The following is a 57,671-nucleotide window of genomic DNA, read 5'->3' as shown; positions in this document are numbered from 1 at the left end:
TGGTTCATTTTTCCCGTCGATTTCCCGATACTTCCTTATAAAGAGATGAAGGTTGATCCCGCGATTTTCATTAAAAATAATATTTTGCCCTCGATCCGTATTTTGGGATGTACTATTGGGTGTTTGCCATTGAAAATAATGCTCATCAATAAATTTATCATTATAATTAATACTTTCCTTGATATCCTCTTCTTTATGAAGGTCGATAAACAAGAAATACTCAATCCCATTCGTAAGGAGTCCTGAACCTCTAAACGAACTGTGTATTTTTCGATAATTTGATAACAAAGCAGCGTCTACCATAGAGTATTGTTCATATAATTTGAAATGTGGAACACCATAATATCCTGCTTTGAATTCCTTCTCATAACGGAAAATTCCGTAATGAATAATATCTATAATAAACTTTCGGTATTCCTCATTTTCTAAAAGCCCCATAAACATTGTAGTCTTACTCAGTTTACCATTACTATATTGAACTAATTTAGGCTTATTCTTAAGCTGGCCACTATCATAGTAATTTTGATTCAAAGTTTCAAAGGCATGTGACACACTATCATCATCAACATGATGAATCATCTTAACGATCTGCTTTTTTGCAGTAATTAAATTTATTTCCTCATGATCCAAAAGATATTGAATGATCACAAACTCGTAAATCCTTTTAAGTGGTAGCTTACTGGATAACTCTTTTAAAATCCCTTCAAATCCATCATTTTGTAAGAGACCTTTTAAATCATCATCTTTCTCAACTTTGGCCACAAATTGCAAGTACGACTTTTCTCGATCTATGAATTTAACGGGATCCGGTGCCCCGTCATATTTCATATAATCCATTAACAATAAAGGAATTCGTCCCTGATTGAGTTTCTTAAATTCGAAATACTCTTCTTTCAAATATTTCATGGAATTGAAGTTTTCGTTATCAATCTGTGCCAAAATTCTCTCTTGTGAAATCTTATCCATTTGGATATGTGTACAGCCAGGAATGTTTGCAAAGCCTGTTGCAATCGCTACCTTTAAGCTTTCCTTATCATAATAACGGCTGCCATTTAATGCCAATGCAATGAGGAAGGTTTTATTATGGTTTCCTATAAAATCAAGGACTGTTAAGAACTCCTTATTAGCATGTTTCCGCAATCCTCTTCCCAATTGTTGAATAAACACAATTGGGGAGTTGGTTGGCCTCAACATGAGCACCGTATTGACAGAGGGAATATCAACCCCTTCATTAAAAATATCAACGGTAAAAATAAATTCTAATTCGTCATCGTCCTTTTCTAGGCGATTAATATATCGTTCACGTGTTTCTGGTGGATCAGCCCCGTATAAACAGACGCTTTTATTGCCCTTTTTATTAAATTCACTAGCCATATATTGTGCATGCTCAATGCTTACACAGAAACCAAGCCCTTTTCTTTTCTCTCCATCATGACCATAGAAGTCCATTTTTTCAATAATAAAATCGACACGTTCATTCACCTTAAGCCTCTTAGTGATCTCGGTGATATCATCAATGTCTACATCACTCAAATCAATGCCTTCGATATCGGTTATGCCAAAGTAGTGAAAAGGAATAACCAGCTCGTCCTCTAGAGCCTCATGCAACCGGACCTCGAGTGCCACATTATTATCAAATAAATCAAACACATTATAGCCATCGCTTCGTTCCGGCGTTGCCGTCATTCCTAAAGTAAAATTTGGCTTGAAATAGTCCAATACCGTTTGATACGTCGGACTTGTCGCATGATGAGCCTCATCAATGATCAAATAATCAAATTCATCATTTTCAAATTCATGATAGCATTTCGAAATGGTTTGGATAGTGGCAAACACATAATCAACATGTTTCTGCTTATGATTACCTGTTAGAAGACCAAAAGTAAGTCCTTCATTGGGAAGGAGCATTTCAAAAGTATCCTTAGCTTTCTTCAAAATCTCTTCTCGATGAACAATAAAAAGGAGTTTTTTAGGTTTCACATTCTTCACATCAAATGCCGACATATACGTTTTACCGGTACCAGTTGCAGCTATGACAAGCGCCCTTTTCTCCCCAAAACTCCGCAATCTATCCAAATTTTCAGTTGCACGTTTCTGCATCCGGTTTTGTACAATATATTTTTTGTTCTCATAGATTAATTGATGTGATATCTGGGTGCTCTTAAAGCTTTTAAGGAAATCCTCATATCTTCTAATAAAATCCTCATCCGCTTCCTCACTCATGTTCCAAAGATAATCATATTCCTTTAAAACATCCTGAATGAATCTGCCATTCTCCTTGGTGATAATTTCAACATTCCACTCAATGTTGCTTTTAAGAGCACTTTGGGTGATATTGGATGAGCCAATAATCACTTTGTAGCTATCTTGGTATTCAAATATGTATGCCTTCGTATGAAAGCCAATCTCTTTATCCGTCACAAAAACCTTTAAATCAACATTCTTAAATTCTCTAATTTTTTCTAATGCCTTTGCGTCAGTAAAATTAAGATAGGTTGAAGTAATGATCTTTCCCCGGATGCCCTTTTTCTCCGCCTCTTTTAAAGGATCAAGGAGCAACTGCAGTCCGCTGAAATTAATAAAGGCCACACTAAAATAAAACTGCTCACACTCATTCATCGATTTTACTAACTCTTTCAATAAATTCCCCTTATCGGAATTTACGATTAACTTCTTTTCAACCGATTCCATTGGATTTCTCCTGCCCACATTAATAATAACTTTTTAATGTTATTTATTGGATATGAGAAAATTGTACTATAACTAGGGGTAATAAAAAAGATCTTCAATTGAATTATGAGAATAGAAGATCCTGTTGCTACGTTCTTTTCAGCTCATTTTTGAGTGAATCATGAAGTACCTCCAATTCAAACTTCTACTACTTCAAAAGAAGTAAGCAAGCAAAATAATTTACCAGGTGGCATTTTCCCCTTAAAATATTCTACTTATTGCACACACACCAAAGATCATAAGCAAAAGACCTATTAAATAGACCAAATCCTTTGCCCCTAAACTCGTCGTTTGATAATAGGTCCGATTTCTTGTGCCCGTAAATCCTCGGGCCTCCATCGCAATCGCGATTCTCTCTGATTTTCGCACTCCCTGAGTGAACAATGGCAGCGAGTATCTCATAAAAGCTTTCCAACTATTTTTTTGCTTATAGCCGCGAATTTTATGGGCTGCCTTCATTTGATTGAGTTCAGATTGAAAAAGCGGAATAAAGCGAAACCCGGCCAAAAATCCATACGCCCATTTGGGTGAAAGTTTACATTGATGAATCAAACTCATGATGAATGAGGTTAAATCTGTTGTTGAGGTGAATAACAATCCAAAGGTTACGAATCCTAACATCCTTAAAGAAATCGTTAACCCATGATTCAGACTCTCTTCTGTCACATGAAACCAAGCCCAACTCCAAATCGTTTCTTCCCCTTTACCAAAAGCCGCCATCATCCAAAAGACTAAAATAAAAAAACCTAAATAGGGTAAAAGTCTTTTCAATAAATATGACATTCTCCATCCGCCCAAAAAAATGCCTATGAATACAGCAATAAGCCATATACCAAACGTTTCTTTCGGATCTGAAATAGCCATCAAGATAAACATAGCTAAAAAGTGAGCAAGCAGCTTACAAGCAGAGTTTAAGGTCGAAAGCCATGATTGATTCCCCTTCATACAAGACATAACTCCTTTCTGGCTTGAAATAATTGATAATGCAGAGGAGGCACCAATGAGCTCTCTTTCAAAAGGTCTTGGTTCATAAATAATTGATATGGTGTCCCATAGAAAGCAGCTTTTCCCTTTTTAAAAAGGATAACTTTATCCGAATTGCGATCCACCAAATCCATATCATGGGTTACCATGATAATGGTTGTCCCCTGTTCTTGACGCTCCTTCAGCCGTTTAATCAGCTCGTTAGCAGTCTTTTCATCCTGGCCGAATGTTGGCTCATCTAGTAATAATAACGCTTGATCAAACAATAACATCGTGGCCACACTCAAACGGCGTTTCTGGCCAAGGCTCAGTGTAAATGGATGGGCCTCACAATAGGATTGCAATCCAAACTCCTGCAATAACTGATTGGTTTTTTGGCGGGTACGCTCTTCCGGCCAATTTCTTTGCCGGCCGCCAAAGGCGATTTCATCAAAAACAGTATCTGTAATGAATTGCAATTCTGGATTTTGAAAGACAAAGCCTGCTTTATCATATAGCTCCTGATCGGACCATTTTTTTAATTCCTTTTCAAGAAAATGAACTTTTCCTTTTTTTAAGGATTCTAAGCGTGCTAAACTTTTCAGGAACGTACTTTTGCCGCTCCCATTTTTCCCGATAATCGAAATCCAGTCCCCTTTATGGATGGTCAGATTAATGTCGTTTACAATCGTCGTTTTCCCATAGCCGATTTCTAGATTTTCTGTATGGATGATAGGGTTTTCTACCCAATCGTTTTTCGGTTGTTCCATCGACTTCGTTTCTATGATCCTAGAGAGTTCGATTGCTAATGGATGAGTATCATGACGAACCACATCCAGCCACTTTATCGGAAATAGCTTTGGCCGCCAAATTCCAGCCTCCCGTATCTCTCTCTGGAAATTCATCAAGATTTCTTCAGGTTTTCCGTCACCAATCATCCTGCCATCTTTATTAAGAATAATCACCCGGTCCATCCATTCGATACATCCATCCAGTACATGTTCAACAAATACCATTGTTTGGTTGTTTTGTCGGGATACATCTCTTAACAATTCAAAAATCTCGTTTCTGCCTTCAGGATCCAGTTGAGCTGTCGGTTCATCAAAAAACAACACATCAGGTTCCAGTGCTAATAAGCAGGCTAGTGCCAATCGCTGCTTCATTCCGCCGGAAAGTGAATCAATCGGCGTACGTTTATCAATCTTCAATCCCGCTTTATCCATTAGATCCTCTATCATCCCATCCATTTGATCACGTGGAATCATCCGGTTTTCAAGACTAAACGCAATTTCTTCATCTACATGCAGCATGCAAAATTGAGAATCAGGATCTTGAAACATCACACCGGTACGATCTGGACGCACGATTTCCCCCGACACTTCAGCATCTAAAAATTCAGGGATAATCCCGGCGAGTGTGGAAATCAACGTTGATTTTCCGCACCCGCTAGGTCCTAAAATTAATAGTTTCTCACCTTGCCGAATCGATAGATTGATATGATTTACTATTTTTTTATTATGTTGGTAAAAGCGAACCGATAAATGGTTACATCCCAGAAACATATTCATCTGCATGACTCTTTTTTCTTCTTTCCTTCATGATTTCATATTGGTCTAATACACCTGTTTTGACGAGAGACTCCACAACAATTTTTGCTAAACACCCTCCCAGAATGATTCCGCTGATCACTTGAATGGCTAATGTCGTAAGCAATACTTCAGTCGTGTAATAGCTAAATCCGTTGGCTAGTAAGTTATACATCAAGCTGCCTACCGCTGCGAGTGCACCTGACAGCATTAATGTAAGCAGGTTATAGCGTTTGTACCTGAACATGGCAAAGGCTAGTTCTGCTCCAAGCCCTTGAAATACACCTACTAACAAAGCAGATAAACCAAAGTGGCTGCCGGTTACTAATTCAACGGCCGCGGCAGCAACCTCTGCTATAAAGGCAGCACCTGGTTTTCGAATGATGAAAGCAACAATTGGGCTGGCAATCACCCAAATTCCGAACATAAATCCAGCACCCATTGGACCAACAAGTGCGGAAATCGGAATCCAAAGTGTTGACCATCCTAAATAAATGACTCCGCAAGCCACCGCTAAAATGACAGTAAGAACAATCTCTTTCATTTTCCACTTCATCTTTTTACCAGCTCCAGTTGAACAGGCCATTCTTCTCTTTTGTATGCCATATCCCAGAACATATATTCAAGTTGGCAGCTTAATAGGAAATGCTCCTTCAGCTTTTCTTTTTCCTTCGCAGTTGCGTGTAGAACCAATTCATCTAATCTCTGGCAAAATCTTGTGGTAGTATCTGGACGATTCCCATAAAATTGAATCCATTTATAAAAGGGATGGGATTCATCCGGATTGACCTCTTTTATTAATTTTTCGCCAATTTCCCAATAAGTCCACGGACATGGCAGTAACACAGCCAAAATTTCTGCTAATGTCCCTTCATGCGCGACTGTTAACATATGGCGGATATAATGATGGGCGGATGGCGATAATGAGTACCCTTGTAATTCCTCATATGAAACCCCTGCAACTTGGCAAAAGTTATGATGCGGATGGACTTCACTGTTTAAAATAAATCCAATCTGCCGATTGAACACCTCCATATCCTGCCGATTTTCACACTTCGAAACAGCGATGCCATAAATGCGAATAAAGGAATTTAAATACTCAAAGTCCTGTTTTACATAATGGATTAATTGTTCCTTTCCTAAATTCCCATCGGCTATTCCCTGTACAAAAGGATGTTGAAAAATCGCTTGAAAAATAGGTTCTGCTTCTTTCCTTAGTTCTGCTGAAAAACTCATCAATATTTCCTCCTTAAAAGTAATTGCTAGAGGAAAAAGGAGACGGCTATATAAACGAAAAAACCGCCCCATAAATGGAGCGGCGCAAATTATCCAAATTAACATAACCTAAGCCCTGTCTCCACTTTCCTCCGCTAGTATGAACTAGATCAGGTTCAAAGGGTCCAAGATTACAATCTTGTCTCAGCCATGTCATGGCTCCCCTAGTGGTCAACCTATTCTTTTGCTATTACTATACCTTACCAATTTTGATTACGTCAATGAGACTTTTTACCCTCACAGATAAAAGCATCTTGTTCAAGTTGTCCACTTTCTCTTAAATCAGATAGGATTGGCGTTTCATAAGATATGTGCCTGTCACACCTCGAATAATGTCGAAATGTTCGACAAACTTCGGGTTGTGACAGGTACTGGCTTTGTGACAAGCAAAAAATGGGATCAGTCCACCATTCAGGTAAAGCTTTAAAGAAGCTGGGGACTGACCCCAAAATACAGTGAAAGAAAAAAATAAGCGGAGTTTTTCCGGTTAAATGTTGAATGGCGTTCGTTTCGAGGTAAATAAGTGGAGTTTTTCCGACTATGCAACACAAAATCTCTCATTTTCACGTTTTTCGAAGCAATAGGCGGAATCTCTCCGCCTATTTAAGCTATTCCTAATTTTATTTACGAATTAAGCGGACTTCTTCCATCTATCTAACTGATCGGGTACTTACCATGATCCCCAGCCGATAAGACTTTTGTAAGCACCGCAATTGTTCACCCTATCACATAAGTTGTGCCAGTTAAAGTATTACCGCACCGCACTTAGGGTCCGGCACACTTTCCCTAATAAAGATTCTTCTTATTTACCTCGAGATTAGGGGGTGTGGCGGGTTCATAGATATTAATAATTTTTGCCAGGTACACGCGAAAATCCTTTTCAAAAATCCCACCTGCCAACACTTCTGCATTCGCTCCTAACTGTAAAATAAAGCGATAGGCATTCTCAACATTGGGAAGCTGTAGGTCTGCAAAATAGGTTGTTTCATCACATGGTGTAATCACTGAAGTGCCAAAGCGTTCGATAATGATATCACGAACCCGCATATTTGCTTTCAAGCGAACCGGATAAAACTGTGGAAGGTTTTCTTTTGGTATTTTATCTATTACGGCGTAATCGCGTGGATTGAAAGTTTCGTTTGTAAATTTCAAATTTGTCATCCGAGCCAAGCGAAAGGTGCGAAAGTCCTCTCGTTCAAAGCTATAGCCTTGTATGTACCAGCGTTCGCCTTTATACATCAAGTGATATGGTTCAATTGTTCGAGAAGAATGTGTACCATTGGCATCGTAATAATCAAATTTGACAATTACGTGTAAACGGATTGCATCTTGTAAGGACTCAGCTACGGCCTTTAATTCTTCCGTTCCTTGCCAACCAGTAAAATGCAAAGAAAAATCCATCTCAGCGTTCCATTGTTCTGTCTGCATGGCACGGATTTTTGTCATAGTTGATTTGATTTCTGGACTTTGAATTAGCTGCTCCACACCATGTAAGGCAGTTAAAATATTTTGTAAATCTTTAGAGGTTAACAACTTTTTATCAACTTTATAGGTAGGCATCAGCCCAATTCCACCATTTCGTCCCGTAACAGTAAAAATTGGGATTTTCGCCATATTTAGTGTTTCGACATCACGATAAATCGTTCGTGTAGTTACCTCAAAAGTTTTTGCTAGTTCTGTTGCCGAGACTAATTCTCTCTGCAACAAAATCATAATCATACTAATTAATCGTTCAATTTTCATAAGGATCTCCAAATATATGACAGACTGCTGTCAGGGTTTGTTGGTTATAGTATAGATAGAAAATATGAAAAGAGGAAATAAAATGACTACATTAACAATAAAACACATGGAAGAATTAACATTGACTGGCTATAGTACAATCGTCCCAATGCCGACAATGGAGAATGTAGAAGATGTATCGAAACAAAAATCTGCCCACTTTGGGACACTCGCACAAAGTGGCAAATTTGCCGCACTAATGGCTGGCAGCAGAGATAAAATTGGTTATGCAGTCGGGACAACCGGCAGTGAGGGCTTATCCTATTTCGCAGGTGCAAATACAGCAACTGTTGCTGAAGATGCGGAACAATTAATCTTGCCAGCAACTGATTATGTCGTGCTTACTGCTGAAGGAGCACCAAGCCGACAATTATTTGATCAATTAATTCGCCAATTTTTTGGAGAAATCTTACCAAACCATCCTGAACTTAAGTATGAGGATACCTACGTCATCGAAATGTTATTAAACGGTAACCCAATGGACGCGGTTGTTGAATTAGCGATTCCGGTAAAAGTGAAATAAAGTACCTGACCCCCAGTGTGTTATTGTGTTAACGAACTGGGGGTCAGGCACTAAATCTCTTTACACAGTGGAATCCATTTTATGACGTTCCGATTGGAACCCTTCTTCTTTTGAAAAAATAACTTGGAATGTTACAGGCCATTTGCCTTTTTCTATGGTAATTTCTTTATAAATAGTACCTTAAGATAGCTGCCCTCTGGGAATTCTTTGATTATTTTAAAGTCTTTCGGCAAGGAGAATTCTTCAACTAGCTGATATTTCCTATTTGTTTCTCTAAATGCCTGATCAATAAAACTTTTAAATTTAGCCATATTAAAAGAGCTAGAATTAGTGGAGGCTACGATGATCCCCTCATCTTCTGTTATGGCAATAGCTTCCTTCATAAGATTTTTATAATCTTTTTCAGCGCTGAATACCATCTTCTTTGATCTTGCAAAGCTTGGAGGATCCAGTATTACCATATCAAATGTTAGCTGCTTTTTCACCGCATACTTAAAGTAATTGAATACATCTTCAACAATGATATCCTGTGAGGCATAATCTAGCCCGTTCAAACTAAATTGTTCAATGGTCTTGTTTAAGCTTCTATTTGCTAAATCCACACTTGTTGTTTTAACTGCGCCTCCTAAAGCAGCGAAGACCGAAAACGCGCCAGTGTAGGAAAAGGTGTTTAGTACGTTCTTTTTTTCCGCATAAGCATCGCGGATTCTTTTTCTTACGTCTCTTTGATCTAAAAACACTCCTACCATCGCACCTTCATTTAAGTACACAGCGAAGTTTATTCCATTTTCTTTTACGATAATCGGGAATGTTCCTCTTTCTCCCGCTACGAAATCATCTTCATCTATATATTTCCCGCTGACATCAAATCTTTTCTTTTGGTAAATGGCTTTAAACTCAACCAATTCTTTCAGAGCATTTATAATATACTCCCGAAAGTGGTAAATTCCTTTGCTATACCAGTTGATTAAATAATAGCCAGCAAAATACTCTATGGTTAATCCGCCTAAACCATCGCCTTCACCATTAACTATTCTGAAGGCATTCGTATCCAGGCTATTAAAAAACGGTTCTCTAACGTGGATCGCAGCTCTTAATTTATTCACAAAAAACCTTTGGTCGATCTGTTCATTTTCATTTCTACTAAGGACCCAGCCGTACCCTTTGTTTTGTTTTCCACAATAGCCTTTTGCAATAAACTTATTCTTTTCATCAACGAGACGGATAATCGTTCCTTCTTCAGTAGCTTCGTTCAAATTAATGAAAGCTTCCTTTGATATAAGCGGATAACCACTTTTATATTTATTGACAAACTTACTCTTAACCGTTAATATGACGTCTTTTTTCATCTTGTCATCCTATCAAAAATTTTTTTATTACACTGCATATCATATACAATCATTTTGCGAAACACCAATCTTTTAGGAACATCCTAAATAATATATAAGCTTTAGCACTCCGCTGAAAAATACTTAAAAAACATAATCATGATGATCGATATCGTTGGCTGTGTCATTACCGCCCAGTGTTCCCTTAGTGAAGATACAAAATCGGATTGTACGGCTTCATTAATGATCAAGAAATGGAGCTGATGAATTATCAGCTCCTTTACCTCCTTACAGTTCCATCCCATTCAACAAATCTCTCAAAGTCTTTAACTCCTCCACGCTCAATGTAACACCTTTCCCCATTTTCTCATGCTCAGGTGCCCAGTCACGCAAGTCGAATTTGGGTTCCTTTCCATTCCAGCTAATGAGATTGAGTTCTTTACTCCAGCCTTTAGGGGACTGTGATAGGCTCCCCACTGTTTCTTTGATTTCAAATTTAATTTCTGCCACTGTTTTTACCTCCATTAAAAAATATTTATTAATCTGTCATATATGTGTTAACTAATTCGTAACTTCTTTCCTTTGTTGAGTTATATAAAGAGATATAATAGGCAACGTTTTCAAAAGTTCCCCCTTTATACTTAAGTCTTTCTTCATTAGCCCTATCTTCTTTCTGCTCTATCCATTTCATTTGTTCATTTTTTAAATCCTTCGTTGCCTCTGGAGATAACTCCTTTTGTAGTAACGCATAAATCTCATTTAATATTTTGTCATACCTTTCGAAAGAAACTCCGTAGTAGTTTTTCATGGCGTTTGTTATACCATTATCTGAATCCTTCTTTTCCGGCATAGCATCAAGTTCTTTTTGGATGTTGTCTAATCTTTCTATAAACTCGTTCCTTCTCCCCTCTATTTTTGATGTTTTGTCTTCCTGAATCGTTTCATTTAGTTTATTAGATGTATTAACACTATCATCGGATTTCACTGTATTGTCAGTAGATGAATCATTAGATTCAGTGGAATCATCCGCACCTTCTGAAATGTTATCAGGCTCCGACTGATTTTTGATTGCTGTGGTATTATCAGATGTATGGCTACAAGCTGACATTCCGACCAATAAAATAACTAAAAGGGTTGCTGGAATAAAACTTTTGCTTTTCTTCATTTCTCCAACTCCAATCTCCTGTTTTATCTTCCATACAAATTATTTTATTATAACCAAAATTACCCTTTTACATTTTCGTGTTAATCCCTCCGCAAACGACCGCTAGTACGTCAAATACAGATGTGAATGATAAACTGATATTCTAGAATCTAGAAGATAGATTCAAAAAAAATTCCCCCAAACCAGTAATTTGAGGGAACCTTTTATGAACCACTTATTAAACAGGTGCCACTACAACAGATTATTTGAAAGTAACCGTTACGGTATAATCTTGAATTTTATAAAAATCTTGCAGGGCCGTGCGGGCATTATCTTCAGCCGTTTTTAAAAGACCAGACTCTTTAGCTTTCTTTTTTATCTTTTGTTTAGCAAGATCTTCTTGTTCGAACCCTTCCTTCCCATTGGGTTCGCTGCGAAACAGGCCCTCATTTGAAAAGATTTGAATGTTCTTTGAGTCGATAGATGGTTCTTGGACAATGGTGGCATGCGGTAAAGTGATATGAATCGCCTTCGTGTTGGTATCCAAAATGATGTCCTTTTTAGTCAAATTCTTCAAGTCAACACCTGCAGTCACTTCACCAGAAGCGACCAAGAAAAATGTCCTTTTTGTCCCAGGAAAGTAAAATGAGATGTTTTTGCCAAATAATTTACTATCTTCTTTAGATACAATCGTTTCGATATGTGCTTGTACTGTTGCCAATGTAGCTAATTTTTGGACACTCTCTACCACTGTTGCACTTTTTATTGTTTCTCCTTTATGTAAAAAGTCCCCTGCAAATGAAATGACTAGACCAACAATAACCCCTATGACAATCCCTAAAGTCCAAGATTTAGCCAATCGGAATTTTTGAAACAGATGAATAGGTCTAGCCGGTTGCACTGCTAAAGTGGAAGCTGTTTCCTTTTGAGATTGTTTCAGCTGATTCATAATATAATCTAGATCACTTTTGGATAGTTTGTCTTCTTCGTTCATACATTTCCCCCCATCCTCAACCTCATTTAGTAAAATAAGATTTTGTACCCACACGAAATAACATTTTTTCTTGAATCTATTATACTTTAATTCGACATTTTTCGTTGAATTTATATTCATTTCACCAATTATTCACAGGGGGTCCAAAAAAATTCCGTCCACAAACATAATTTAAGATGATAAATCTTTGACTCGATGGATATTGATGATTTTGTAATTGAAATTAGCTCCCCATGTAATTACAAATAAAAAACAAAACACCAGGCACTTCTGCTATTCTTTCCCCTATGGTAAAGCCAAATTTAAGACGAATGCCTTTTTTCACTTACTAGGGCTGGCACCAATGATCTCTAAATCAGATTCTTGGAACCTTCCGGAATGTGATGCATGCCCCCGAAGCGTTAAAGGTTACCTCACCGGGGATCAGGTAATGTATCAGCTTCTTTTTAAGAAAAGGGTATATTTTTTAAATACCATAGTAATAATTGTAGTAGGTTTTTTATTTCTTGTCCTTACTTGCAGTTAATTGTAGTAATCTGATATATTGGAGGTGAGAGGTGATATGTTAATGCCTATTACAAAAATTGAACAAAGAATCTATGAAGAGAAAATTCAATTACTTAATCAAATGGAAGTGGGGGAATGGGCTGCTACTAGTTTTTCGGATAAGCAATTTCGTCTGATATTAATTAAAACAATGTACAACCTTGTTCAAGATTCTATTAAACCAAAGGTGGAATTTTCAGACGAAGTACTTCTTGATGATCAAAAGTTTGCTAAATATGCGCTTGAGGAAATCTTGCTGGATATGATGAAGATAGCCACTGATAAGCACAAAGGAAAAGTATTTAAATTTAGGCCTAATAAACTTTCTAAAGATGTTAAAGGCTTTAGCACCGGTCAACTTGCTAATTATTTTAGTGTCAGCACAACAACCATTAATAATTGGATTAATGAAGGTCGCTTTTTAATTGAAAGCGATGGCCAATTTAATACAATATCTCGCAAAACGACTAATGAAAAATTAAAAATTCATCCAGACACTTGGTTTGATGCTCCATCTGGAGTTCGATATCAAGTAAAAGACGTTGTTACAGCCTTCGAAGAAGATGCAATGGAATGGAACAAGCCAAAACAAAATAGTTTTGTTAGTGAGGAAGAACAAATTTACTCCTATCTAAATCATTTTAAAGATAAGTATATGGGGCAGGATTTCCAAACGGTATTCGGGGAAAAGGATTGGGATAATTTAACGGATGAAGAAGAAACAGATGCATCGATGTGGTCCTTCTTCTTAAAAAGGATAAAACGTGGTAAAGACCCTAGGGATTAAACGGACAAATTTCACACGGTATGAAAGGCTAGACTTTCGAGATATAATTGAAGAAGTGAATAATATTTATGGTGAATCGCGTGGGCCCAACATTACCGTTCAGGCAAAACTAATCAGGTTTAAACTTTTTTTACCCATCCCTCCCCTAAAATGTATAGAACTTATAGACAATACAACTAATGAGATTATTGAATATTACTATGACTGGCAGGATAGTTCAACAACTTTAATGAAATTTCATGCCCATTATCATCCTGATGAAGCACCCCAGGAGGTTAAACAATTTGATCCATTTCATCTACATGTAAAATACGATGAGAATGATAATGAGGCAAAAAAACGTGAACCTGATAACGAGTATAAATGCTTATATAATGTATTAATGTTCATTAAAAGGCATGCATATATTACAAAATACACTACAAAAAGGCCATAAATCATTTATGGTCTTTAAATCATTATTTTGTTAATTACTACCAAGAAACACAAAAGAACAGCCTCTTAATCTCCTACATATTCTTTGCCTGCCTCTACTAAAGTTAGATTGACGACGGCTCATTCTTCGGGAAGTCTTTAAATTGGTTACCAAAGCTCTAAATCATCAAAATCATGATGCAACTGGCTGATAACTTCCTTTCCTTAAAAAGGTGCTGCTCCCACACGCTGGGGGCAGCATCTAAGTTGAGCCGTACTACGAATCTTTCTTCACAATCCCTACTATTTTACTAGAAGGAATGGTCGGGTCATGTTGAACAACCAATGCCTTTCCGAAGCGCTTTAGGTAATGTTCTTCGTGCGATTTTGGCGTAAGGATGATCAACTTTCTATTTAATTCTTGTACATATAAGTCAAACACCTTTAATTTACGGTTTTCATCCAAGGCGCTGTCAAATTCATCCAACACAATGAACCCTGGTTTAAAGGATAGGTTTTGTAATAGGGCCAAAGCAAATAATAATGAACTAAGTGATTCTTCTCCCCCTGATACACCTTTACCAACCCTTCCTCCACGTGCCTTTGTACTGACATCCTCCATTGTCCCCCGGTGACCTTCTTTTCTTGCTTTTATGAACAGCTTGAAGTGTGTTCTTCCTCTTTTATCCTCAGAAGAATCCCAATCAACTTCACCTTCAAATTGAAAGTGACTCATATACGACTGAAATCTTCTTCGAATTTCCGTGACTCGCATATTAATGGTTGTTTCTAGCTTGTCCTTTAATTCCTCTGCCCGCTGTCTATCTTGATCGAGTAAAATATTCGTTCGCTTGTATTCATTATCTAATCGTTCAAACTCGAACTTAACGGCTTCATAGTTTTCAGGTGCTGCCGGGTCAATACCAGGTTCCCTTCTAGCCGCGTCAAACATTATTTTTCCGTTTTCACGCTGATTTTTTAAGTTTGTCACGGATGGTATTACGTCAGGAATAGATTCACTAGCAATATATGAATACACTTGCGGAACTAGTTCTTTTATTTCTGTTATTTCTTTTATATACTCAACAAGCTGCTGGGCTGTTACATCCTTTTCTTCCTGTTTAGCACCCAGTTGATTGGAGACTCTCTTCAACACCGTATTAGAAGACTCGATTTCCTCAACCAGTTGTTCTTCAATCCGCTTCCGCTTTTTCATCTTACTTTCCAGCTTGTTTAGTTCATCTTCAAGCCCTTCTAAAATAGTAACCTGCTCATCATACTGATCCTTTAACGCGGTGAACTGGGATTGGAGTTTTAGTAGGTGGTCATATTTCCCTTTCATTTTCCCAAGTTCTTCGTAAAAGGCTTCTTCTTCCTCTAAGATACCCTGTTTATCTTGTAGTTGTAGCAAATGGACATGGAGACTCGTCCTTTTACCATCTAGTTTTCCTAACAATGTCTGTATATCTACTAATCTTTTGTTCTCCTCTTCTAATCGCTTGTTACGACTCTGACGCTCATAATCCGTTGCCATAAACGCTTCCGCTTCTCTTACATACTGAATAATTCGATTTAATTCTTGTGATTTTTTTGTGTGACTGCCAATGAGTTCATTTAATTGCAACAGCCTGGATTCATTTTTAGCGATGAGCCCCTCCACTTCTTTTCTTCTGGCCAACAATGCTTTCTTACTTAGAAGATATCGCTCTTTTTCCTGTGGTCCACGGATCCCCATCGGATCATGCAAGCTCCCATTCACTATCTTAAATGGACCGTTTTTGAAAAATTGCCCTACCCACCACAGTGCTTTCAGTGCATGTGGAATATCTTCTTCCTTCATACCGTCCGTGATTTTCAGATGTAGTTCAGGTAATGCATCTACAGAACGGTCAGGTACCGTCTCCATTAACGGGACGTGGTAAAGATCATTAGGGGGATCGATATGTTTTCCATGGAAAAAGATCGTATACTTAATCGCATTAAATAATCCTTCGTCTTTTAATTGTGCCTGTTCGTCCAATTCTACCAATTCACGAAGTGGATAGGCTTTGATATTTCGCATACGGAGAAAGGCTAATGAATCACTTTGGCGCTTAGATAGATCTCGATTCTCCAGTAAGGAAGCCTGTTCTATTTTCAACTCGTGAAGTTCATTTGATACCTTCAATTTTTCATTTTTAAAGGCGTTAATGTCTTCATCTAGTTTAGAAATGGTCATCGATACGTCATGACTACTTTTATATTCCGCTAATCTTTTACTATGCTCTCCAAATAATCTTTCGTCTTCTTCCACTTGATGATCTAATTTTGCGATTTCCATCAGTAAATGACTGCGTGACTGGTCAAGCTGTTTATGCTCGCCTTTTACCTCATCTAATTGGTTGCTTGTGTCACCGATTGCTTTGACCAATCGATCTAATTCTTCCTGCACTTCTTTTTCTGTACGGGTAATTTGGTTCTTTCGCTTTGTTAAGTCTTCAAGTTCTTTTTCTAGCAGAGCGATGGACTGCTTTTTCGCCTGAATTTCATCATTTACTGTTTTAAGTAAATCTTCAGCCTTTTCCAGCTTGCCTTCTAACTCTTCTTTTTCAATTAGCAGCTTGTTCATTTGTTCGATTAACTTTTCTTTCTCTTCTTGCTTCAAGGAGATGGCTTCCTTCGCTTCTTCCATATCAGCGGAAAGTTCCACCATGATTCCTTCTAAACTATTCAGCTCTTTTTTCAAAGCTGTTTCTAGTAATAAAAGAGATTCTGTATATTCCCTTGCACCGCGTTGCAGGCGTTCTTGATTACTTGTAAACCGATCTAAATCAGCCTTTTTGATTTGAAGTTCCAATCTTTTGTTATCCACACTAAACTTAGCTGTTTTAAGAGTTTCCGTTGTTTCCTTAAGTTTTTCAATACTTTCTTCCCATTCGCGCTGAGTTTGATCAATTCCATGCATCTCGCTAAAAATCCGAAACCGTTCTTCGGGATTCATGACGGCAAATTGATTCACCTCTTGCTGATACCAAATAAGATAGTAGGCATCGGGATCAATTTTGTATTTGTAAAGTAGATCTTTCTTATAGGCAGAAAAATTAAATTGACGATCCCCTGATGAATATTTAATGGTTTGCTCCCATTGATCCATTTCCTCACCTGTTGAGATGGAGTACTCTTTTTTGATCGGCTGCCCAGGTTCTTGAACCATTCTTAATGTAAATTGAATGAATGTAGCAGCATCTATTTTCATTTTGCCATTATTTTTAAATACTATAGAAATTTGCGCTTTCCAGGTTTGATCAGGTAATAGATTTCGAGATTTCAACCCTTCTACATCTACTTTTGAAGAATAAAGTACCGCCCCCATGCAATACGTGATCGTTGACTTACCTGATCCATTTGGACCGGTGATCATAATATGGTGGTCTATTCCAGATAAATCTATTTGCTCTGGCCGATAATCTCGTATACCTGAAAATGTCATTCTCCAAGGGATCATTCGCCTTCTCCTTTCTGATATAAGTTATATCGTTTAAAGAATTTCAATACTTCTTCTTTGTTCAACTGGTTTGACTGACTGAATTCTGCAGTCCGGCGCAAGAATGAATCAGAAAAAAGATGGACTCCAATAGCCGTAAGTTGAAACGCCCTCTCTGATGAATTCGTTTCGTAATCTTCAATTGCACCGATTTTCTTTAATGGATCTATATTAAGGAGTACTCTTTGGTTTGCTTTTTTCGTTTCGTGCCCAAGTGCCTCTAGTAATTGGTCAAATAGTGTAAATTCATGCTGCAATACCTCTTGCTGGTAAAACATATATAGTAAAATCGCTAGACTTTCCTTTGATAAGGTGTTGCGTGCTGATTTAGCAGGAACCCTCATTAATGCTACAACTTGGTCGCGCTTTTTATCATAAATTAATTGAAAATATCGGCTGATTGCTTGATTAACCCTTGTAATAAAAGAGAAAAGCCGGTTATCATCAGCTGATAAGCCAAGCCGTTTTTCAACCTCTTTACGGGATAAACCAAAATTTCCGGATCGAATCGAAGCCGATGAAGAGAAGAGAATATTCATAAATGTTAACTCCTCTTCATGCGTTAATATCCCTCTAATTGACTGCATGACATTTAATGGATTTACATTCATATCTTCTACTGAATCATTCGGATTTTTCATCTCGTTTGACGATGTCTCTCCGTTTAATAATGTCTGATCCATCTCCATCTCTCATCCACTCCCATTTTTTATCGTAAATCATCCGTTCAATGTTTTGTTCACCAGTTGTTATGGTTACTTTTTTATTACTAACTAACGCTGAAATGGCTGTCAGCGCATTTATGGCATCACTCCACTGATCGGTGGTTGCTTCAATGATCACCTGCTCGAGCGGTGCTTCCTCCTGTTTTTCAAAAAAAGCTTCAATAGCTGTTGTATCAATCATGTTCTTCGTCAGAAGCCAGTTTGATTCGCCCATTAAACTCTCCAGCTCATCCTCTGACAATTCCTCTGATGAATATTCTGTCGCTTCCTCTTCATCAATAATTGGATCAACAGCTGGTTCATATGTCTCTAAATACCTGGTCGCCTCTTCTATTGCATTCGGAGATAAAGGCGCAGCAAACTTAACCGGAATCCATAAGCCATCTAAAGCTTCCTCTTCATATTGATTTTGCTCCATAAAGCTTAACAACTGGTAGGCATTGGGAATATCGGAATCGAGCGGGGGATCAAACATTTTAGAAATGAAGGCTCTGACTTTCTCAGGTTGAATCGTCGAGGTCAACGGTGTTTTTTGCATATTGGTGAACTTAACATACTTATTGATCATTCCTAAACTAAGGTTCGTCCCTTCAGCGAGAACAGCCGTCCCCCTTTGCATTAAATCTGTCAGTACTAAACTGTCTTCCACTGTTTGGAATTGTCTAAATCTCTCCTCTAACTTTACCTCTAATTCATTCATTAATTGATGAATTAGTTCAAGCTGCGGCAGAGCGTTACGATCCGCAAGCATCTCTAACTCGCGTTCTCTTAAAAGGGCAATCGCATTTTCCACATTCCGAATCATGCTTGCAATTTTATTTCCGCCCGAAATTCCATTGTCATCATAAGCTTCACTAATTTCTGCATCACGCCTTGCTTGGAATAATGATCGCCCGATATCATCATTCATATAATAAGCAAGAGAATCGTTGGCAAGGCGGATAAGTGCATCCATCATCCGCTTTCCGACATCCCGCATTTTGATTTTTCTCGTTTGTTTTGAAATCCAATTGTTTTTTACTAATACAGTAATGATTTGTTCAACCCTTTTTTTTGAAGGGGGATCTGTGTCATCGTAACGATTTCGATAGCGATAATAGACGGTTTCTTCATTTTCAATCGGATCATCTAGGCCAAGTGCCTCTTCATTTAAAAGTTGAATGATCCTTAGAAATCTCAAAATCTCTCCTGGCGTTTGAAAGAAGTTTTGCGCTCCTAAATCACTTAGAACTCCTGCTAATGATGAAATATCTTTCATCGACTGCATGATTTCCGGTGCCGATCCTGTTGATTGAAAGATTGAGATTAATCCTGAATCCACTGTTTCCAATGATCTACACCTCCCATCATTTGTTCCTGCTCCATTTTGTTATTTTCTAAAAAGTTCATAAGATATTGTTCAAATTGGTACCAATCACAGATTACTTGCTGTTCTGGCAAAATGAACTTTATCGTAAGATCGTTGTGTTTAAAGACTGTTGCGTGGATTTCCTTTGAGATTTGCAGGCCATCCCAATCGTAGTCACACCATATCAATACTTGTTCAATATCGCTATTGTCCAAAATTTGTACAATGGCATTTTTGTGGGCGGAACGTAAATGCCCATCAACACAAATGATGAGAGAATTGGTTTCTTTCAGGAAATGCTCAGCAGCAGCCATTCGCGTCAGAATCGCGCGATTTTCGACGAGCCAAAGTGTCTTCGCTTTTGTTTGGTACATTTCATTTGCTATCGATAAGTTTGTTAAGGCATGAACTGGTCCCCACTCATAGGCAGCATACTTCCCGCTCAACTGTCCAGCGAAAAAAACTGGCGTAATTTGACCAAGGCTTGTTAAGCCTAACTCAATGGCAGGAACATTGGTCCACTCTTCTAATTGGTCAATAAACTCTGACTTATAAGAATCAAATTCCTTTGACCCTCCAATTTTTCGATAATAAGCTGCACCGATTTCCTTCCAATCAAATTCCTTCTTGTGAAGACATAATTGACTAAAGGCATGGACAAAGTGTAAATACCTTAACCTGCTGCCAAAATGCCACTTATGTGGAAAAAAGTCCGATGAGCTTAATTCATTCTGGTTAAGCTGATTCATTATTTTTGCTATATTTTGTAATCCAAGCTCTTTTTTATATGAAAATTCACCTGGATGAACTACTTGTGTTGATAGAGTTGCTAGAATGTCGTTCTTCAGTTGAAGAAATTCATGACGAGTTTGATCCACCTTTTGTTGAATCTTTACTTGTTCATATTCGTACAATCGAAATCCCATCCGATAATGGGAAGAACGGGCCGTTTTTTCATCCTTTTCAAACCGCACTTCTTTCAAAATCCACCCTTCCTCCAGCCATCTAAAGGTCTGGCGATCCTCATCATTTAGATTCACCTTTTTCCTGGGGGTAAATTTTAAATCATCCAATTTAGGATGGTTTGTCGTTTCTCCTTTTTTATCGTGTTGGATTGAAAATGTTAAAAGCCCAAGAATTCGGTAGGTCCGCTCTGAACGTTTGATAATCTTTGCTTCCAGTAAAAAGTTATCGTAATTAGGTTGACCCCACTCCAGCTCCTCGCCGCTTTTAAGAAGAAAATCTTTAATATAGTTATGAAATGACTCTTCTATCATACCGATACCTCATCTATCTTTTTATACTATTATTTTAACAAACTACTTGGATAAAAGTTGGAGGTATCATTAGGTAATTTTCTTGGAGTACATCTCCTATTAGAAATGATGCCTGTCCTCACTGTGCTAAGGCTTTAACGCGCTGTGGACAGGCGCCAATTTAATGTTTTCATTAAAAAATATTCTGAACAAGAATTTGAACAATGAGGATTGCTGTAACAGTCCAAGATGGTGAGGGAATAGTTACTTGTTGTCGTTTATGGAAAAAGAAATGAAATAGAGGAATTTAAAAAATTACTTTAAAATAACATTAGCAAAAACGTACTCTTACAATTTCTTCTTTCTTTGCTGTTGTTAAACAGTTTAAGATGGAATTTCAGAATTTGTTTCTGATCCCAAGGTAAATTATCGCTTTCTGATGGGGAATTACTCTTACCCAAAAACTGATTGTAGGTATCCAAAGCCTTTTCAATTTGTTGTTTGGAGAATGTAGAATCATCGCCTATTCCACTAACCCCTCCATCGTATTGTTCTGCATCAAGCAAACTGAACAAAATGTGAGCATTGTAATTCCCCATGCTAAAACGTGCGTAAGCAATTTCTTCTCCTTAAGATAAGAGCCTGTCACACCCCGAAAAATGTCGAAATGTTCGACAAACTGCGGGTGGTGACAGGCACTTCTGCTCAACCTTATTTAGTAAAATGAGATTTTGTACCCACACGAAATAACATTTTTTCACAAATCTATTATACTTTAATTCGGCATTTTTCATTGAATTTTTTTTAATTTCACCAATTATTCACAGGGGAGCCCAATAAAATTCCATCCACAAACATCATTTAAGGTTTTTAGGCATTTGTTACGCTTTCCAAAATGGAAATTAGTACATAACCCATATTTGAATGGGTAAACTAATAAAAAATTCCCATAGGTGGATTGGATGAATCAAAAAGTTATTTATGCTGTTCACATTTATATAATACTAATCATGTCAACAGGTTTCATGGTTCATGTTCTAAGTCTTTCTGTTTTATTGTCGATTGCTAAAAGAGATTCTTGGTTAAGTGTTATCTTCAGTGCCATTCCCGTCACGATTTGGATTCTTTTCGTTTTTTATATTTATAAAAAACTAAACAATCAAGATTTGATTTCCTTTATCAAGAATTCCTTTAGCAATTGGGTTTTTGTTATTTTTTCCGCTATGTTTGGTGCCTACTTTTTATTTACTGCCTTTATGACGCTTAAATTTACGGCATTCTGGGCAAAAGACAACTACACACTCGATTTCCCTAATTATGTCGTTGTTTTACTGTTTTCGCTCCTGTGCTATTATGCATCAGCAAAAGGGTTGCGGACGATTGCAACAATGGCCTTTCTAATACTCCCCTTTGTGACATTTTTTGGATTTTTAGTGGGATTGGGAAATACGCCAAATAAAGATTATGAGCAATTATTTCCTTTATTTGAGGATGGTTATACCGGCTTTATTAAAGGTATAGGATATGCCTGTGCAAGTCTATTTGAGGTTTTCTTTATTCTGTTTTTAACCAAAGATCTTACAAATAAGCTAAAGCTAAAATGGCTCATATTGGTTGGCTTAATTCTTGTTGGATTATCCTTTAGCCCTTTAGCAGCGGCAATTGCAGAATTTGGTTCAATAGAATCTGAGAAATTAAGGAATCCGGCATACGAGGAATGGAAATTGCTAACACTAGGCCACCATATCACTCGCCTTGACTTTATTTCTGTTTTCCAATGGCTTTCCGGTGCCTATATAAGAATCAGTTTATCCCTTTTTATAGCCGGAAAAGTTTTTTCTTATAAAAGTGAAAAGTGGTGGGTACTTCCAATTCTTTACATCATTTTAATCGTAGCGGCATGTATTCCTTTAGATTCTACCTCCTTTATTTACTATATGAAGAAGTTTTACTTTCCTATTAGCCTTTTCTTTCAAATTTTCATCATGCTGTTCCTATTCCTATTTACGAAAATAAAAGGTGAGAAGCCATGAGAATGCATCAAGCACCAAGGAAATTCCTTTACATTGACCAAATGAAAAGCTGGTTCGAAGGCTCTACCGATATTGTCATGAAGAAAAGAACGTATAAAGAAAAAGCATCTGCTGTTTCTTTGGAATTTTTGTATTGTTCCAATTTAGTGGATATGAAATATATAAACGAAGTCATTTTTCCCAGCATTCATACAGTCGTGGAAAAGGAAGATGACTTTAATATGGATCAATTAAGAAATCTAATCGAGGTAAGCAATCTTAAAGATGGAAAGAACGTAAAAATGGAAGTAGAACAGAGGTTGTTTTCAGGTGAATTAATCATTTTTAGCTATGAATTAAACGATCTTTTTTTTATCCCTGCATCCGGCATTGCAAAGAGAAGCCCGGAAGAATCAAACTTAGAGCCTTCTGTAAGGGGGGCAAGAGATGGATTGGTTGAGAACATATCGGATAATTTCGCATTAATTCGGCAGAGGTTAAAAACTTCCTCCTTAAAAAGCATAGAATACACGATTGGAGAAAGAAGCAGAACGAAAATACTATTGCTTTATATCGATGACATTCTGAACCCCTCCATTCTCGAAGATGTTAAGAACCGATTAGAATCAATAAAAATTGATATTGTCGTAAGCAGTTACGAAATTGAAGAGCAGCTATATGACAATGTATTTTCTATTTTTCCCCTAATGGACTATATTGGGAGGCCAGACTTTGCGGTCCAATCTTTAAATCAAGGAAGATTCGTGATTCTAGTCGAAGGAAATCCAACTTGCTTAATTGGTCCAACAAATTTTAATCAGGTTCTTTACTCGCCTGAAGACTTAAATGATAGCTTTATTTATATTAGTTTTGTTCGTATCCTAAGGCTGGCTGCAGTGTTAACCACCATTTATTTACCAGGGGTCTATGTTGCGTTAATTACCTATCAACCGGATCAAATTCCTTACTCCCTTTTAGCAACGATATCAGTTTCTCGAATCGGACTCCCTGTACCCGCACCCGTAGAAGCCTTTATTATGTTAATTTTATTTGAATTATTTAAAGAGGCAGGGTTGAGGCTCCCGAAAGCAGTTGGACAAACTGTTGCGGTATTAGGCGGTTTATTTATCGGGGACGCAGCTATTCGGGCAGGATTAACTTCACCATCCATGTTAGTGATTGTCGCCATTACCGTCATCTCAGGATATACACTTATTAATCAAAATATGGCAGGCAATATCGCGCTTCTCCGTTTTATTGTCTTACTTTTTTCAGCATTTCTTGGGGTGTTTGGTTTCTTTGTTTCTTTCTTTCTCATCACTACATTAGTGGTTTCTTTGGAAAGCTTTGGCCAGCCCTATCTTTCCTATTTATCAAAACCCCATAAAATGGATATTATAAAAAACATTGTTAGGCTGCCATACCGTTTTCTAAAGAAGAGGAATCAAGCCTATAGTCCGATTGACAGCGATAGTCAAAAGGAGTAATTTATGAGAAAAAAATTATTACTAATCATAAGTTGCCTGCTTTTAGTCCTTGCTGGCTGTGCAGGAGTTAAAGAAATTCAGAATCAAACATATATTACGACGTTGGGACTGGATTATTCCAAAGGTGAGTTTATCTTGTATACTCAGGCATTAAATTTTTCCAATATTGCTAAACAAGAGGGTGGTTCCGGACTGCAGCAATCCGCGCCTATTTTAATCGGGCAATCAAAGGGAAAAAGTATCCAGTCTGCATTAAGTAAATTAGAGCAAAATGCAGCCTTGCCGCTTTATTATGGCCATGTGAATACCATACTCTTAAGTAAAACTGTGTTGGAGAAAGAATTGCCATCAGTCATCGATTTTATAGGGCATAATCCCTCCCTCAGATACAACTGCTGGCTTTATGGGACAGACGCAGATATAAAAGAAATTTTACGAGGGGAGGGATTCTTTAATTATCCATCATTATATACACTCCTGCATCGTCCAGAACCATTAATTAGAGAAAACTTTTTCATACCTATTGGAAAATACAATCGGTTCATCTCTAGATATTATCAAGCGGTAGGCTCCAGTATCATCCCCTCCATTGAAATTAAGGAAGGGAAATTCCTAAAAAATAAACGACCGCTGAATATTGTTACTCTTACTGGCGGATATGCTATTTCACAGCAAAAATACAAAGGCTGGGTGAGTAAACAAGACCTTGTTGGGTTAAAGTGGTTTTCAAAACATGCTACTAACATCCCACTCTCATTATTTAAGGAACGTGCGAGTGTAATAATTAAGAATCCTAAAGGGTCCATTACAGTGCTAAATGGGAAAAATCCTTCCTATCAATTAAACGTAAAAACCCACGCGCTAATCGTTTATAATGCAGATAATATTAGTGTTAAAAAAATCGAAAAAGAATTATCACAACAAATAAAAAATCAAATTGTCAAGACTTTGAATAAAAGTGATGAATTGAAGGTTGACCTTCTAAATATAAGTGAAAAACCATATCGCTATCAAAATAAAACGTGGGATAAAAATACAATCAACCATTTTAAGAAAGAATTAGTAAAGGACATAAACGTAAAGATAATCATTGATGAAACGATAAATTATAAACGATAACACTTGTTTAAATATAAAAATTCGTTTAAAAACGTAACGATATCTTTGTTACATAGTAATAATTAATATTTGGACTCTAAAGGCGTTCTACTTAAATAGAACGCCCCAGACTGTCGACAAATCCGAAGGATTTCGGGTTTTAAATCGACAGTCTTTTTTGTTTGGCTACATTAAACTAGTCTGTTGATTTCTGTTCCAGGCGGCTTCGCTTTCCGCGGGCGGTTCGGGGAGCCTCCTCAGCGCTTTCAGTGCCAGCACTGGGGGTCAGGCACCAGTATCAAGAAGCACGTTAGAATTCCTTTTATTATCTCCTCACTAACTTATTAACAACAAAAATATTATAAAAAGGAATAAAAATTTATTGATTATCAATAAATTTCATGTTACTATCTAATAAACAATATGTAAGTGGGGTGCTTTCCATGAAACCTGAAACACTATTTTTAAAATTAGCTGTTGTTCTTATGGGCTTTCCAGTTCTTGCTTTATGCATCTTTTTGGTACCTGAGTTAGGTACTATTGCAACAAAATTGCTTCCAGAGTTTCCCTTGATCAAATCCCTCGTTTCTATCGTTTTTGATGCATCGGCGATTCCTTATTACTTTGCCTTGTATCAGGCTTTTAAACTTTTACGCTATATTGACAAAAATAAAGCTTTCTCGCAACTATCTGTAAATTCTTTGAGAAATATAAAATTTTGTGCCATCACAATCAGTACCTTGCACGTGCTAGTCTTGCCACTCTTCTATCTCTTTGCGGAGAAAGACGATGCCCCAGGGGTTATCCTTGTCGGATTGGTTGTTCCTTTTGCTTCAATTGTGATTGCAGTCTTTGCTGCTGTTCTTCAAAAGCTATTAAAAAATGCCATTAATATAAAATCAGAAAATGATTTAACGATATGAGGTGAACCCAATGGCGATTATTATCAACATTGATGTGATGTTGGCTAAAAGGAAAATGAGCGTAACGGAACTCTCGGAGAAGGTTGGTATCACGATGGCGAATCTGTCTATATTGAAAAACGGAAAGGCAAAAGCGATTCGATTATCAACTCTAGAGGCGATTTGTAAATCATTAGACTGTCAGCCTGGAGATATTTTAGAATACAAAAGTGACTGATGGCAGTTACGGGTAATAACCATTGTTGAGGAATGTAGGATGTATGATGACAAATATTAAAGGAGGTATAATCGTGGACAATAATAATTTTATTATTGAAAATATAGCTAAACCCCATGAGCTGGAGAGAATGTTTAGATATGACCCCAAAGCCTTTAAAAAGTTATTCTCACACGCATGGGAACAAAATCCTGATTCTCAGGTTCTTGCTGTTTGGTATGAAAGATTGAATTTCAAGGAGACTGCTCAATCAGAAAAAGCCACCTTGCTGCAAAAAGGATTCTTATTTATGGGCATTTTAGCCATTCTGGCCGGAATAAGCGCAAGGATCATATTCCATTTTGTCGAACAGCAAGCAATTGCCCCCATTAACCTGGCCTTCGGGATTCTTCCCTTTATTGGAGCCTATTTTATATATAAAAATAAACCCCAAAAAAAGGTTCTTTACACACTTGCACTGTTGTTCTTCATCTCCGGGTTGTATCTTAATATGCTCCCATTAAGTAATAAAGACAGTATTATTCTTGTTTACCTACACCTTCCCATATTCTTATGGGGATTGATGGGGCTTGCGTTTACGGGAAATGAATATTCAAACAGCAGAACAAGATTAGCTTATCTAAAATTTAATTTGGAATTCTGTATACTCTACGCCAGCATGGCCATTAGCGGAATGCTGTTAGCAGCATTAACAATGCGATTATTTAGTTTTATTGATTTGGATATAGAAGACTTTTATTTTAGAAATGTAGTGTTATTTGGTGCTGCCGCTCTCGCAATTGTGACTACCTACCTGGTGTCTATGAATCTTAAACTTGCTAAGAATATTACACCATATATAGCTAAAATTTTTAGTCCGCTTGTCCTGATCACATTGGTAGTCTATCTTATAACGGTTGTTTCAGTCGGAAAAAATCCATTCTTGGACAGAAATTTCCTGATAGCCTTTAATGGCATACTCCTTGGTGTCTTAGCCGTTACCATATTCTCGATTACCGAAAGCGGCACTGACGAGAAAAAGAACATTTCCGATTATATAAATTTCGCCCTAATTGTTCTTGCTCTTATCATTGACAGTGTGGCATTGTCAGCCATAGTGTTCAGACTTTCTTCTTACGGGATTACACCAAACAGACTTGCTGTTTTAGGTGTAAACATTCTTATCTGGGGAAATCTTATTTGGATTATGGTCTCCTATATGCGTTTTCTACAAAACAAGACCGGACCTTCCCCCATCCAAAATGCGGTTGCGAAGTATTTGCCAGTCTACGGACTTTGGGCAGCTTTTGTTACATTTACTTTTCCTTTCATTTTTAATTAGAAAGCTATATTCATGTAACGGATGTGGATCTTCCATATAAAGTCCAAGAATGAACAAGTCTTATTCATAACTTGTTCATTCTTGGTTTTTTATGTTTCTAAAAAAACTAATTGACTAATAAAACGGTTCACCGTACCTCATTTAAATGAGAACTTTTTACACCTACGGGGTCGCTCCCTATCATTCATTCAAAAAACTGCTGATTTTTCTTTAATTCTCTTTTCCGCCGAATTATTTTTATAATTGGAACTGCTATGAGGAATGCAGCCGCTATGTTTAAAACACCAATAGCCTGGTTAATAAACACCGTCTTTGATTGATTAAAAAAACTTACATTTGAAATACCCAGCCATGCATTTACGAAAAAGAGTAAGAGAAAGATATTCAACATGCGCTGATAATAGGCTATTTTTGATTTTGAGTCTGTATATATTTCAAACGGTCCTTCTGTAGCTGCTTTTTTCATGTACACCCAACCGCCAAATTCATTAATAACGGTAATACCACTATCTTTAAGGAAATCCAAGTAATCCTTCTTTTCATTAGTAGACATTCCACTAAGAAATTCATTGCGGTAAATACATGCACCCGGTTCTCCTTTTGTAAAAGTGAACCGGCCCAAAGAAAACTTATTTAGGTGCCATCCCTGCAAGGCCATTTCATTAATCCACTTTTCTTCCTTTTCATAATCTAAATAAAAGCGATACATGACTTTCTTCACAGTCGGCTCTCCCCTTTCGTAATTAGCAACCCGTTATGATACAACTCATACATTCGCTTCATTTCATTTTCAACCATTATCTTCCCGGCATCCGTTATCACATATTCTTTTTTTCGTCCATCCTCATCTAAAGGAATAATCCATTTTCGCTTCACTAATGTTTTGATCGCTCCATAAATAGTCCCAGGTCCCAACTCAACACGACCCTTACTCAGTTCGGAAACAAATTGCATAATTCCATATCCATGTCTTGGCTCATACAGAGATAAAAGAATGTAATAAACCCCTTCTGTCAAAAGCACTTTCTCTTCCATTATTGCACCACCTATCGTCACCCGATATATCGCCTGTTGATATATAATATATCAACAGACGATATATCTGTCAATGATATAAATCGCAAAAAAAGCCATCATAAAAAGCATTATCCCGCTTGGAATAATGCTCACAGCTGAGGCAGGCTCAATAATTACATTCTTATACAGTTTCCCTACAAATGGTCTTTACAATTTTTATTCAAAGATAATTAGGATAATTTTTGATTATATGATACACTTTATTTACCATTTAATTTACTTGTTCGCTTGTGCCCTACTCATTCGTGAGTGGGGCTCCTGTTTTTTCAACAAGAAAAAAACAGACTCTATGAAGAGCCTGCTTTTTTTTGTGCTTAATATTAAGCTTTACGTACGTTAGCTGCTTGAGCTCCACGTTGACCTTGCTCAACGTCAAAAGTAACTGTTTGACCTTCGTCTAAAGATTTGAAACCTTCGCCTTGGATTGCTGAGAAATGAACGAATACGTCTTCTCCGCCTTCACGCTCGATGAATCCGAATCCTTTTTCTGCGTTAAACCATTTTACTTTACCTTGTTCCATTTTGTTTCCTCCTGCTGTGTGCATTGCACACAATGTGTTACTATCCTTGCACTCAGTGATCATCAAGACGAAAAGTTAATCTTATACTATCCTTTACACCGAACAAAAATAATTCTTCTAAAGTTTAACAGTTTATTAAAGTATTTGCAAGAAAACATAAACACAACCATTTTTACCACACTCAAATTTCACTCTGTTATAAATTCTCATGTGGGCTATTCAAATAAAACCTCCATTAGTTGAAGTACAAAACTTCATCATAACTTCCATTTTAAGCTTTGCAGAATAATGTTATAATCAAATGTGGGCTAAAAACCCTTATTACCTTCCTTTAAAGGAGTGCTAAACATGATTATTAAATTCATTCGCTTACGTTAATTTGGGGTACAGTTCATTTATCCTCATTCATTTTATAATAAAGTGGGTAGGTTTATTTGGTTGTACCTTATTCAAATTTACCAAATTCGAATGAAATGAGGAGCTAATCATGAGTGAAAATCTAGTTAAAATTAACGGAATTGATATATGTACAGAGAGTTTTGGTAATTCAGCCAATCCAGCTGTTTTACTGATTATGGGTGCCATGTGTTCGATGGTTTATTGGGATGACGAATTTTGTCAGCAATTAGCAAATAGAGGTCATTTTGTCATTCGATATGATAATCGAGATGTTGGCCGTTCTACAACCTATGATCCAGGGACTTCCAATTATACTGTAGTAGATATGGCTAATGACGCTGTTGGAGTTCTTGATGCCTACCAAATTGAACAAGCTCACTTTGTTGGAATGTCCTTAGGTGGTATGATTGCTCAGGTTGTAGCAGTAAGTTATCCGCGACGAGTTCTAACGATGACTTTGATGTCATCAAGTTTATTTGGGTCAGATAATAACAACAGAAATTTACCGCCAATGGATGAGAAAATCCTCGCTTATCATGCAAATGCGGGTACACTTGATTGGTCCGATAAGAAAGCAGTTGCCAATTACTTAGTTGCTGGCTCAAAAATTCTCTGCGGCTCAAGTCATACATTTGATGAAAAGAGAGCGTTTCGGCAGGTTACTATGGAAATCAACCGAGCTAACAATCTACTAAGCATGTTTAATCATTCCCTTCTTAAAGGTGATGACTTCTATGAAGACAAGATAAAGGAAATTAATATTCCATCCTTAGTGATTCATGGGACAGAAGACACCATTCTGCCATTTGAGCATGCGCTTGCTCTAGTGGATGAAATTCCTAACAGCTTGTTGGTCTCCCTCAAAGGGACAGGTCATGAAACTCATTCTGACGATTGGAAAACAATCATCAATGCTATTTCAAACCATGTATCCAACAATTAATATATAATGTAAAATCCAAGAAGGGTTACAAATTCGGTTGTTCCGATTGTAACCCTTCTTATTTTGAAAAAATATGTTGGAAATTTGTTAAGGAACTTTATCACCTGCAATATAAAAATGCTTATTTAAAATTTTTCTCAAAAATCTCCCTACTCTTTACAGAGAATATCTTATCAATAAATACAATTTATAAAAAATGACGTAAAGGAGTTCGGTTGATTTTAATCGTTATGTACTGACAGTTTTCATAATCTTCGATTTTGACTTTTTAGACCTATACCATTGCGAGCAAAAAATAAATATAAAAAAGATATCAATAACATCTCCCCCATAATACATTAGCATGGCTCCCATTTCTGCTTGCTTTTCAGGAACATCTAATGGCGGATTAACGTATATGTATTTTGATAATATTCCGTGACTTGCTAAAGCAATTACTAAGACAATCGCGCGGTACATAAATGGAGTTCTATGTGGTGTTGGGTCAATGGAAATCATTGATACTGTAAAGAGGTAGCCTGCAATGAAAACGTGCAGGTGGATGAACAAATAAAGAATAATGTTCTGATGCATCAAAGAATATAAATGCGTAGTATAAAGTATCCATAAACCTCCCATGTTAATCGCTGAAGCAACAAAGGGTTCACTAAGAAAGCGAACAGGAAAACTCTTAAGAACCACTGAAAAGTGCCGTCCAATCCTCACATTGACTGTACGGAGAAAAAGGGTCATTGGTGCAGAAAGGACCAGTAGAAGTGGAGCAAGCATCCCAAGAAGGACATGCACTAACATATGGGCTGTAAAATCAGTATGAGCGTGTTTGGCTATAGGGCCAATCACAGCTGCTGCCATACAGAGAACACCGAGAATCCAAAAAATAGTTCGATATACCGACCAGCGTTTGAAACGTCGGCTAGATGAGAAAGTAGCAAAAAAGTAAACAAGCAATAACAGTGCAAACCATACAAAAAGGTAATGTTCATAGGGGTTTTTTATCATGGTATGAATGTGCTCATTGTGCATTAGTAGCTACCTTTATCTGTTTTAGTTCCTTTTGTGTTCTAATAATTAGTATAATGCCCATTATGACCATAACAGTGGCGATTATATTCCAGGTTATGTCATACATAAGCACATTATCCACATAACGAATCTGATGGATCCTCATAAGTTTGTGCTGGATTGTGCCATCATATAACTGGAATCCCCCGCCCCCAAGAAACATTCCACCTATCCACCTTTTTGACCAAAATCCCTTTCTGCGTCTTAGATCTGCTAGAAGGAATAATCCCCCGATGGTTGCAAACCAACTAAAGGCATGAAACAGACCATCTGAGACTAAACCAATATTCACTGTACTCTTGTCATAAAAATGGTGCCAATGTAAAATTTGATGAAAAACCGTTTCGTCCAAAAAAGCAACAACCCCTAGCCCGAACAAAAAACCTGACCATACATTTCGGGCTAAGAATGTAGAACGAAATGAATTATCCGAATGAGTGATTTTATCGGCCATTATTTTTTCCGCCATTCTTCTCTTTTAATCAATCCGTTTAATATATCTTCCATAAAACTTTATCCCAAAAAAACAAACTATATACCACTTCTGTTGTTCGAGATTTTCAGGTTTACATGCACTCTTCAAACTATATAAGAGATAATTCAATTGATAAAAAAATCCTTCCTGTTAAACACAGAAGGACTTTACCTACGATTTACAATTGATTCCTTTTCCTAATTAATTCATCTCTATCAGATGCCATTGGAGGCTGTTCCAACCATCCGTTCTTTATCATGATATTAGCTCCATCTTCAGAATACATTTGGACTTCTAAGGATAGTCTGTTATACATTGCACTAATATCACCTCTAGGACTTTGACTAACAGCTGTACCATAATAGCCAACACTTAGAGCAATCAACCCACTTGTGAAGAACATCATCAGTTTATCAGAAAAGGTATGGGATGTACTATTTGTTATTTCTGAATCCCATCCCATAGGTGCTGGAAGTTTACTTTCCTCAAGCTTACCTCTAAATAATCTAATATGTTTATTCCCAACTTCTAAACCCTTTAAAAAGAATTGTTTTACATCCTTATCCTTTGCAACCTGACTGAATCCCGTAAGTGTAGCTACACCCAAAGCATTTCTTTGCATATTCGCAAATAAATTATCGACTTCTGCAGCAACTAAGGGCCTCTTTTCTCCAAACACATCTAACATAAACCATTGTTTTTTTACAAATTCAACCTTCTCTAAATTTGGCAGCCCTGGAGATCTGATAAACAATCCTTTAGACAATAATAAATCCGTTGACTTATCATATAATTGCATGGTTTCTGTAAGACAATCCATGTAATAGGCTTTAATATTACTTCTTACAGATGTTCCAACACTACCAGCATACGTTGTAAGCCCAACCTTAGACATTTGGTTTATAAAATTTAGTACAAAACTGTCGGAATAAAGTCTAGGAGCAGATAAATCCACATCCTCTTTAATAGTAAAACCATGCGGAACTACATTTTCTTCCTCTGTCAGAATGGCAGTAATCTTTTGAATATGTGACTTTGATAATTCTAAAGAGAATTCAATTATAGGCTTAATTTCACTATCCTCAACTTTTTCTAGAAAAAATGTCAGGACACATATGCTAGAACTATCATTTAGGTACTGAAGCCAAAGTTGACCAATTTCACCCGCTGTTAGCCTAATCTGTTTTTCCTTTTCTTCCATGAGTAGCCTCCAAAAAAAGTTATCCTAAAAAATACCTTCCCCAGAAATCACCTATAGTATGTATGAGGTTCCCTAATACCCCACCACGTAATATTAAATCTTGTAAATGAGTTTATGAAACATTCTTTGCAGTTGATTATTTCTCCTTCTTAAACGTTTTTTTATAATGCCTCATTTCTTGGTATAATAGATAAATGTTATTGATAACTTTTGAGGTGAAGACAAAATAGATAAATTACTGATTGATCCCGCCATAGATTTAACTCCACAAAATGAAACGACCTATATATATACGTTTGCCTGCTCTGAGGATGAACGCTCTTTATGTGCGCTGGAAATGCGTTCATTATTCGGCAAAACGTCCCCATCTAATGTCTTGGAAACCTTCGTAAAAATGGATCCAAGTCGAAGCCCTTTTATTAAAGAAAGAATGAGTGTGATATATGATGCGGAATGTCTGGATAATCTTTATCAGCAGGTGGAAGCAGTACAACTAAACGGGGCAACCTTTAAAGTCACTTATGTCAAAAATAACAACCAAAATAAAAGTCAAAACGAGGGATTCGAGAGAAGGCGTACCATTGAACGAGAGATGGGATTACACATTAACGGAATAGCAGATCTTCGTCACCCTATCCGGTCTTTTGGCATCATGCATGTAAACAGAAAATGGGTATTTGGGGAGTATCTGAAAAGTGAGTCAGTTTGGTTCCGACATCAAAAGAAGCCAAATGGATACTCCACTGCCCTTAGCACACGTGTTGCCAGGGCGGTGGTGAATATCGCTATCCCCAATCCAAACGGGATTAAAGCCATTGATCCTTGCTGCGGAATTGGCACTGTCCTAGTTGAAGCCCGATCAATGGGGATTGATATAGTTGGAAGCGACAGAAATAAGCTAATCATCCCCGGAGCAAGGGAAAACATGGCACACTTTGGTCTTACAGGAGAAATAAACGTTGCGGATATTCGTGACATAACTAGCCATTATGATGTAGCCATTATTGATTTGCCTTATAATTTGTGTTCGGTCATCACCCCGGAAGAACAGCTGGAAATGCTTCAAAGTGCACGTGGGTTTGCAGAAAAAGTAGTCGTGGTGACCGTTGAGCCCATCGATGAAATCCTCTTAAAAGCAGGTTTTTCGATTATTGACCGCGGTGTCTCTAAAAAAGGATTATTTAGTAGAGAAGTGATTGTTTGCCATTAACCTATGCCCTCTTATGTCAAGATGTTATATGAATGAAAAAGGAGCCTAAATATACAAGAAGTGCATAAAGTCTTGTTTATTTAGGCTCTTTTATCCACAGTCATATTCCAATCATTTATTTCAATCTTCAACACTTCATTGTACCATTTTTTACCAATCTCAAGATTTTTCGTTCTCCAAAATATTCCTCCGAAACCTTTTATCATCTTATCTAACTCCTGTCTGTCGGCTTTTTCCTTTATCGACCATATTACTTCCTTCAATTACTAACTTCAACAACCGGGTGCATAATCCTTCTTGAATAAACGCCTTTATTATGTTTAAAGTTCATATTCAGTTCATAAACAATTTATATAATCCGTTTATCAATTGTTGAAAGGGCGAGATATAGAATGGAAAGTATTACAAAGTATAAGGAACCAGCTTTAGCTGATAAGAGCAATAAAATTCTGGTGATGCTGGGTTTAATCATTGGACTGATTTTTTCCGAGTTGGATGAAACCGTTGTGAATACAGCCATGCCGACAATCATTCGTGATTTAGGCGGATTAGCTATGTATGGATGGGTCGGAGGTGTGTATATGTTAACCATGTCTGCCTTCATGCCCATTTTGGGGAAATTAGCGGATTTAATGGGCCGAAAAAAAATATATTTAATGAGTATGGCCTTTTTCATAGGTGGATCAATTGTCTGCGGATTATCACAATCGATGACTCTTCTCCTTATTGGACGCGGGATTCAAGGTTTGGGGGCTGGAGGCTTGATGCCGCTTGCTATGACCATTTCAAGTGATCTATTTCCCGTTGAGCAGCGGGCAAAAGTACAAGGATTTATGGGGCCGATTATGTTCATTCCCATGTTATTAGGGCCATTAATGGGGGGATATTTTGTCGATCAGGTAAGTTGGCATTGGATTTTCTTTGTTAATATTCCTGTAGGAATCATTGCTGCACTTCTTCTGGCAAGTGGATTACGTGAGACGGCAATCAAGAAACAAGTGGTGATAGATTGGGCCGGGGCATTTTTATTAGTAGCTTCCATTGTCTCCTTGCTGATCACCCCCGTTCTTGTTGAAAATAATGGTTACACATGGGGATCACCGGTCATTATTGGTCTGCTTTGCATGGGTGCCGTTTTAATTGGTCTTTTTATTTGGGTCGAGACAAAGGTAAAAGAACCCATTGTTCCTTTGCATTTATTTAAAAACCGCAACATCCTTGTATTATCATTAATTGTCTTTACTGTAGGAATCGGCTTAATGGGCTCCTTTTCCTCCTTCCCCTATTTTGCACAAAACGTGCTGGGACTTACTCCAACAGAGGCTGGCTACTTGACATTGCCAATGATGGTAGGAGCAGTTGGGTCGGCTATGCTTAGTGGATTTCTACTAACAAAAGTACGCTACCGGGAACTATTTGGAATTGCCTTTATCATGCCAATGATCGGATTCTACTTATTTTCTCATATGAGCATTGATACAACTATTGTTCAAATTATTATTTTCTTATTCATAACAGGTCTTGGGTTAGGCGTTTTATTTGGAGGGGATAACCTCATTGTTCAGGAGTCTGTCGAAAAGGAACATAAAGGAATTGCCCTTGCGACAGTCCCGTTATTCCAAACGATAGGTGCTACAGTAGGAGTTAGTCTTTTTGGAAATTTGTTATCATCCACGCTGACATCCAAATTGCAAAGCTTAGGTGATAAACTCCCTGAAAGTATGGCAGCAAATATGAAAAGTTTAGCTGCTGCGGGTGTTCCTCACGGGTTACCGGCAGGGCTATTAACACAAATTAAAACCTTATACATTGAATCATTTCAGCATATATACATGTATTCGTTTGTCATTGCGATCCTTGCGTTTATCTTGAGTTGGTTTTTGAAAAAAGAAGTACTGTCCACGAAGTCTGATGAAGAAAATTTCGTAGAGTAGTCGTGGTGGTAAATGATAGAGGAGTTAAGCCTAAAAAATTAGTAAACAATTAGATGTAGGCACACTGCAGCGAGGAAACAATATGGCTCCGACCAAAATAATATAGAAAACACCATGATGGTGTTTTCTATTTTTAATACAGTTCTATGAGATTCCTCCCCAGATCTATTTTTAAGTGAGGCCTGGAAGGTTAATTATTTGTAGCTTTCCTTTTATTCGTTAAAAACAAGGCAGGAATAAACATAACCCCAATCACAATAACTGAAATGAGAAAACCAACTTGATAACCATGAAGGATAGTTGGAATCGTTGGTTTCAACCCCGATACGACAGTGGCCACGACAGTAGCTAAAGCCGCTGAACCAAAACTCGAGCCGACATTTTGAATAATTCGACTACCGATACTGGCTTGTGGAATTTGTTCCTGTTGAAGCCCCGTATATACATCACTCATTAAAGGCATCGTAATACCCCCAACCCCGATTCCACGAATAACTAAAACAATGGCGATCAGAACAAAATTTGTTTTTTCATCAATAAAGATAAATGGAATCGAACCAACTAGTGAAACGGTTAGACTCACAATTACGACTAACTTTGCACCAAGCCTATCAATCAGTTTCCCAATAATCGGCCTTGCAATAAGCATTCCTACCCCTTGTGGAATCATAGCGAGTGAAGCTTCAATTAGTGTAAAACCTCTTATATTCTGGAAGAACAGCGGAAGCAAAAGCATCGGACCATTTGTGGCCAAACCGGCTAAAAACATCCCAATAATGGCTGCAGAAAAACTTCTATGCTTAAAAAGATTGAGTGGCATGACTGTTTTGTTATTTCTTTTCACATTATAAATGGCATAGGCGATAGTCGTTACTAACCCAATACCCACATACCAATAGGTTTGGTGGTTATGAAAACTAGCAAAGTGGGCAGCTCGTGTAATCCCAAATATCATAGATGAACTCATAATCGCCAAGAGGATAATTCCTACCCAATCAATTTTGCTGTCTGAATTAAATGGTTCAAAATCATCAAGGCGTTTGGAAACTAGATATAATGCGATTAAACCAAACGGTATATTGATGAAGAAAATCCAACGCCATGACGTTAATTGAATGATAAACCCGCCGATAACAGGCCCTAACAGTGGACCAAGAATAATAGGCGTTCCAATCACCGCCATCAATCGGCCAAGCATATCGGGACCAGCGACTTTCATCAATAAAGTAGTCATTAATGGAATAATGATCCCCGCACTGACCCCTTGTAATAGGCGAAAAGCTATTAAACTCTCAATATTCCAACTTATTCCGGCAAGTACACTGGAAAGAATAAAGCCAAGCTCTGCATTTAGTAATACTTTTTTTCCGTTAAACTTATCCATAAGCCAGCCTGACACCGGCACTGCTACAGCAAGTGCTAGCACATAGCCTGTAATTACCCATTGTATAATCTCGAGTGATGTATGAAAATCCAGCCCTAATTTGTTAATTCCAATATTAACCATGGTCGTGTCAAGCATTGGTGCGATGGCAGCCATCGCGATTGCCCATGCTGCGCTGGTCACTTCTTTTGGAAGCTTTTCTTGTTTTTCCTTTTTCATCGCAATCCCTCCCTCTTTAGATACATGGTGTATCTTAAATGCTGCAAGTAGTAATATACAACAATATTTGTTAAAATACAAATAAAATACATGTTGTATCTTAATGTTTTTTCGAGGTGATATAAATGGTTCAGCAACGACGTCGTGGTAACGAACTAAAAGAAGCGATTTATATAAGCGCCATTGAACTATTAGAAAGCGAAGGCTACAAAGCCATCACGTTTCAAAATATCGCTAAAAAGGCACAAACGAGTCGAAGTGTCTTATATCGATCTTGGTCATCACCCTTCATCATTTTATATGAGGCAGTCAGGTGGAAGACCTTTCAAGACGGGAATGGAAGCGTTGGTAATGCCTCTTTTGATACAGGCAGTCTTCGTGGTGATTTACTAGCATTATGCCGACATTGGGTTAGAAACTCACTGGCCTTTTCCTCAGAATTCTTGAAAGGTTTTTTAACCGAAATGATCGAGAATCCGGAATTTACCTATTTGTCAGAAAAAGTGACGGTCTCCAACTTGCTGGTTATTGAAAAAATCATTGAGAGAGCTAGTATACGAGGTGAAATCAAGCATGAGGTTAGTACTATGGTGAAGTTGCTGCCTTTTGAGATATTACGTTACCATCTCGTTTTTATGAAGGATGCGGTCGATGATCGATTCATCAAGCAGTTAGTGGATCATGTTTTGCTGCCAGCTATGACAAATGGGAATAAGGTTGAGAGTTAGAATAAAAAGGGACCGATCCTTAGCCATAAGAGAATCCCCATCTGGTAGACAGATGGGGATTCTCTTATGAATGGGCAAAAATAACCTTCCGAGGGAAATCTAGTATTTTCATTCATTCCTTGTAAACGCGATATTTAGTTCTTCTACCACATCATAAACACTCTTTTCCTGCTCTATTACTCTCATCCTGGACTTTCCTCTTCTCACTTTTCTGTACCCTTAATCGTCCACCTGCAACAAGGATGGCCGAATACAAAACCAGAGCGATCCCTAACACCTGCCAGCCCCGTAGATGTTCCCCAAGAAAAAGGACACCCGTTATGACTGCAATGATGGGTTCCATCGTCGCCAAAATGGAAGCCTTACTTGCTTCTAAATGTTTAAGTCCTGATGTGTACAAAAGAAAAGCTGCAACTGTTGCTACTAACGCTAACAACACCGCTGATACCCAAACATCTATATATTGAAATTGATCCAGCTTGTTTCTTATATCACTTGTCAATAACATAAATAGACTCGTATAAAGAAATGTGTAGGTTGTTATGGTCAAGGCAGAATACCGCTTCGTAACAGGCTTACTGAAAATACTGTACAACGCATAACAAAATCCGGATAGAATCCCCATTAACAAGGTTTTCATTTGTATCTCGTCTTGGCCAAATGGCAGTAGACCGACAACAAATGCACACCCTGTAATCGCAAGTGCAAGTGCCCAGCCTTTACGAATGGTCAAGGGCTCTTTAAAAAAGATACGAGACAGAATGGTGACAAACAGCGGACCAGTATATAAAAGTGTTACTGCAAGCGATAAACTCGATTGAGAAAAAACTTCAAAATAAAAAAAATTAAATAAAGCGATACTAAAAATTCCTGCACAAGCAAAAAAAAGATGATCTTTTAATCTGGTACGTAACTGCTCACGATAAAATGCTGTCATCACTAGAATTAAGATCACAAAGGTAAAAATGCCCCGAATGGCCACTACGTCCCAAGCCGTGAAGCCACGGGCATACAATGGAGCAATCAATAAACCAATTAGTCCCCAACATACCGCACCGGCAATTGTCATCATGTACACTCTTATACTCGTCAGTTTTTCCATTTTATGCACCTCTATTTCCAAAAATGGGAATGACTCCGATTCTTACTTCGCCACGAATCGAGTCAAACCCTTCCTAGAAATGTTTATAATATAAGGAAACTTACTTATAGTAAAAAAACGGAGTTATTCATTCATCAATACCCTGGCAAGCATATTTAATTCGTTGGGCTGTAAGATTCGATAGTGACGTCCAACCTTTTGCAAATAGCCTTTATCACAGAATTGTGCCAGTACATATAATAAGTGACGGTAGGAGACGCCTAAAAAGTCACAAACAGTGACGTGTTTCTCCTTATAGATCTCCTCATCTGCCGTTTGCAAAATAAACTCGGCAAGTCGGTTTTCTAGCGGGAAAGAAAGGCTTTGTGTGTATTTGGCCGCCATTTGTGTAGATTTTATACTTAAGAACTTCGCCAGTTCACGAAGAAAGGCAGCATCCTCGAGCATTTTGGTGCGGCAGCGATGATAAGGAATTGCATAGCAAATCGTCGTCGTGGAGGCTTGAATTCCTTTCGTATAATAAATTGGATGTAATAATTCCATTTCCCCGAAAAAATCTTCCTCCTTGATAAAATTAATTAAGGAAACCTTTCCATTCTGATGCGTCACATAAATTTTCGCTTTTCCTTCAATGACATAAAACAAGAAATCCGGACGCATGCCTTCTTGGATAATCCATTCATCTCGTTCATATTCATGCACTTCCAGAAACTCTTCAATCGGAAAAGAAAACAAATAGCTAATCGAATATTCCTCCAAAAAGCGCTGCCTTTTCTCATTGTTGTAAATTTCCATCAATCTCCTCCAAAATATGAGATATCTCCTATTATTGTACGTTTCTCCATGTTATGATGCAACCATTGGAGGGGGATCGAATGGATTCACAACGATGGATGAACAGACAATTTTTTAGTTTTTTTATCACCTGGGGTGTTTTTCTACCGTATTGGACAGGGTGGATGATTCATACAAAAGGGATGACGGTTTCGCAAGCTAGTTTAATTATGAGTCTAGGGCTGGTTGTCCGCGGTCTTTCTACACTATTTGTCTTTCCTTATTTATCAGGAAAATTTAGCAGTAGAACGTTGCTCAACGGAATGGCGATTGGTACCTTACTATCTCTTCTATGCAGTTTTCCTGCGAATTCATATATGAGTTTATTAGTTGTTACTTTACTGTTGCATGTCTTTTATCCAAGCTTAATGCCGGCATTGGATAGCGCAGCAGGCGTCCTTGTACAAAATAGGCAATTACGAGATTATGGGAAGAGCCGCTCATGGGGGTCCATTGGCTTTGTCGTATCGGGGATGATGTTAACGGTCTTTACAGGAGCACTTGGCGATCAAGTGATTTTATGGGCCTTGTTACTCGGCATATTGGTATTCATTTCTCTTTGTTTCTTACCTGCCCCTGTTGTATTAATGGAAAAACCACAAGCTACTAAAATGAACAAAGGCGGTATGCTGCAATTATTTCGCATCAAATACTTTGGCCTCGTGCTGGTAATTGTGATTTTACTACAAGCGGCACACGCATCCTATTACAACTATGGCTATATTTTCTTGCAAGAAATCCATGCGCCCAAGTATTTAATTGGGATGATTCTTAACATTGCTGTGCTGGCAGAAATCATTTTCTTTTTAATCGCTGATCGGTTCTTTCATAAATTTTCAGTTGGCTCCTTGCTGACACTTGCAGCATTTGGATCAACAGTAAGATGGATCCTCATATTCCTCTTTCCCTCTATTATTGTGTTCTGCATCGCGCAAACTTTGCATGCCTGCTCATTTGCGATGGGCCATTATGCCTTTATGAAATACTTAACTAAGCATATACCACAAGCACAGATTCCGAATGCTCAAGGGATGTATTCAGCATTGGCATTAAGTTGGAGCACAGCGGTGTTCACATTCTTCGGCGGATATTTGTATGAAATCGAGCCACGATACGCTTTTATCGGCATGATCATTTGTACCATCCCATCGATGGTACTTGCGATCTTCTATCGAAAATTAACTGCAAAGGTGGATGATTCCTGCGGCCGAGGGGAACAAGGATAATGTAACATTCGTTTAAAGTTCAGAAACAAACTTCCAAAAAAGAAAAGTCAGATCCCTCCACTTTTACGTGATGGGGTCTGACCTTTTTCAGTTCAAATAAACTACTCATTTTTACCAAGTCAAAACTACTTCAACTGCATGGTTGTAATGCAGGTAGGATCACCTTTAAATGTGGCAATCTTTGAATCTGCCTTTTTACCATCCTATTCAACCTTTAGTTATTTCTACTAACAAATTCCCATCCTTGAAATTTATTGGAGAAATTAAATAAACTCTAGTTCTTTACCTTTTTCTCATAACAATCCACTTCTTTTGCGTGATTTGTTCGAGCTGTTTTAAAATATTCAAAACCAACAGAATGCCAAAATCTTTGAGCTGTATGGTTCTCTTTTAAAACGCCAATCCGTAAAACCCTCAATCCCTTTTCAACCATCTCTTTTTCAAAAATCAAATAGGCTTGCCTTCCGAATCCAAACCCTTGATAATCAGCATGAATCATTAACAACCCAAGCCATGGACACTGGTCTTTTTCATTTAACAGTAAATAGTCGATAATACCAATATATGTGTCATCAAGCTTAATAAATAGGCTCTTTGTTCTGCCATTTAACAAGTCATCTTCTACTTCCCTAAGGTTTCTTCTTTCCTTTCCATTCTCCAGCTGATTATATTCTGGATTTGAATTGATGATTTCAACGGCTATATATAGTGTTTCCACAGTTATTTCCTCAAAATGGATTGAATTCAATTTTTTCACCTTCATTACTATCATGTCCTGTTTCAATCTATGATAAAACTAAAATAATAGCCTTATCGATAGGAAAATACATAATACCGAACAAGCATAAAAGAGTACGGCTAATTTAACATTCCTCCTGAATTTAATGCCGTAAGCACAAAAGAAGAGAGCAGCCGCTAATTTGGAACCACTTCGCAAATAAGCATGATTTGAAAAAATTGAACCGCTTAAAATAATTGAGGTAAGGAGAGTTATCGAAATTAGTGCTTTGAACCATAAAGGTTCATTCAGAAACACATTAAACATAAATTTTATTCGTTGCATGTGGTTACAGCTCCCTTCCATCAGTATTTATTTAAGCATATGTCGATATTCTAAAGATATCCTGATTAAAAAAGGAGCTGCCTAACAGCTCAGTGATTTTTAATTATTTTTTCAAAACTGGTATCCAAATTTCACTTTTCACAGATGGTGAAGTTAAATCTTTTGTTTTAATCGACAAGATTTCGGGTCCTTCAGTAACTTGATAATTGGAAGATGGAAACCACTCTGAATAAATCCTGCCCCAAGTTTCTTGTAGGGTACTAGGAAAAGGTCCTACTGATTCAAAGATCGCCCATGTTAAAGCAGGAACTCCAAGACTTAAAAAGTTTTCCGGGCATTCTCGTGTTGTTGCCACTCCAATATACTGATCAAGCTCTCCTTTTTCTTCCATACGTCCATCCGAAAAGTTTGTAGATGCTTGAATCATCCCTTTAGGTTCAACATTAGAAAGTTTTTTTAATTGATCTATTTTTTCCATAGTCAAGGATTTCCACATTTCAGTAATTACTGGGTTTTCTCCTTCAAAGATTATTGGAACTCTCTTCTTAATACCAACTATCTTAAATGCCTCTTTTTGTTCGATTCGGTAATTCATTTCATTTCCTCCTCTAATTGATAATTGGAAGGTCATTGGTGGAAAGGCTTTTAATGGCTGTCCGTTGTTTCTTGCTTCTGATGGTGTTACACCATGTAAATTTTGAAAAGCTCTAGTAAAAGAGTCCGGTGAATTGTATCCATAGGTAACCGCAATATCAATTATTTTCAAACTACTATTGGTAAGTTCAAATGCTGCCAAGCTCAGTCGTCTACGGCGAATGTATTCTGTTAATGTAATACCCGCAAGAAAAGAAAACATTCTTTTAAAATGATATTCGGAACAATGAGCGATCCTTGCCACCACTTTGAAGTCTATTTCGTCAGTGAGATTATCCTCGATATACCTCATTGCATCATTCATGCTAGTAAGCGAATCCATTAAATGACCTCCTTTCAACAATAGAATAACAGGAGTCGAATCGTTCAGTCCGACATTCTGTGCACCATTTTGTCGGATTATTCACATCTTGATCTGTTACTGAAAATAATAAGTCTACTAATAACCCAATAAATACAATCGAAAGGATCATTGCTGGTATAGATAAATACCAAATCCCTGTGTTTCTAATGCTTATGTGAGTCTATTTTTTTGGTTGATCAAGCGCTTGATAAGCTAACTGGTATTTTCCCCCGTCAGCTACTTCTGAATGGTACAAAGCCTTGAGGGCATTGTTTTTTTCAAGGCCGTGTTCGACCTTCAACTCTTTTAAGCGTGTATGCAAGTCTTTATGATCCTTGATAAGCTGTTGCATCTGCGATTTACTATACTTCATATGTGTAACTCCTTTCAGAACCTCAATCCGTTCCCCAAGTATAGCATGATTAAATCATTATATACAGGAACCCAGATATTGGTAAATGGTGCCTGACACCATTCATTTTAAAAAGGCATTACCCAATTGGAATAATGCCTCACAATCTTACTTTGACTTCTGTACCGTCAACTAATTTAGTATCCACTAATACGATACCCTTGTGCTTAGATAGGCTTTGCAACAGTGGTTTCAAGTCATTTCTGTCTATTTGAGGGAAGGTAAATTTACTTCCATCTTTATTGATTGCCGTATTAATCATGCGATTTACTCTTTTTGAAGTAATAATCAAACTAAACATATTTAACAATGGATATGGAACTGGAACGGAGAATTTTTTATCTTTTACTTTTATCCTGACTTTTAGCATAAACTATTCAATCACCACAAAAACTTTATCACCATTTGCCGAAGTAACATCTACAATTTGACCGTCCAGTTCATTTTCGATTGCTGTGATTAAAAGATCAACATTAATATCCTTCACATATTTTTCAGCCTCTGGAATTTTTTCCGCGATACTCGAACCAACCTTTAAAACTGCCTTTATAAGATTAATTGGCAAATTCACAGTAATATTATCACCTTTTTCGGAGGTAATTTGAATTTTTAGCATTTTGTTGCCATAGGGGATTTCCTTTTTTAATGGAATTGGCTGTAGCTGGTCTTTACCCTGCAGGATATTAATCAATTCTGTTGCTTTTTCCTTATCGATTTTTCCCTCTTCGACCATTGTTAACACTCTTGAAACTTCCTCTTTCATTTATAATTCCCCCTCTTTTAATAAATGAATAGCCTCTTCCGCAGTGATTTCTCCCTTTTCCAACATGGCGACTACCTTTTTCTTATCCACTTCCGTTTTCTTTTGCGTGGAATAGCCAAGAGCAGAAATAATGTCATCTAACTTTCCTCTTACAGTCGGGTAGGAAATCCCCAATTCTTTCTCCACTTCTTTGATATTTCCACGGCATTTTAGAAAAACTTCAATAAAACGAAGCTGTTCGTGGGCAAGGGCCGCTAGCTTTGATACCTCAAATTCATTTTCCACGATCGTATGGCAATGGTTACACTGTAACTTCGTAATTTTCAATTGTTTGCTGCAAACGGGACAATTAGTAATTAATGGGTATGCCATCTTTTTCTCCCTTCCTTTATTTACCTCAATCATACAACAGTTATTAATTATTTGAAATAGGCAATTAAAATATTTTATAAAAAATTAGTAAAAAGTTAATTTATTTAATTTTTATTTTAATTAAATATTGACTCTCTCTCGAAATAAAAAAGACTCGGAATCCGAGTCTTTATCTAAAAGGGCATACACCAATGTTTTAACACTTTAAGCGGATGCTCAACAGCCCCCTCTTAATGGGCTCCATTCGTTACCTTTTGTTGTGTATCATATGGTGGTCTAACCAACCGACCAAGTCTCCTAAAAACTTCTCTCTTCCCACCTCATCAAATGGACGGTGCCTAGCTGAAGGGTACTCAACTAGCTCTTTATCCTGAGAGGACAAAAGGGTAAAAAAATGGCGCAGTTTTGTAGGGGGTGTAATCTTATCTTCTAGGCCGTATTGTAAAAAGACCGGCAGCGTAATCGCTGGTGCTTCATTTACCACTCGTGTAATCGTTTGGATGAGGCTGCGTCCTAAACCAGGGGTCACGATATTATGGCGTAACCTGTCTGATTCGTATTTAACACGAATCGCTGATTTTTTCTTTAATAAGCGAATCCTGCCGGGTTTTTTGATGCGATAGTCTGGCTTAACCCTACCCAATAGGTTAATCCCTAACTGTTCGAATGGTGTGACTTCGTAAGAGATGGCAGGGGAAATCGCAATGATTCCTGAAATACCCATACTATGCTCCAAAGCATACTCGAGGGTAATCAGGCCGCCAATACTGTGTCCCACAATATACAAGGGCACCCCGGGCTGATCGAGTGAAACAAGCTTGCGAAACTCGTGTAAATCCCCGCTAAACTCATCCCAAGATTGTATATAACCCCTTTTACCGGAGCTTTTCCCGTGTCCGCGCAAATCAAGGGCATAGACAATATAGTCGTTATTAACCAAGCTTTCACTTATATTCTGTAACCCGCCGCTGTGGTCCCCATGTCCATGAACGACGATAACCGCCGCTTTTGGAGCTGTTAATGGTTCGATCACACGAAAAAATAACTCGATTCCATCGACACCATTAAATGTACCTTCTGCCATCATGCCCATATTCCTCCTGATGCTGCCATTCCAAAAACATGTATTTGTCCTTACCAAGATACTCTAAAGTAAGTAAGCTTATGAAGTTGATTTTAGTATAAATCAATACTAGTAGAAAATTTGATTGAAGTAAATGAATAAAGGGGCTGCGAATCAATTTAGGGAGCCATTTAGAAATAAAATAAGCAACGCATCTCACGAAAGCGTTGCTTCTCTTGCACCCTTTTCTTTTATGAACCCTGCTACTTGAATCAACAGACCTTTCCATTCAGCAGTAAGTGTTAAAAGTCTCCATCAAACTGATTAAACGGAATGTGTAATCTGTTTTCCACGGCACGAAGCCTCTGATTTACTCGATTTAAACGGCGATTAAGTTGGTTATATTCTCTTTCAAGCAGATCTAATCTGCGTTCAAACTGTCGCCATTGTGGGAGTTGAAATAGTTGCGATATTTGCGATAGCTGCCTGTCAGGGCTATATTGATCCTGCTGTACATATGGGTAATACTCGAACTGAGTTTGTGGAACTTGATAGTTTCCATATGGATACATTTGGGCATCTCTCCTTTTGGATTAATTCCCTATAAAATATGTAGGCATTTTCAGTATGAAACGGCGAATACCCATAGGACAAACCAGAAAATCTCCATCCTCATACGTATATTACGAATTACATTTTGGACACTTTGGTAAATTTGACATTCCTACATTCCTTCTGTTTACTGGAACCACCCGAAGTGATCTCCTCTATTTTTTTAGTTAATCTTTCTAAATATAGCCCTGCTTCCACCATTTTCGCTCCGTACCAAAACATCTCACCGTCCACTAACAAGATTTTTGTATTGGGAAGAAAGGATTGAAATTCGGCTAGGTGCTTTTCTTGAAAGGGAAAAGGCTCAGAAGCAAGCAACAGCACATCAAGATTTGCCTTAGTTAGCTCCTCTTTTGTAACCATGGGATACCTTGATTCTTCCATTTCGAAGGGGTTATGTATACCAAGTGTATCTAATACATCATTAATATAGGTTGTTCCGCCAACCACCATATATGGTTTTCTCCAAATCACATAGGCAGCATTTAGCTTCTGCTTACATGAACGGGCAGGGAAGGATGCTTTACAGGATGTGATGAGACGTTCCGCCGCCTGTTCCCTTTTTGCCAGTATTCCCAGCGCTTCGATCATCCGGTAGGAATCATCTATCCTTTGTACCTCCGAGACAAAAACAGGAGCCATTTTTTCAAGTTCAAGCACCATCTCTTTTGTGTTTTCTTCTTTTTCCGCTAGTATCAGATCGGGTTGTAAACCACGAATGGTTTCCATATTCACTTCTTTTGTACCGCCCACGATCGGGATGCTTTCCACCATCCCTTTAGGAAAGATGCAATATTTTGTTCGGCCAACGATTTCTTTCTCCAGCCCTAGGGCAAATAGTGTCTCAGTTATGGCTGGACAAATAGAGATAATACGCTTCGGCACAGTAGAAAGATTCACTTGCCGCCCAAGATGATCAAGTATGAACTGTCCCATCAAATTCCCCTCCCGTATACTCGTTACTTTTAAGCTAGCTAACTAGTTCATTACTTGTTATTCCATGCCGGAATTTGAAATATCGGCCTCAATCCTGCTCATGAACTCTTCTACTGCACTGTATCCTTGCTGCTTCAAATACCAGTTATTTGCGGCTGCTTCAATTAACCCCGCCACATCACGCCCCGGCTGGAGTTGGATCTCCATGGATGGAATCTTCACACCCATATAGTCTGTGTATTGAAGTTTCTGGTCCAAATCATTATACAAAGCATCTTTTTCCCACTTCGTTAAATTAATATCAAGAGCAATTCGTGATTCATCTTGAAAAGCTTTGCGACCGTACAGACGAACCACATTTAACAGTCCAATACTGCGAAGCGCCAAAAATTCCCTGGTTTTCCCATCATGAGTACCAAGAATGGTTTGCGCGCTAAGCTTCTTTAGGACAACGATATCATCAGCAATCAGGCGGTGTCCCCGGCGAATTAACGTATGTGCCGTCTCACTTTTCCCTACCCCCGAATTTCCACGAAGTAAGATGCCAATACCTGACACATTGACACAAACTCCATGCACAGCAATTTCCGGAGCTAATTCCTTCACCAAATACGCATCTAATTTGCTGATAAATTCTGAGGTTATCTCTGGTTTGTTTGTTAGTAACAATGGGATTCCCTGTTCTATACAATGGTGGGTTAGATAGGTAAGTCCCTCTTCCCCAGCTGTTACAATAAAACACGGCGGATGATAATGGACAATATTCCCAATTCGTATTCTTCGTTCTTCATGGCTTAATTTATGTAAGTAGGTAATTTCCTTTTCCCCTAAAATTTGCACCCGTTCTGTTGGAAAGAAATCAAAATGGCCAACAAATTCCAAGCCAGGACGATGTACCCGTGATTGTGTAATCATTTTCTGCAGCTGGTTTTCACCTGCCACTACTTTCAATGAAAACTTACGAACTAAGTTTTCAACCGTTATTTTCTTCACCTATTATCACCGTCCTAATAGCCTTCTTTATATGAATTATACTTAAGAATAATGGAAGTGTCATCCATTTCAAACCTTATCCCTAAAAGGGTAGCACTTACCCACACAGATAACGTACGCAATTATAAAAAGACGATGCCCATAGATGTCATTAGGAATCGCCTTTCTAAAACCTCATTCACTTATTATCCCTTTAAACAGCTCCCTAAATTGTTCCCTATCTTCCGCTGTAAAAGGTTTTGGCCCTTTAGTCCGCTTTCCGCCCTTTCGCGCCATGGCGCTAAAATAGCGAGTTTGTAATAATTGATCAATGTTTTCATTTGTATAGATAAACCCTTTATGGTGGAGGACTACACATCCTTTTGCTAAACCTAGCGAAGCAAGTCCATAATCTTGCGTAACCATTATGTCCCCTTTTTCCACCAACCTCATAATCCGATAATCGGCAGCATCTGCTCCATCATCAACATAAATGGTTTCCACTCCTGCTGGCTGTTCCGCACTAGAAAAATGGGAAAAGCTCGTAACAAGGATGACAGGAATGTCCGCTTTCGTCCCTTCAAGAATCACAATATCTTTAACTGGACATGCATCCGCATCAACATAAATTTTCATCTTTATCTCCCTTGTACATGGTCTGTCCCTAACACCTTTTGAACAGGGTTATTGGTAATTATTTTAAGTATAGCAGAAACTTCCTTACTAAAAAAAACAGGATGGCCCTTTTTCAGGCTATCCAGAATTGTATTCATCATTATCTTATCATCACTTCTGCCTTTGCTTTAGCAATTTCGGCTGCTACATCGACAATCATATCCTCTTGACCACCGACAACCTTACGTTTTCCTAACTCTACTAAAATATCACGTGAATCGATTCCGAACTTGGTTGCGGCTCGTTTAGCATGAAGGGCAAAGCTTGAATAGACACCGGCATAACCGAGAACGAGGCTGTCTTTGGTAATCTCTTGCGGTGTTTTCTGGATCGGTGCCACCACAGCTTCCGCTAAGTCCATCATTTTGTAAACATCTATGCCTGTCTGGATCCCCATTCGGTCCAGCACCGCTGTAAGCACTTCTGTTTGTGTATTACCCGCTCCTGCACCTAAACAGCGGACACTCCCGTCAATTCGTGTCGCCCCTTCTTCCATCGCGACTAAGGAATTGGCCATGGCAAGGGACAGGTTGTTGTGGCCATGGAATCCAATATTTACTCCAACATGCTGTTTCAGGGCACGGATCCTCGTGCGGACCTGGTCTGGGAGTAAGGCACCCGCTGAATCCACCACATACACCGTATCAGCCCCATAGTTTTCCATTAATTTTGCTTTCTCGACTAATTTGCCCACCTCTGCCATGTGGGACATCATCAAAAATCCGACTGTTTCCATCCCTAGATCTTTTGCCGCTTGGATATGCTGCGGGGCAACGTCTGCTTCCGTCACATGTGTCGCAATACGCGCCATTTTAGCCCCTAATTTCGCTGCTTCTTTTAATTCCTTCACTGTGCCAATTCCAGGAATCAAGAGAACGGCTATTTTTGCTTGATCCACCACAGATACAGCTGCTTCAATCAATTCCATTTCATTAGTCCTGGAAATCCCATATTGTAGAGACGAACCAGATAAACCGTCTCCATGTGATACCTCAATATAAGGAACCCCCGCATCATTTAAAACCTTTGCTACTTTCAGAACTTGATCTACTGTAAATTGGTGGGCAATCGCATGGCTTCCATCACGCAATGCTACCTCTGTGATAAAAATATCCCGGGCATTTGTCATTTTGTCAAAATCTCCTTTCTATTAAACTAGTTGTTTTGCTAATTGATTTTTGGCAAACTCTTCTGCTACTTTGACTCCTGCTGCCGTCATAATATCAAGGTTACCGGAGTATTTCGGCAGGTAGTCGCCAGCACCTTCTACTTCGATAAAAATGGTTACCTGATTCCCTTCAAAAATAGGCTCTGTCCGCAGACGGTACCCAGGCACATATGATTGAACGACTTGTTCCATTTCTTTAATAGATTGAGTGATCTTGGCTTCGTCCATCGTTCCTTTTTCAACAAGGGCATACACAGTATCCCGCATCAAAATGGGTGGTTCAGCTGGGTTTAAAATAATAATGGCTTTTCCTTTCTTTGCTCCCCCAACCTCCTCAATTCCCCGAGAAGTGGTTTCAGTAAACTCATCTATATTTGCTCGTGTCCCAGGACCGGCACTAAGGCTCGAAATTGTCGCCACTATTTCTGCATACTCTACCCTACTTACACGATTTACTGCGTGGACCATTGGAATCGTCGCCTGTCCGCCGCAGGTAATCAGGTTGATATTCTCTTCCTCCATATTTGACCCTATATTAACTGCTGGAACAACAAAAGGGCCGCGAGCTGCCGGAGTCATATCAATCGCTTTTTTCCCAGCGTCTTTTAACATTTTGGCATGTCTTACGTGTGCCTTTGCTGAAGTAGCGTCAAACACAATATCCGCTAATTCAGAATGGTGTTCAAGGAAACCCTGCAAGCCTGTATCAACAGCTAAATAGCCCAATTCTTTGGCGCGACGCAAACCATCCGACTCCGAATCAATCCCAATCACTGCAGTTAGCTCTAAAACTTCTGAACGTCCAAGCTTAATCATCAAATCTGTTCCAATATTTCCAGAACCCAAAATTGCAACTTTCACTTTAGACAAAATGATTCTCCTCCTTCAAACCTGTTTATTTATTTTGTATCCAAAACCTGCATATGTGTTGGTTTTGCTTCGTAGCCCATACTAGCTGAAATCCTCAAAGCAGCTTGTTTAATCCCCTTAATGACTTCCCCAAGCCTCTCATTGTTCATCCTTACTTTAGGTGCTGCACAGCTAATCGCGCCTAACACCTTTCCATGATGATCGAATATTGGTGCCGCCACACATTTGAGTCCCAATTCGATTTCTTCGTCATCGATTGAATAGCCCTGCTCTCGTATCTGGTGTAAGTGTCTTTTTAACTCTTCTTTATCGGTAATTGTATATTCCGTAAACGATTCCATTTTGCTCTTTGATAAGAGACTATTGATCTCATTTTCGCTTTGATAGGCAAGAATCACTTTCCCTACCCCTGTGCAATGGATGGGGGCCCTCTTGCCAATTTGGGAGTAGATCCTTAATTGCCTTGGACCATCCAGTTTTTCAATGTAAATAACTTCTTCACGTTCAAAAACAACTAAGTGAACCGTTTCCTCTAGCCCCTCAACAAGTTCTTTTATGATCGGGCGGGCGATTTTTCCAAGATCAAATTGCTGACTAACCTTATTTCCTAATTCAAACAGCTTCATGCCCAGCTTGTATTTTAAATCATTCCGGTTTTGCTGGAGATACCCTTTAGCCTCAAGGGTCTTAATGATTCCGTGAATGGTACTTTTCGATAAACCCATTTTTTCACTTATTTCTTTCACACTTAGTTCCTGATCCGAGGTCAAAAACAATTCAAGCACACCAGCAGCTCTTTCAATTGATTGAATAAGTCGTTCAGCCATGGCTTCTCCTCCGCGCTCCCCATTCGATATTATCGAATGGCGTTCGTAAATATCATCATTCATAACCCTATAGTAACGAAGACTTTTCCTATTTGTCAATAAAATTCTGAATTTTATATCTATTAAAGATGCTAAGCAAGGTCTGTCCCCACATGATGGTACTAATTTACTACACTGCGGGTTAGGCACTTATTTTTACCAGGTAGCATAAGTAGAAAATAAACACATATATTTATATAACATTTTCATTAGAAAGGGGATTATAGACATGGATACGTGCATTTCTTGTGGCAAGGAATTATCCATTATGGAGCGGAATAGAACGGAATGCTGGGAGTGCAGAGATACGACGGTAGAGGCCTATACGGAGGAGGATTAAATTTATCCGATCGATAAGATTTCCTTTATCCTTCAAAAAAAGGGATCCCTAACCCCCAGCTTTTTCCGCACCGGGAGGCAGGTTATCCTATTTCTTAAAGGACTCTTCTTGGACGTTCTAGTTGAGGAAATGAGAATACCGTTGGATCAGTGTTTTGACTAAAGGACTGGTGTTCTCCGGTAATTCTAGCCTATCAAAGAAACCTGCATCAATTGATTCTTTCCCATCAATTTTAATGATGTTATTTTTCATGTCCTTAGAGGTATAAGCAATGGTAACAGGATAAAACTCATCACCGTTTGCTAATTTTCTAAAATACTGCTTACCTGAAAATACATCCACTAACTGAAGCTGGCCAATTTCAATCCCTGTTTCTTCAAAGACTTCCCTTCTTGCAGCGTCCTCAGCAGATTCGGCTAATTCCATCAGGCCCCCTGGCAGTCCCCAGATGCCTTCAGGGCGTTTTTGTAAAAGAATTTTCCCTTTTGCATCAAGGACTGCCACGACTGCACCGACTAAAATGATCGGCCGATTTCCAATTATTTCTCTTAACTCTTCAATGTAACCCATTCTCATCCCCCCATATTAAGAATACTAATTAGAAACAGAATATCATAAAAAAAAGCGAACAATGCTACTCACTGTTCGCCTTTTGCTTATTGAATGGATAATCACGATCATACATTATCCTGGAAATAGGTCAGAAGATAGATATCGCTCTCCCGTATCAGGGGCCAAACACAGTACCCTTGCTGAAGCTGGAAGTCCCTTCGCCATCTCAACTGCAAAATGGGCAGTCGATGCACCAGATGCACCAACGAAGATACCTTCTTCTGCCGCAAGTCGGCGAGCCATTGCTTCTGCATCCTCATCTTTAATGAGCAGGATGTCATCAAATATTTCACGGTTTAAGATTTTCGGGATGAACCCTGGACCTGTTCCGGGGATTTTATGTGGCCCAGGATTACCACCTGATAGGACCGGTGATCCAAATGGCTCGACCACATATATTTTTAAATTGGGAATCGATTTCTTCAATTCTTCTCCTACACCGGTAACGGTACCGCCCGTTCCAGCTGTGACCACTAAGGCGTCCAGTCTTCCTTCAAAAGCTTCTAAAATCTCGACAGCAGTCGTTTCACGATGAACATCGGCATTTGCCGGATTCTCAAACTGCATGGGAATAAAACTATCAGGAAGCTCGCGCGCCAAACGACCAGCCTCATCAATCGCCCCTTGCATACGCAATTTTCCAGGAGTTAAATAAACTTCTGCTCCATACGCTTTTAAGATTTTCACTCGCTCCTGGGTAGCATTATCAGGCATGGTGATAATACAGCGATAGCCTTTCACGGCCGCTACCATAGCAATGCCAATTCCCGTATTTCCAGATGTCGGTTCAATGATCGTGCTTTTTCCAGGGATTAGCTTCCCTGTTTCCTCGGCTCGCTCAATCATTTTCTGCGCGGCACGGTCCTTTACACTTCCCCCTGGGTTAAAGGATTCAAGTTTTACAAATACTTCAGCACCAGATGGTTCCGGTATTTTATTAAGTTTGACAGTTGGCGTATTCCCTATTAAATCAAGAATGGAACGATAGAGTTTCATTTTCTTCACCTTTCAAGATCATTTTTATAAAAACAGAAGCAGGGATGCTGACCAAAACGTCCTCAGTATCCCTTTGCTCCTTATAAGTTAATAAATTGCGTATCAATTAATGTTTTAAACTCTGGCAGCTCTTTTAAAAATTTTAGGTAAACAGAAGAATTGGCAAATTGTTCAATCACATCTTTATTAACATCTTTAGTAAAGTGAATGTGGGTCCAAGCCGTATCCACTACGTCTTGATCAAGTCCTTGCTTCGTGATCTCTTTGATGCTTTGGACGGTAATTTCCTTTGCTTCATCAGGGTTTTTATTGATAAAGTTGATCGCTTCGTTTTGTGCCTTCACAATTTTAGCAATCACTCCCTTATCGGCTTTAATTTTCTTGCCACTAGCAACTAAAATCGTATTCGGTAATGTATTCCCGTAAGAAATTTGGGAGCTATCGACAATAATTTTCGCGCCTGCCTCTTTTACTAATTGAGTTGCCCACGGCTCAGGTACTGCGGCTAAATCGACTTTACCTGATTCAAACATACTGGCATATTGAGCGGGATTTCCGGTTACATGCTTTAATGTCCCCCCAATTCTAGCCGATGAAATACCGTAGTCCTGCAGGAATGTTTCCATTTGGACATCATGTGTGCATCCGATACCAGGCGTGACAAACGTTTTACCCTGGAAATCCTCAACAGAATTGATGCCACTTTTTTCACTTGCAACGATTGCTGTTCCACCTGATGATGCCCCCGCAATAATTTTAACATCTGCACCGTTTGTAAAGTTATTCATAACCGGTCCGGGACCTACCAAACCAGCATCAATATCACCTGTTTTTAATGCTGTCATAAAGGCGCCGCCATCAGGAAATGTTTTGTACTCCACTTTCACGTTTTTACCTAATTCTTTTTCATAATACCCTTTTTCTCTTGCGATCATAGCAGGTGCATGATCAATATTTGGAAAATAGCCAATCACGACTTTTTCGGAACCAGCACTGCCACTCGTTTCGTTTGAACCGCAGCCAGCTAATAACCCCATACTAAGTAATATTGACATTCCGATGATTTTTGTCTTTTTATTCATCTACTTTCTCCCCCTTATTTACTCGTTTCTAATCCCCAACGGCGAATGACATTCTGTTCGACTCGTTGGAAGAACGTAAGATCTACAATCGTACCAATGACACCAATAATGATCATAATACCGATGACCATACTCATATTTCCGAAATCGGATGCGTACTTGAGTGTGTAACCCAACCCAGGTCCGGTACTCAAAATCTCTCCTGCCATCAGCGCACGCCAAGCGAAGGCCCAGCCAAGTCTAATTCCAGTAACGGCATATGGAACGGAAGCAGGAAGTATCACCTTTGCAAACAGATCGATTCCTCCCGACCCCATCGTTTGGGCTGCCCTAATGTAAAGAGGCGGAACATTCTTAATTCCAATCCTCATATTAATGGTAATAACAAGTGTTGCCCCGAGAATCACGATAAAGATAACAGAGCTTTCATTTAGGCCAAACCACATAATGGCGATTGGCAGCCAGACAATACTTGGGACACTCTGCAGTGCTAGAATCAAGGTGCCTAATGTTTCATCAGCGGTTTTATTTTTTGCTAACAGAATACCTAAACAGAAGCCAATGATAATGGAAATAAATAAACCAATGGCTAATCTTCTAAAACTTGCAAGAATATCGTATATGAGGGTTTTATCTTCAAAACCTTTTCCTAGAGTTTTCACAACGTCAGTCGGAGCAGGCATAAGGGCCGGAGAAACATTCAATATCTTCACAGCAGCCTGCCAAATGACGAGTAAAAGCGCAAAGAATATAATTCGTTTAATTGTTCGCTGCATATGACAGTTCCTCTTTTATCACTTTATCAATCTCTGTTTTTAATAGGCTATTGATTTTCTCTTCTACTTTAGCCACTGCTTGCGGATGCGCATTCCGCGGTCTTGGAATTTTCACGTGAATATCCTCAAGAACCACACCTGGCCTTGTTCCCATAACAATGATCCTGTCTGATAGTTTAATTGACTCGCTAATACTATGGGTGACAAAAAGAATCGTTTTTTTGGTTTCAAACCAGATTTTCTCTAATTCATGATGAAGTCTTGCCCGTGTCTGTTCATCTAGAGCACCAAAAGGTTCATCCATGAGTAATACCTTGGGATTCATTGAAAGTGCCCTGGCAATGGAGACCCTCTGCTGCATTCCGCCTGAAAGCTCATGTGGGGAATGCAAGGCAAAATTGCTTAGCTGAACCATTTGTAAATACTGATGGGCAACTTCCCTTGCTTCCTTTTTCTTCATTTCCTTGCGAAGCGGGAACATCACATTTTCCTCCACCGTCATCCAAGGAAATAGGGCAGCCTCTTGAAAAACCATCCCCCTGTCTTTCCCCGGCTTTTTGATGGAATCCCCTTTGAGCAAGATCTCACCGCTCGTTGGCTTTGTTAAACCGGCAACAATCGAGAGTAAGGTAGATTTCCCACAACCCGAAGGTCCAAGAATTGAGACAAACTCTCCTTCTTTAATATCGAGATTTATATTGGTAAGAACATCACTAGTAACCTTTTGATTAGTAAACTGTTTGTTAATATTATTTATTTGGAGAAACAAATCGTCACCCACTTTACCCATAATTCATAT

55 protein-coding genes, 1 pseudogene and 1 riboswitch (1 of these 57 running past the window's edge) are annotated in these 57,671 nt (G+C 38.4%); of the genes and pseudogenes, 13 read left to right on the top strand and 43 right to left on the bottom strand.

Going from position 1 to position 57,671, the window contains the following annotated elements:
- From G6554_RS16080 to G6554_RS16055, 6 genes are all read right to left on the bottom strand, one after another.
- Nucleotides 1-2,691 carry the 5' portion of a DEAD/DEAH box helicase gene (locus G6554_RS16080; protein ID WP_166243663.1) on the bottom strand. 123 nt of this gene lie to the left of the window's left edge, so the window shows 2,691 of its 2,814 coding nt (coding positions 1-2,691); its start codon is at nucleotides 2,689-2,691; the stop codon falls past the left edge of the window.
- 240 nt (nucleotides 2,692-2,931) lie between these two features.
- Nucleotides 2,932-3,675 (bottom strand): energy-coupling factor transporter transmembrane component T family protein, encoded by a 744-nt coding sequence (locus tag G6554_RS16075; RefSeq protein WP_166243661.1) that lies wholly within the window; start codon nucleotides 3,673-3,675, stop codon nucleotides 2,932-2,934.
- Nucleotides 3,672-5,261, bottom strand: coding sequence for an ABC transporter ATP-binding protein (locus G6554_RS16070; RefSeq protein WP_166243659.1), 1,590 nt, complete (start codon nucleotides 5,259-5,261; stop codon nucleotides 3,672-3,674). The genes G6554_RS16075 and G6554_RS16070 overlap by 4 nt, the downstream gene beginning before the upstream one ends.
- Nucleotides 5,239-5,835, bottom strand: a complete 597-nt coding sequence (locus G6554_RS16065) for an ECF transporter S component (protein ID WP_166243657.1) — start codon at nucleotides 5,833-5,835, stop codon at nucleotides 5,239-5,241. Before G6554_RS16065 ends, G6554_RS16070 begins: the two co-directional genes overlap by 23 nt.
- Nucleotides 5,832-6,515, bottom strand: a complete 684-nt coding sequence (tenA, locus tag G6554_RS16060) for a thiaminase II (RefSeq protein ID WP_166243655.1) — start codon at nucleotides 6,513-6,515, stop codon at nucleotides 5,832-5,834. Before tenA ends, G6554_RS16065 begins: the two co-directional genes overlap by 4 nt.
- 109 nt (nucleotides 6,516-6,624) lie before the next feature.
- Nucleotides 6,625-6,730, bottom strand: a riboswitch (TPP riboswitch).
- A 610-nt stretch (nucleotides 6,731-7,340) separates the two neighbouring features.
- Nucleotides 7,341-8,297: a helix-turn-helix transcriptional regulator gene (locus G6554_RS16055; RefSeq protein ID WP_166243653.1), complete on the bottom strand. Its 957-nt coding sequence runs from the start codon at nucleotides 8,295-8,297 to the stop codon at nucleotides 7,341-7,343.
- 82 nt (nucleotides 8,298-8,379) lie between these two features.
- Between G6554_RS16055 and G6554_RS16050 the strand changes: the two genes are divergently transcribed.
- Complete coding sequence (locus G6554_RS16050) at nucleotides 8,380-8,859, top strand: GyrI-like domain-containing protein (protein WP_166243651.1); 480 nt, start codon at nucleotides 8,380-8,382, stop codon at nucleotides 8,857-8,859.
- 152 nt (nucleotides 8,860-9,011) lie between these two features.
- On the opposite strand, the gene G6554_RS16045 is transcribed toward G6554_RS16050, so the two are convergent.
- From G6554_RS16045 to G6554_RS16030, 4 genes are all read right to left on the bottom strand, one after another.
- Nucleotides 9,012-10,208, bottom strand: a complete 1,197-nt coding sequence (locus G6554_RS16045; protein WP_166243649.1) for a class I SAM-dependent rRNA methyltransferase — start codon at nucleotides 10,206-10,208, stop codon at nucleotides 9,012-9,014.
- 267 nt (nucleotides 10,209-10,475) lie between these two features.
- Complete coding sequence (locus G6554_RS16040) at nucleotides 10,476-10,697, bottom strand: PC4/YdbC family ssDNA-binding protein (RefSeq protein WP_166243646.1); 222 nt, start codon at nucleotides 10,695-10,697, stop codon at nucleotides 10,476-10,478.
- 28 nt (nucleotides 10,698-10,725) lie between these two features.
- Nucleotides 10,726-11,352: a lysozyme inhibitor LprI family protein gene (locus G6554_RS16035; protein ID WP_166243644.1), complete on the bottom strand. Its 627-nt coding sequence runs from the start codon at nucleotides 11,350-11,352 to the stop codon at nucleotides 10,726-10,728.
- Between the two features lie 241 nt (nucleotides 11,353-11,593).
- Nucleotides 11,594-12,325, bottom strand: a complete 732-nt coding sequence (locus G6554_RS16030) for a DUF4230 domain-containing protein (protein ID WP_166243642.1) — start codon at nucleotides 12,323-12,325, stop codon at nucleotides 11,594-11,596.
- A 568-nt stretch (nucleotides 12,326-12,893) separates the two neighbouring features.
- Between G6554_RS16030 and G6554_RS16025 the strand changes: the two genes are divergently transcribed.
- On the top strand, nucleotides 12,894-13,658 hold the full coding sequence (locus G6554_RS16025) for a hypothetical protein (protein WP_166243640.1): 765 nt from the start codon (nucleotides 12,894-12,896) through the stop codon (nucleotides 13,656-13,658).
- A 691-nt stretch (nucleotides 13,659-14,349) separates the two neighbouring features.
- Here the strand turns inward: G6554_RS16025 and G6554_RS16020 are convergent.
- From G6554_RS16020 to G6554_RS16005, 4 genes are read right to left on the bottom strand one after another with little or no spacing between them, the layout of a single operon-like run.
- On the bottom strand, nucleotides 14,350-17,556 hold the full coding sequence (locus G6554_RS16020) for a coiled-coil domain-containing protein (protein ID WP_166243638.1): 3,207 nt from the start codon (nucleotides 17,554-17,556) through the stop codon (nucleotides 14,350-14,352).
- Nucleotides 17,553-18,236 (bottom strand): hypothetical protein, encoded by a 684-nt coding sequence (locus G6554_RS16015; protein ID WP_166243685.1) that lies wholly within the window; start codon nucleotides 18,234-18,236, stop codon nucleotides 17,553-17,555. The genes G6554_RS16020 and G6554_RS16015 overlap by 4 nt, the downstream gene beginning before the upstream one ends.
- Nucleotides 18,220-19,650 (bottom strand): hypothetical protein, encoded by a 1,431-nt coding sequence (locus G6554_RS16010; RefSeq protein ID WP_242637757.1) that lies wholly within the window; start codon nucleotides 19,648-19,650, stop codon nucleotides 18,220-18,222. The genes G6554_RS16015 and G6554_RS16010 overlap by 17 nt, the downstream gene beginning before the upstream one ends.
- Nucleotides 19,626-20,945 carry a DUF2399 domain-containing protein gene (locus G6554_RS16005; protein WP_166243636.1) on the bottom strand — a complete coding sequence of 440 codons (1,320 nt, stop codon included), beginning with the start codon at nucleotides 20,943-20,945 and terminating at the stop codon, nucleotides 19,626-19,628. The genes G6554_RS16010 and G6554_RS16005 overlap by 25 nt, the downstream gene beginning before the upstream one ends.
- 941 nt (nucleotides 20,946-21,886) lie before the next feature.
- Between G6554_RS16005 and G6554_RS16000 the strand changes: the two genes are divergently transcribed.
- From G6554_RS16000 to G6554_RS15975, 6 genes are all read left to right on the top strand, one after another.
- Complete coding sequence (locus tag G6554_RS16000; RefSeq protein WP_166243634.1) at nucleotides 21,887-22,957, top strand: GerAB/ArcD/ProY family transporter; 1,071 nt, start codon at nucleotides 21,887-21,889, stop codon at nucleotides 22,955-22,957.
- Nucleotides 22,954-24,423: a spore germination protein gene (locus G6554_RS15995; RefSeq protein ID WP_166243632.1), complete on the top strand. Its 1,470-nt coding sequence runs from the start codon at nucleotides 22,954-22,956 to the stop codon at nucleotides 24,421-24,423. The genes G6554_RS16000 and G6554_RS15995 overlap by 4 nt, the downstream gene beginning before the upstream one ends.
- 3 nt (nucleotides 24,424-24,426) lie before the next feature.
- Nucleotides 24,427-25,542 carry a Ger(x)C family spore germination protein gene (locus G6554_RS15990; RefSeq protein WP_166243630.1) on the top strand — a complete coding sequence of 372 codons (1,116 nt, stop codon included), beginning with the start codon at nucleotides 24,427-24,429 and terminating at the stop codon, nucleotides 25,540-25,542.
- Between the two features lie 422 nt (nucleotides 25,543-25,964).
- On the top strand, nucleotides 25,965-26,444 hold the full coding sequence (locus G6554_RS15985; RefSeq protein ID WP_166243628.1) for a DUF2975 domain-containing protein: 480 nt from the start codon (nucleotides 25,965-25,967) through the stop codon (nucleotides 26,442-26,444).
- A 10-nt stretch (nucleotides 26,445-26,454) separates the two neighbouring features.
- On the top strand, nucleotides 26,455-26,661 hold the full coding sequence (locus tag G6554_RS15980; RefSeq protein ID WP_166243626.1) for a helix-turn-helix domain-containing protein: 207 nt from the start codon (nucleotides 26,455-26,457) through the stop codon (nucleotides 26,659-26,661).
- 73 nt (nucleotides 26,662-26,734) lie between these two features.
- The gene (locus G6554_RS15975) at nucleotides 26,735-27,982 is read left to right on the top strand and encodes a DUF4153 domain-containing protein (RefSeq protein WP_166243624.1); all 1,248 of its coding nucleotides are present in this window, start codon (nucleotides 26,735-26,737) and stop codon (nucleotides 27,980-27,982) included.
- A gap of 184 nt (nucleotides 27,983-28,166) precedes the next feature.
- Here the strand turns inward: G6554_RS15975 and G6554_RS15970 are convergent, their stop codons facing one another.
- The 3 genes from G6554_RS15970 to G6554_RS15960 form a co-directional block, all read right to left on the bottom strand.
- The gene (locus G6554_RS15970; RefSeq protein ID WP_166243622.1) at nucleotides 28,167-28,703 is read right to left on the bottom strand and encodes a DUF2812 domain-containing protein; all 537 of its coding nucleotides are present in this window, start codon (nucleotides 28,701-28,703) and stop codon (nucleotides 28,167-28,169) included.
- A complete protein-coding gene (locus G6554_RS15965) occupies nucleotides 28,700-29,017 on the bottom strand; it encodes a PadR family transcriptional regulator (RefSeq protein WP_166243620.1) in 318 nt (105 codons plus the stop codon). The genes G6554_RS15970 and G6554_RS15965 overlap by 4 nt, the downstream gene beginning before the upstream one ends.
- A 362-nt stretch (nucleotides 29,018-29,379) precedes the next feature.
- Nucleotides 29,380-29,580, bottom strand: coding sequence for a cold-shock protein (locus G6554_RS15960; RefSeq protein WP_042463323.1), 201 nt, complete (start codon nucleotides 29,578-29,580; stop codon nucleotides 29,380-29,382).
- A 487-nt stretch (nucleotides 29,581-30,067) separates the two neighbouring features.
- Here G6554_RS15960 and mle point away from each other — a divergent pair, with 487 nt between their 5' ends.
- A complete protein-coding gene (gene mle, locus G6554_RS15955) occupies nucleotides 30,068-30,922 on the top strand; it encodes an alpha/beta fold macrolide esterase (RefSeq protein ID WP_166243618.1) in 855 nt (284 codons plus the stop codon).
- A gap of 228 nt (nucleotides 30,923-31,150) precedes the next feature.
- Here mle and G6554_RS15950 read toward each other — a convergent pair whose 3' ends face one another.
- From G6554_RS15950 to G6554_RS15940, 3 genes are all read right to left on the bottom strand, one after another.
- On the bottom strand, nucleotides 31,151-31,945 hold the full coding sequence (locus G6554_RS15950) for a cytochrome c oxidase assembly protein (RefSeq protein ID WP_166243616.1): 795 nt from the start codon (nucleotides 31,943-31,945) through the stop codon (nucleotides 31,151-31,153).
- Complete coding sequence (locus G6554_RS15945) at nucleotides 31,935-32,438, bottom strand: DUF2243 domain-containing protein (protein WP_166243614.1); 504 nt, start codon at nucleotides 32,436-32,438, stop codon at nucleotides 31,935-31,937. The genes G6554_RS15950 and G6554_RS15945 overlap by 11 nt, the downstream gene beginning before the upstream one ends.
- Before the next feature lie 199 nt (nucleotides 32,439-32,637).
- Nucleotides 32,638-33,660, bottom strand: coding sequence for a DUF3231 family protein (locus G6554_RS15940; protein WP_166243612.1), 1,023 nt, complete (start codon nucleotides 33,658-33,660; stop codon nucleotides 32,638-32,640).
- A gap of 337 nt (nucleotides 33,661-33,997) precedes the next feature.
- Between G6554_RS15940 and G6554_RS15935 the strand changes: the two genes are divergently transcribed.
- Nucleotides 33,998-34,870 (top strand): TRM11 family SAM-dependent methyltransferase, encoded by an 873-nt coding sequence (locus tag G6554_RS15935; protein WP_166243610.1) that lies wholly within the window; start codon nucleotides 33,998-34,000, stop codon nucleotides 34,868-34,870.
- Nucleotides 34,871-34,959: 89 nt separating this feature from the next.
- Here the strand turns inward: G6554_RS15935 and G6554_RS15930 are convergent.
- Nucleotides 34,960-35,076, bottom strand: a pseudogene (locus G6554_RS15930) (VOC family protein); the annotation flags it as partial.
- A 186-nt stretch (nucleotides 35,077-35,262) separates the two neighbouring features.
- On the opposite strand from G6554_RS15930, the gene G6554_RS15925 reads away from it, so the two are divergent.
- Nucleotides 35,263-36,804, top strand: a complete 1,542-nt coding sequence (locus G6554_RS15925) for an MDR family MFS transporter (RefSeq protein ID WP_166243608.1) — start codon at nucleotides 35,263-35,265, stop codon at nucleotides 36,802-36,804.
- Nucleotides 36,805-36,994: 190 nt separating this feature from the next.
- On the opposite strand, the gene G6554_RS15920 is transcribed toward G6554_RS15925, so the two are convergent.
- A complete protein-coding gene (locus G6554_RS15920) occupies nucleotides 36,995-38,413 on the bottom strand; it encodes a DHA2 family efflux MFS transporter permease subunit (protein ID WP_166243683.1) in 1,419 nt (472 codons plus the stop codon).
- Between the two features lie 119 nt (nucleotides 38,414-38,532).
- On the opposite strand from G6554_RS15920, the gene G6554_RS15915 reads away from it, so the two are divergent.
- Complete coding sequence (locus tag G6554_RS15915; protein ID WP_166243606.1) at nucleotides 38,533-39,135, top strand: TetR/AcrR family transcriptional regulator; 603 nt, start codon at nucleotides 38,533-38,535, stop codon at nucleotides 39,133-39,135.
- A gap of 151 nt (nucleotides 39,136-39,286) precedes the next feature.
- Here G6554_RS15915 and G6554_RS15910 read toward each other — a convergent pair whose 3' ends face one another.
- Together G6554_RS15910 and yeiL are read right to left on the bottom strand one after the other, a co-directional pair.
- A complete protein-coding gene (locus G6554_RS15910; protein ID WP_166243604.1) occupies nucleotides 39,287-40,237 on the bottom strand; it encodes a DMT family transporter in 951 nt (316 codons plus the stop codon).
- A gap of 123 nt (nucleotides 40,238-40,360) precedes the next feature.
- Nucleotides 40,361-41,032 carry a transcriptional regulator YeiL gene (yeiL, locus tag G6554_RS15905; protein ID WP_166243602.1) on the bottom strand — a complete coding sequence of 224 codons (672 nt, stop codon included), beginning with the start codon at nucleotides 41,030-41,032 and terminating at the stop codon, nucleotides 40,361-40,363.
- 80 nt (nucleotides 41,033-41,112) lie between these two features.
- Between yeiL and G6554_RS15900 the strand changes: the two genes are divergently transcribed.
- The gene (locus tag G6554_RS15900) at nucleotides 41,113-42,297 is read left to right on the top strand and encodes an MFS transporter (RefSeq protein WP_166243600.1); all 1,185 of its coding nucleotides are present in this window, start codon (nucleotides 41,113-41,115) and stop codon (nucleotides 42,295-42,297) included.
- Between the two features lie 274 nt (nucleotides 42,298-42,571).
- On the opposite strand, the gene G6554_RS15895 is transcribed toward G6554_RS15900, so the two are convergent.
- The 19 genes from G6554_RS15895 to G6554_RS15805 all read right to left on the bottom strand — a co-directional run bounded on the left by G6554_RS15895 (nucleotide 42,572) and on the right by G6554_RS15805 (nucleotide 57,641).
- Nucleotides 42,572-43,054 carry a GNAT family N-acetyltransferase gene (locus tag G6554_RS15895; RefSeq protein ID WP_347564322.1) on the bottom strand — a complete coding sequence of 161 codons (483 nt, stop codon included), beginning with the start codon at nucleotides 43,052-43,054 and terminating at the stop codon, nucleotides 42,572-42,574.
- A gap of 409 nt (nucleotides 43,055-43,463) precedes the next feature.
- Nucleotides 43,464-44,336 carry an AraC family transcriptional regulator gene (locus G6554_RS15890; RefSeq protein ID WP_166243596.1) on the bottom strand — a complete coding sequence of 291 codons (873 nt, stop codon included), beginning with the start codon at nucleotides 44,334-44,336 and terminating at the stop codon, nucleotides 43,464-43,466.
- 202 nt (nucleotides 44,337-44,538) lie between these two features.
- Entirely contained in the window at nucleotides 44,539-44,730 is a 192-nt protein-coding gene (locus tag G6554_RS15885; protein WP_166243594.1) for a hypothetical protein, read from the bottom strand.
- Nucleotides 44,731-44,869: 139 nt separating this feature from the next.
- The gene (locus G6554_RS25785; protein ID WP_242692151.1) at nucleotides 44,870-45,031 is read right to left on the bottom strand and encodes a hypothetical protein; all 162 of its coding nucleotides are present in this window, start codon (nucleotides 45,029-45,031) and stop codon (nucleotides 44,870-44,872) included.
- A 111-nt stretch (nucleotides 45,032-45,142) separates the two neighbouring features.
- Nucleotides 45,143-45,532, bottom strand: coding sequence for an SHOCT-like domain-containing protein (locus G6554_RS15875; protein WP_166243590.1), 390 nt, complete (start codon nucleotides 45,530-45,532; stop codon nucleotides 45,143-45,145).
- On the bottom strand, nucleotides 45,533-45,904 hold the full coding sequence (locus G6554_RS15870) for a DUF2089 domain-containing protein (RefSeq protein ID WP_166243588.1): 372 nt from the start codon (nucleotides 45,902-45,904) through the stop codon (nucleotides 45,533-45,535). It lies immediately after the preceding gene.
- Nucleotides 45,905-46,151: 247 nt separating this feature from the next.
- A complete protein-coding gene (locus tag G6554_RS15865) occupies nucleotides 46,152-46,991 on the bottom strand; it encodes an alpha/beta hydrolase (RefSeq protein WP_166243586.1) in 840 nt (279 codons plus the stop codon).
- Between the two features lie 278 nt (nucleotides 46,992-47,269).
- Nucleotides 47,270-47,539, bottom strand: a complete 270-nt coding sequence (locus tag G6554_RS15860; RefSeq protein ID WP_166243584.1) for a hypothetical protein — start codon at nucleotides 47,537-47,539, stop codon at nucleotides 47,270-47,272.
- Nucleotides 47,540-47,657: 118 nt separating this feature from the next.
- Nucleotides 47,658-48,515: an ABC transporter substrate-binding protein gene (locus tag G6554_RS15855; RefSeq protein ID WP_166243582.1), complete on the bottom strand. Its 858-nt coding sequence runs from the start codon at nucleotides 48,513-48,515 to the stop codon at nucleotides 47,658-47,660.
- Between the two features lie 57 nt (nucleotides 48,516-48,572).
- Nucleotides 48,573-49,508, bottom strand: coding sequence for an HPr(Ser) kinase/phosphatase (gene hprK / locus G6554_RS15850; protein WP_166243580.1), 936 nt, complete (start codon nucleotides 49,506-49,508; stop codon nucleotides 48,573-48,575).
- Nucleotides 49,509-49,682: 174 nt separating this feature from the next.
- A complete protein-coding gene (locus G6554_RS15845; RefSeq protein WP_166243578.1) occupies nucleotides 49,683-50,123 on the bottom strand; it encodes a YaiI/YqxD family protein in 441 nt (146 codons plus the stop codon).
- Between the two features lie 139 nt (nucleotides 50,124-50,262).
- Nucleotides 50,263-51,291, bottom strand: coding sequence for a 4-hydroxy-2-oxovalerate aldolase (dmpG, locus tag G6554_RS15840; RefSeq protein WP_166243576.1), 1,029 nt, complete (start codon nucleotides 51,289-51,291; stop codon nucleotides 50,263-50,265).
- A gap of 21 nt (nucleotides 51,292-51,312) precedes the next feature.
- Nucleotides 51,313-52,200 (bottom strand): acetaldehyde dehydrogenase (acetylating), encoded by an 888-nt coding sequence (locus G6554_RS15835; RefSeq protein WP_166243574.1) that lies wholly within the window; start codon nucleotides 52,198-52,200, stop codon nucleotides 51,313-51,315.
- A gap of 29 nt (nucleotides 52,201-52,229) precedes the next feature.
- Complete coding sequence (locus G6554_RS15830) at nucleotides 52,230-53,027, bottom strand: IclR family transcriptional regulator (RefSeq protein WP_166243572.1); 798 nt, start codon at nucleotides 53,025-53,027, stop codon at nucleotides 52,230-52,232.
- Between the two features lie 496 nt (nucleotides 53,028-53,523).
- On the bottom strand, nucleotides 53,524-53,976 hold the full coding sequence (locus tag G6554_RS15825; RefSeq protein ID WP_166243570.1) for an NUDIX hydrolase: 453 nt from the start codon (nucleotides 53,974-53,976) through the stop codon (nucleotides 53,524-53,526).
- 114 nt (nucleotides 53,977-54,090) lie between these two features.
- Nucleotides 54,091-55,014, bottom strand: a complete 924-nt coding sequence (cysK, locus tag G6554_RS15820) for a cysteine synthase A (protein WP_166243568.1) — start codon at nucleotides 55,012-55,014, stop codon at nucleotides 54,091-54,093.
- Between the two features lie 80 nt (nucleotides 55,015-55,094).
- Entirely contained in the window at nucleotides 55,095-56,096 is a 1,002-nt protein-coding gene (locus tag G6554_RS15815) for an ABC transporter substrate-binding protein (protein WP_166243566.1), read from the bottom strand.
- Nucleotides 56,097-56,110: 14 nt separating this feature from the next.
- A complete protein-coding gene (locus G6554_RS15810; RefSeq protein ID WP_166243563.1) occupies nucleotides 56,111-56,872 on the bottom strand; it encodes an ABC transporter permease in 762 nt (253 codons plus the stop codon).
- Complete coding sequence (locus tag G6554_RS15805; protein WP_166243561.1) at nucleotides 56,856-57,641, bottom strand: ABC transporter ATP-binding protein; 786 nt, start codon at nucleotides 57,639-57,641, stop codon at nucleotides 56,856-56,858. Before G6554_RS15805 ends, G6554_RS15810 begins: the two co-directional genes overlap by 17 nt.
- Between the last annotated feature and the right edge of the window lie 30 nt (nucleotides 57,642-57,671).

Origin of the sequence: Bacillus sp. MM2020_4, from assembly GCF_011250555.1 — a bacterium.
GTDB lineage: Bacteria > Bacillota > Bacilli > Bacillales > Cytobacillaceae > Neobacillus.
The sequence above is the reverse complement of the archived record's forward strand: the minus strand, read 5'-3'. Positions and strand labels throughout refer to the sequence as shown.

Coding starts and splice junctions, on each gene's coding strand:
- G6554_RS16075 (WP_166243661.1), bottom strand. CDS start 3,675: ATGAAGGGGAATCAATCATGGCTTTCGACCTTAAACTCTGCTTGTAAG.
- G6554_RS16070 (WP_166243659.1), bottom strand. CDS start 5,261: ATGAATATGTTTCTGGGATGTAACCATTTATCGGTTCGCTTTTACCAA.
- G6554_RS16065 (WP_166243657.1), bottom strand. CDS start 5,835: ATGAAGTGGAAAATGAAAGAGATTGTTCTTACTGTCATTTTAGCGGTG.
- tenA (WP_166243655.1), bottom strand. CDS start 6,515: ATGAGTTTTTCAGCAGAACTAAGGAAAGAAGCAGAACCTATTTTTCAA.
- G6554_RS16055 (WP_166243653.1), bottom strand. CDS start 8,297: ATGAAAATTGAACGATTAATTAGTATGATTATGATTTTGTTGCAGAGA.
- G6554_RS16050 (WP_166243651.1), top strand. CDS start 8,380: ATGACTACATTAACAATAAAACACATGGAAGAATTAACATTGACTGGC.
- G6554_RS16045 (WP_166243649.1), bottom strand. CDS start 10,208: ATGAAAAAAGACGTCATATTAACGGTTAAGAGTAAGTTTGTCAATAAA.
- G6554_RS16035 (WP_166243644.1), bottom strand. CDS start 11,352: ATGAAGAAAAGCAAAAGTTTTATTCCAGCAACCCTTTTAGTTATTTTA.
- G6554_RS16030 (WP_166243642.1), bottom strand. CDS start 12,325: ATGAACGAAGAAGACAAACTATCCAAAAGTGATCTAGATTATATTATG.
- G6554_RS16025 (WP_166243640.1), top strand. CDS start 12,894: ATGCCTATTACAAAAATTGAACAAAGAATCTATGAAGAGAAAATTCAA.
- G6554_RS16020 (WP_166243638.1), bottom strand. CDS start 17,556: ATGATCCCTTGGAGAATGACATTTTCAGGTATACGAGATTATCGGCCA.
- G6554_RS16015 (WP_166243685.1), bottom strand. CDS start 18,236: ATGAAAAATCCGAATGATTCAGTAGAAGATATGAATGTAAATCCATTA.
- G6554_RS16005 (WP_166243636.1), bottom strand. CDS start 20,945: ATGATAGAAGAGTCATTTCATAACTATATTAAAGATTTTCTTCTTAAA.
- G6554_RS16000 (WP_166243634.1), top strand. CDS start 21,887: ATGAATCAAAAAGTTATTTATGCTGTTCACATTTATATAATACTAATC.
- G6554_RS15995 (WP_166243632.1), top strand. CDS start 22,954: ATGAGAATGCATCAAGCACCAAGGAAATTCCTTTACATTGACCAAATG.
- G6554_RS15990 (WP_166243630.1), top strand. CDS start 24,427: ATGAGAAAAAAATTATTACTAATCATAAGTTGCCTGCTTTTAGTCCTT.
- G6554_RS15985 (WP_166243628.1), top strand. CDS start 25,965: ATGAAACCTGAAACACTATTTTTAAAATTAGCTGTTGTTCTTATGGGC.
- G6554_RS15980 (WP_166243626.1), top strand. CDS start 26,455: ATGGCGATTATTATCAACATTGATGTGATGTTGGCTAAAAGGAAAATG.
- G6554_RS15965 (WP_166243620.1), bottom strand. CDS start 29,017: ATGGAAGAGAAAGTGCTTTTGACAGAAGGGGTTTATTACATTCTTTTA.
- G6554_RS15960 (WP_042463323.1), bottom strand. CDS start 29,580: ATGGAACAAGGTAAAGTAAAATGGTTTAACGCAGAAAAAGGATTCGGA.
- mle (WP_166243618.1), top strand. CDS start 30,068: ATGAGTGAAAATCTAGTTAAAATTAACGGAATTGATATATGTACAGAG.
- G6554_RS15950 (WP_166243616.1), bottom strand. CDS start 31,945: ATGCACAATGAGCACATTCATACCATGATAAAAAACCCCTATGAACAT.
- G6554_RS15945 (WP_166243614.1), bottom strand. CDS start 32,438: ATGGCCGATAAAATCACTCATTCGGATAATTCATTTCGTTCTACATTC.
- G6554_RS15940 (WP_166243612.1), bottom strand. CDS start 33,660: ATGGAAGAAAAGGAAAAACAGATTAGGCTAACAGCGGGTGAAATTGGT.
- G6554_RS15935 (WP_166243610.1), top strand. CDS start 33,998: ATGCGTTCATTATTCGGCAAAACGTCCCCATCTAATGTCTTGGAAACC.
- G6554_RS15925 (WP_166243608.1), top strand. CDS start 35,263: ATGGAAAGTATTACAAAGTATAAGGAACCAGCTTTAGCTGATAAGAGC.
- G6554_RS15915 (WP_166243606.1), top strand. CDS start 38,533: ATGGTTCAGCAACGACGTCGTGGTAACGAACTAAAAGAAGCGATTTAT.
- G6554_RS15910 (WP_166243604.1), bottom strand. CDS start 40,237: ATGGAAAAACTGACGAGTATAAGAGTGTACATGATGACAATTGCCGGT.
- yeiL (WP_166243602.1), bottom strand. CDS start 41,032: ATGGAAATTTACAACAATGAGAAAAGGCAGCGCTTTTTGGAGGAATAT.
- G6554_RS15900 (WP_166243600.1), top strand. CDS start 41,113: ATGGATTCACAACGATGGATGAACAGACAATTTTTTAGTTTTTTTATC.
- G6554_RS15890 (WP_166243596.1), bottom strand. CDS start 44,336: ATGGATTCGCTTACTAGCATGAATGATGCAATGAGGTATATCGAGGAT.
- G6554_RS15885 (WP_166243594.1), bottom strand. CDS start 44,730: ATGAAGTATAGTAAATCGCAGATGCAACAGCTTATCAAGGATCATAAA.
- G6554_RS25785 (WP_242692151.1), bottom strand. CDS start 45,031: ATGATTAATACGGCAATCAATAAAGATGGAAGTAAATTTACCTTCCCT.
- G6554_RS15875 (WP_166243590.1), bottom strand. CDS start 45,532: ATGAAAGAGGAAGTTTCAAGAGTGTTAACAATGGTCGAAGAGGGAAAA.
- G6554_RS15870 (WP_166243588.1), bottom strand. CDS start 45,904: ATGGCATACCCATTAATTACTAATTGTCCCGTTTGCAGCAAACAATTG.
- G6554_RS15865 (WP_166243586.1), bottom strand. CDS start 46,991: ATGATGGCAGAAGGTACATTTAATGGTGTCGATGGAATCGAGTTATTT.
- G6554_RS15860 (WP_166243584.1), bottom strand. CDS start 47,539: ATGTATCCATATGGAAACTATCAAGTTCCACAAACTCAGTTCGAGTAT.
- G6554_RS15855 (WP_166243582.1), bottom strand. CDS start 48,515: ATGGGACAGTTCATACTTGATCATCTTGGGCGGCAAGTGAATCTTTCT.
- G6554_RS15845 (WP_166243578.1), bottom strand. CDS start 50,123: ATGAAAATTTATGTTGATGCGGATGCATGTCCAGTTAAAGATATTGTG.
- dmpG (WP_166243576.1), bottom strand. CDS start 51,291: ATGACAAATGCCCGGGATATTTTTATCACAGAGGTAGCATTGCGTGAT.
- G6554_RS15830 (WP_166243572.1), bottom strand. CDS start 53,027: ATGGCTGAACGACTTATTCAATCAATTGAAAGAGCTGCTGGTGTGCTT.
- G6554_RS15825 (WP_166243570.1), bottom strand. CDS start 53,976: ATGGGTTACATTGAAGAGTTAAGAGAAATAATTGGAAATCGGCCGATC.
- cysK (WP_166243568.1), bottom strand. CDS start 55,014: ATGAAACTCTATCGTTCCATTCTTGATTTAATAGGGAATACGCCAACT.
- G6554_RS15815 (WP_166243566.1), bottom strand. CDS start 56,096: ATGAATAAAAAGACAAAAATCATCGGAATGTCAATATTACTTAGTATG.
- G6554_RS15810 (WP_166243563.1), bottom strand. CDS start 56,872: ATGCAGCGAACAATTAAACGAATTATATTCTTTGCGCTTTTACTCGTC.